The organism is Rickettsia finnyi (assembly GCF_049668125.1).
Taxonomy (GTDB): Bacteria; Pseudomonadota; Alphaproteobacteria; order Rickettsiales; family Rickettsiaceae; genus Rickettsia; species Rickettsia kotlanii.
On the sequence record NZ_CP187160.1, the window covers coordinates 519,045 to 576,715 of the forward strand.

The window sequence follows — 57,671 nt, forward strand, 5'->3', positions numbered from 1 at the left end:
TCAATGATTTTCTGAAGTAATATACTATCAATCGCTGGAATCATACCGAGTAAAATACAAATTATAGTCAATAAAGTCATTTTAACTTTATCGAATTTTAAAAAATAAATACCTAAGCTAAATGTTGATTTAGATAAAGTAGGGTATTTTATCACGATAATGTACCTCGATTTTAAAATAATATATTAATGCGTGTTATTTTGGAGCATATTTTAATTTAATTATTTTGTAAAAATATACCTAGAAATATTAAATCTGTGGAAAAACAATAAACAGGCCTTGCTTCTTACCTTAAATAATGCTACAAAATTCAGAAAATAACTTCAACATCATTAGAAATGCAAGAAAAAGAATTATCCAATAATTTTTTAGAAGAACAAGAAAAGTCTAAGGAAGAAGACGATTCTCCGTTCTTTGATGTAAAATATATTTGTCAAGCAAGTTTATTAATTACAGATTCTATCCGAAAAGGGTATGATGTAACGCAATTGCCCAATGGTGATATTAATGTTACAGAAGTAAGAATCGTAAATGTTCATTATAATTGGAACTCCGAAAAAGGAAAATTTGTTAAAACTAATCAGATAGAATTTAATAATAGCAAAGGTGGATGATTAAATCAAATACTGTATACTCGTTTAATTTGAAAAATTGGCTACGTCATCCTATAAGGTATTGTGGTACTCTATCTAACACTGGGAGTATATGGTTATTATCACAAAGCTTATTATCTTAAAACAGCAGTCTAAATATGGAATTTGATCAAGGGTTATTATCAAGGATTCAATTTGCTTTTACCATAAGTTTTCATATAATATTCCCTGCTTTTACTATAGGGCTTGCAAGCTTTTTAGCGGTAATTGAAGGGTTATGGTTAAAAACAAACAAGCCGGTTTATCAGGAAATATACAAATTTTGGGTGAAGATTTTTGCCGTTACTTTCGGTATGGGAGTAGTGTCGGGCATTGTAATGTCTTATCAATTCGGTACTAACTGGTCGAATTTTTCAGATAAGGTTGGAAATGTCCTCGGTCCGCTCCTCGGTTTTGAAGTATTTACTGCCTTTTTCCTCGAATCTTCTTTTTTAGGTATAATGTTATTCGGCTTTAATAAAGTCAGTAAAAAAGTACATTGTATTTCTACGTTAATAGTTGCTGTTGGTACTGTAATCTCAGCTTTTTGGATACTTGCAGCTAGTAGCTGGATGCATACGCCTGCTGGTTTTGAACTGCGAGGCGAAGGATTCTTTTATCCTTTAAATTGGCTAGAAATTATCTTTAACCCTTCTTTCCCATATCGCTTTTTCCATATGATTACGGCGGCTTATTTAACTACTTCTTTTGTTATCGGTGGTGTAGCTAGCTTTTATTTACTAAATAATCGTTCTAAAGAGCATGCTAAAATTATGCTTTTTATGGCAGTGTTAATGGCGTTAATTGTTGCACCTATTCAAATAGTTATTGGTGATCTGCATGGTTTAAATACTCTTAAATATCAGCCGGTCAAGGTCTCGGCTATGGAAGGTATTTGGAATACAGAAAAAGGAGCAGCTTTTAATCTTATCGGCTTTCCTGACTGGGAAGAAGAAAAAACAAAATATGCTGTAGAAATACCTTATGCTAGTAGTTTAATCTTAACGCATAGTTTAGACGGTGAAGTGAAAGGATTAAAAGAATGGACAAAAGAAGAGCGCCCGCCGGTTGCAGTAGTATTTTTTAGCTTTCGTATTATGGTAGGAATTGGTTGTTTAATGGTATTTACAGGTATTGCAGGGTTATATCTTTACTTGAAGAAAAGATTATATACTACGCATTGGTTTCAATATTGGTATATATTAATGTCCCCTTCAGGTTTTATTGCAGTACTTGCCGGTTGGTTCGTAACCGAGGTAGGTAGACAACCTTATATAGTATATAATATTTTAAAAACCGTGGATACGGTATCACCGGTACTCGGCAAATATGTATTTATTTCTCTAATTGCTTTTATAGTAGTGTATGTGATCATTTTCGGAGCGGGTATATATTATATAATGCATTTGATAAAGAAAGGTATAGAAGCGATAGATAATAAAGAAATGTACGGAGAGAGTGGTTTGAATAACCCATTATTAGAAAAGTAATAAGCTTATGTTAATTTTTGCACCTTATATAGATTTACCACTTGTTTGGGGGGGGCTTATAGCTACCGCTATTTGTTTATATGTTTTATTAGACGGTTTTGATTTAGGAGTAGGAATCTTATTTCCGTTTGCACCTACCGATAATTGCCGTCATAAAATGATCAATTCTATTGCTCCTTTTTGGGACGGTAACGAAACTTGGTTAGTACTTGGCGGCGGTGGTTTATTTGCGGCTTTCCCGTTGGCATATTCGCTATTAATGCCGGCTTTATATATTCCTATTATATTGATGTTACTCGGTCTAATATTTCGTGGTGTAGCTTTTGAATTCCGTTTTAAGGCTCATATAGGTCATCATTATATTTGGGATTACGCTTTTCATTTCGGTTCTATGCTTGCTGTTTTTTGTCAAGGTTTAATGCTTGGTACGTTTGTCCAAGGAATAGAGATAGAAGGACGAGAATTTGCAGGAGGGAGCTTTGATTTTCTTACTCCCTTTTCCGTTATGACGGGGATAGCATTAATATTCGGTTATGCACTCTTGGGTGCTACTTGGCTTATTCTGAAAACAGAAAAGACAACACAAGATTGGGCTTATAAATCTGCTTTATATATTTTATTTTACGTTGCACTTTTTATGGGGCTTGTAAGCTTATGGGTTCCTTTCTTAAATAACCACATAAATCATCGTTGGTTTAGTGTACCTAATATTTACTATTTATCTATTGTACCTATTGTAACTGCTTTAATATTTATCAAGTTAATTAAAGCCATCAAGCAGAAAAAAGAAGTAAAGCCGTTTATTTATACGATCTTGTTATTTTTATTAGGATATTTAGGGCTTGCGATAAGCATATGGCCATATATCGTTCCTTATAAAGTTACGCTTGAAACCGCAGCAGCAGCACCGGAGTCACAGTCTTTACTGTTGATAGGGGCGGGGATATTCCTACCTGTCATACTTGGCTACACATTCTATTGTTATTATATATTCCGTGGCAAATCATCTCATCATCCAATATATTAAAAAATTTAAAAAAATAACCTCTTGTCTCAAAGGGTGGCAATGGTTTATTATCCTATGGCTTAACGGATTATTATCCACATTACTTTTAACTTATGTAGTTAAGCTGGTGTTTAGGGTGATAGTAGGAATATAACCTTGACAAAACGTACTGTTTATAGTACGTTATTAATATTAAGTCTCACTAACTATAAAGAAAAAATAATGGAAATATATAATACAAGCGAAGCAAGAAGTAAGCTTTATAAACTTATAGATTATGTTTCTGATGTACACAAACCTGTTTATATTAAAGGTAAAAGAAATAATGTAGTTATAATTTCAGAAGAAGATTATCGTAATATGGAAGAAACTTTATATTTATTATCTATTCCAAATATGCATAAGTCTATAATTGAAGGACGAGCAGAGCCTATAGCAAAGTGTAGCGATAAATTAAATTGGTAATTTTTTATAAATGTATATTAAATGTATATAATTCGTTATACTACACAAGCACAAAAAGATGCTAAGAAAATAGTGCAAGCTGGTTTAAAGAATAAAGTAGAAGTTTTATTAAACATAGTTAGTATTGATCCTTGGAAAAATTACCCTCCATATGAAAAGTTTGTTGGTGACTTTAGTGGTTGCTATTCAAGAAGAATTAATATTCAACATAGGTTGGTTTATGAAGTTTATAAACAAGAAAAAGTTGTAAAAATTCTTAGAATGTATACGCATTATGAATAAATCATTAACTGAAAAAATCTCAGCATTTATTATTACCAAAAATGAATCCGCAAGGGTAGCACGAGCTATAAATAGCGTAAAAAATATTACTGATGAGGTGATAGTAGTCGATAGCGAAAGTACTGATGATACGGTAGCAATAGCTGAAAAATTAGGAGCAAAGGTAGTAATAAAACCGTGGCTTGGTTATGTAGGACAGAAATCTTTTGCCGAAAGTCTTTGCGTAAATGATTGGGTTCTTAATATTGATGCCGATGAGGAGTTGTCTAAAGAGTTACAAGACGAAATAGAGTATATTTTTGCCTCTCATAATCAAGATCGTTATTTAGCTTATCAAATAAAGCTATTAATAATGCATCGTAATGACCAAAAGCCACGAATGTTTGCTCCATTTAATAAATGTACTCGGTTGTATAATAAAAAATTTGCAAGCTTTGCAAATACCGTAAATAGTACTACTCATGATTCGGTAATATTTAATAAAGATGTTGATTTTGCAGGTAAAATTTATCTATTAAATGAAGCTGCTTATCATTATTCGGGTACTTCAATTGAGCAGTTGGTCACTAAAGCAAATTTTTATTCTAGCGAGCAAGTAAAAGATTTAGTTAAGCAAGGAAAAAAGCTTTCAAATTTTCGTTTAACAACTGAAATGATATGGTGGTTTTTTAAAGCGTTTTTTATCAGACGCTATTTTGTATTTGGTTTTGACGGTTTTGTAGATTCAATAATTTTTGCTTTTGCAAGATTTCTAAGGCTTACGAAGTTAAGAGAGTCATCGCTTAAATCAAAAAACGTCATTGCAAGCGACTATAAAGAGCGTGGCAATCTCATGAAGTAATATAAAATTCCTGAGATTGCCACGTCGATGCTATGCATCTCCTCGCAATGACGATTTAGAAAATAAAAGATAAATTATGAAAGAAAATTTTAATGTTAGTAAATTAAAAAACGGTTTAACAATTTTAACATATAATATGCCTTATGTTAATTCGGTAGCAATAAATTTAATTGCTAAAGTTGGAGCACGTTATGAGAATGCAGAAGAGGACGGCATATCTCACTTTCTTGAGCATATGGCTTTTAAAGGTACAAAAACTAGAACGGCAAAACAGATAGCGGAAGAGTTTGACTCTATAGGCGGGCATTTTAATGCCTATACCGGTCATGAGAATACGGTATATTATGCACGAGTCTTGTCTGAAAATTGTGATAAAGCACTTAATATACTTGCCGATATAATTCAAAATTCTATTTTTGCTGATGAGGAAATAGCTAAGGAATATCAGGTGATCATGCAGGAAATTGCTCATCATCAGGATAATCCAGATGATCTAGTATATGAGAAATTTTATAATAAAGTTTATAGAGAACAACCGTTGGGTAAGTCAATCTTAGGCACTGCTAAAACCCTTGCAACTTTTACGAAAGAACATTTTTTTAATTTTATAGATAAACATTATAATACTGAAAATCTCTATTTATCAATTGCCGGTAATATTGCTCATGATAAAATAGTAATTATAGCGGAACAGTTATTTTCTTCTTTGAAGCAAGGAGTAAAAAGTAGCTTTATTCCGGCAAAATATATAGGCGGACACGGCTTTATTAATAAGGAGTTAGAGCAAACTAGTTTATTGCTAGGGTTTGAAGGTACATCATATATTAATTTAGAAAAGCTTTACCAAACTCATCTACTTTCTATAATATTTGGTGGCGGCATGTCATCGCGTTTATTTCAAAGTATTCGTGAGACATTAGGTTTAGCATATGCAGTAGGTAGTTATAATAGTGCTTATTTTGATAGTGGAGTGTTTACAATTTATGCATCCACTGCACATGATAAATTAGAATTATTATATAGAGAGATTAAAAACGAAATAATAAAAGTGACTGAACAAGTAAGCACAGAAGAGATTCTTAGAGCTAAAACACAACTGCGTAGTAATTTACAAATGGCTCAAGAGAAAAATACCTATAAGTCAGAAGAAATAGGTAAAAATTATTCTGTTTTCGATAAATATATTTCTCCTGAAGAGATTATGGAAATTATCATGAGCATAAAAGCTGATGATATTATTAATACGGCAAATAAAATATTTAGTGGTACTACTACGTCGGCTATTATCGGTCCGAATGATCTTCAGGGATTTTAATGATATGCTTGTGTGGATACCAGAGTCGTCATTGCGAGCGGCCGTAGGATGCGTGGCAATCTCATGAAATAATAGCTCCTGAGATTGCTTCGTCAATTACTGCGTAATTTTCTCACAATGATGAGGAAAATGAATTTTGAGACAAATAAATGAAAAAAAAATTATATGAAGGTTCAAGTAAAATTTTATATTCTGCCGAAGAAGATTTTTTACTTATAATGGCTTTTTCCGATAAGGCTATTTTAGAAACAGGTGAGACTATTGATATATCAGGTAAAGGAGTACTTAATAATAATATTTCTTCCTTTCTAATGGATAAACTGGAAATGATCGGCATTGAAAATCATTTTATCGAAAAAATAAATATGAGAGAGCAATTAATTCAATATGTTGAGGTTTTCCCGATACAAGTAATAATATCATCAATAGCGTGCAGTAGATTTGTAAAAGAATTCGGAATGGATGAAGGGTATGTATTTGATAAACCTATCATTGATTTTAAGGTCCGAAGTCGTGAATTTAAATATCCGATAGTTAATGAGTATCAAATATTAAATTTCGGCTGGTTAACTAGGGATGAAATTAAAGCGGTAAAAGAGCAGGCTTTGCGTATATATGATTTTCTAAGCGGTTTATTTATTGGTGTCGGGATTCGGCTTGTTGAGTGTAAATTAGAATTTGGGCGTGTGTTTAACGGTGAAGAATCTATCATTATGTTAACTGATGAAATTAGTCCGGATAATTGTAGATTATGGCATATTAACAGTAATGAAAAATTGGGATTTGAATTGCTCGAAAAAGAACCAAATAAGGTTTTTGAATCATATCAGCTAATAGCTGATCGTTTAAAAGAAAAATAAATATATTTTTTAAGCGATATATGCTATTTTGAACTGTTAAAGGTTTTATTACAAAGTTCGGTTTTTCGTCATTGCGAGGAAAATTACAAAGTAATTGACAAAGCAATCTCAGGATATTTGACGAGATTGCCACGTAGTCTACGGCTGCTCGCAATGACGATTAGGTGTCTACGCAGGAACAACATTTCTGATTTTTAATAATTTTTTTACAGTAAACAAGATGAAAATACGATTTATTATAATAAGCTTTATAGCTCTAATCCTAGTAGGGTGGGGATATGCTGCCTATAAATTTGAACATCACAGTAAAGAAAATATTATCTCTATTCTTGATAAATATGAAGAATATATAACTTATGATGCAGTAAAAGTTAATAAATATGGATTTAGTGTTACTTTAAATAAAGTAATGTTAAAACCTATAGATTTTTATTTTGATGAAATAGTTATTAGACATATACCGTTTTTGAATATTACAAAAATTGATTCTTACGGAAATAATGTAAAAATTACTACCGCTCAAGATGAAAAAAATATTTTTTACTCACCTGATCATCATATAACAATTTGGTTTAGAAAATCTTTGTTTAATAGAGAGCCTGATTATTGGAAATTAAGCTTGAGTGACAATAAATCAACTCTTTATAGTTCTCTAGATGCAGAAAAATTAGCAGAGAGTGATATTAGTAATTCTGTAATTACTAATACTAAGATATCGGATAACCTGCATTTGTTAATTTTGGATGGAAAAAATACTGTTTCTTTTATTTCTGAAAATTACAGAAGAAATTTACATGATAAAATTTTTGAATTTTTGAGAGATCAAATAGCTAATGACTTTGATACTGCTTTCTTTGAGTATGGTTTGACAAAGTTAGATATATTGAATTTACCTATTTCTTACAATTCCAAATTAAAACTAAAATATAGTGATGAGTTAGTAGCTCTTGGAAAATTATTAATTCAAAATTTTTCTCTAGATCAAAAGCAAGATGAGAATATGCATGCTGTTATTTTTATGCAGATGTTAGGAGAATTAGTAAAAGGTAAGCCGTTTTTATTTGCTTGTGATATTGAAAGAAAAGGAAAAGTAGAAAGTAATTTATATAAATTAAATATAGAAAAAGATAAAATTTTTGATTTTGCTTTAAATATTAAATCTACTATAGAACCTTCTGAAACATACCAAAAAACGGTAGCTGAAGCTTTAGGAAGCTACTTTAGTAATGGTTTAAACAAAAGAGCTGAGTTAGATAAAATTTTTAAACTAACTAGCCCTATTACTCAAGAAGATGGGGAAAGAGTAATGGGTGTTTTTGCAAAAATAAATAATTCCGAATTTAATTTGAAAGGTGAGTTTGATCCTGAAGCAAAAAAATTATCTGGTAAAACTAATCTTGTAATAGATGATTTTAATTTTGCTATTGATATTGATATGCCTACTATAGATAATCCTCTGACTCTAGAAAGCGTAATAAAATTATCGGATCCGAGTGCGGTTATAAATAATTTTGTGCATTATACTAATAATGCTATTGTACCAGTGCTTAATAAAATAGAAGATGCTAAGGAATTTGCTTTAAATCTAGGGAAAAAATCTTCAGTAATAAAGCAATACGGCTTTAGGGCAATAGAAGTTTTTAGTAAAAATTCTGAATTAAAAAACGGTGAATCTTTAGTAGTTGATGTAAAAAGTCAAGATGCCAGACTAACCTTTAACGATAAAGCTATTGATCAGATCCTTAGTGATGCAAGAGTATTAGAATTTATGAATGCCATGGCTATGATAGATCAAGAAAGAAAGTAGTCTAAGTGTCATTCCTACTTTTGCAGGAATGACATAAGAGCTACGAGATAAGCTCTACAAGTAAAACATTTGAAGAAAAAATAAGTTATAAAAGAATGATTAACATTTCCTTTCCCGATGGGAGTATAAAACAATTTGCAAAAAACATTACCGCCTATGAAGTAGCAAATGCAATTTCAATGTCACTTGCTAAAGCAGCCATGGTTGCTGAAATAAACAGTGAGCTTAAAGACTTAAGTATCGTAATTGAAAATGATTGCAAGCTTCGTATTTTAACTGTGAAAGATCCTGAATGTCTCGAGATAATAAGGCACGATGCGGCACATTTAACAGCAGAAGCAGTAAAGGAACTATTCCCTGAAACTCAGGTAACGATTGGTCCTGCAATTGAAAACGGTTATTATTACGATTTTGCTCGTGATAAACCTTTTACCACTGATGATTTAGCCGTTATAGAAGCTAAAATGCAAGAACTTTCACAAAAGAACGAGAAAGTCACAAGAGAGTTATGGGATAGGGATAAAGCCGTAGAGTTTTTTAAATCGATAGGAGAGCATTATAAAGCCGAAATTATTGCTTCAATCCCGGCAGGTGAGCCAATTACTTTATACAGGCAAGGTAATTTTATTGATCTATGCCGAGGTCCGCATTCTCCTTCTACAGGGGTTGTTAAGCATTTTAAGTTGATGAAAGTTGCAGGAGCGTATTGGCGAGGTGATAGTCGTAATGAGATGTTACAGCGTATATACGGCACTGCTTGGGCTACGAAGGAGCAGCTAGATAGTTACCTCTTGATGCTTGAAGAAGCCGAAAAGCGTGATCATAGAAAGCTTGGGCGTGAGCTTGATTTATTCCACTTCCAAGAAGAAGCTCAAGGAATGGTATTTTGGCATGATAAAGGCTGGAGTATATATAATACCATTGAGCAGTATATTAAGAAAAAGATTCGTAAAAACGGTTATACCGAAGTTAAGACTCCTGTTTTGGTCGATAAAAGCCTTTGGGAGGCTTCAGGACATTGGGAAAAGTTTCGTGATGATATGTTTGCATTCGAAACAGACGACAAGACATTAGCTTTGAAGCCGATGAACTGCCCTTGCCACGTGCAGATTTTCAAACAAGGTATCAAGAGTTATCGTGATTTACCTCTTCGTATGTCGGAGTTTGGTTTGTGCCATCGTAATGAGGCGTCCGGTGCGTTGCACGGTTTAATGAGAGTGCGGAGTTTAGTGCAAGACGATGCACATATATTTTGTGCTGCAGAACAAATTACCGATGAAACAGTTAGTTTTTGTAAATTACTGACTGAAGTTTATAAGGATTTCGGCTTTACTGATGTCAAGGTAAAATTTTCTGATCGTCCTGAAATCAGAGCAGGGAGCGATGAAGTTTGGGATAAGGCTGAGAATGCTTTAAAAGAAGCAGTAGAACAAGCAGGGTTTACTTATACACTAAACCCGGGCGAGGGGGCATTTTACGGTCCGAAGCTTGAGTTTGTATTAACCGATGCGATAGGGCGGCAATGGCAATGCGGTACGCTTCAGATGGATTTTGTTTTGCCGGAGCGGTTAGACGCTAGCTATGTTGCAGCAAGCGGAGAGAAAAAAAGACCCGTAATGCTACATAGAGCGATTCTTGGCTCACTTGAGCGTTTTATTGGTATATTGATCGAAGAATATGCAGGTAGGTTCCCGCTTTGGCTTGCACCAGTGCAGGTTGCTATTGCAACTATTACCAGTGATTTGAACGATTACGCTTTGGAAGTGCAGAAAGCTTTAATTGATAACGGGGTAAGAACAGATTTTAATATCTCACCTGATAAAATTAACTATAAGATTCGTGAGTTTTCTAATCAAAAAATACCGATGATTGCAGTAATTGGTAAACAAGAGCAAGAAAATAAACAAGTAGCGATTAGAAGGCTTGGAACTACTGACCAAGAAGTATTATCGGTTGAGCAGTTAATAGCTGTGGTTAAAGAAGAGAATGAGAAATATTTGTAGATTTTAAATCTAAAGGATGATATAAGATAATAATACGTATCATAGGGATATGATATCCCAATTAGGAAAAAATCCTAAGGAGATTATGTGAGAACTATTAATTAATATAGCTGATTCGCAAATTAAAATTCTAGATAAAATATCCAAGAAAAAAATATCAAGAGATAAGATTATTGGGCAAGCTTTAACTAGTTACATTGCTAGTAATGATTACAATAATAAGGTATTTGAAAACGCTTTTGGACTCTGGAAAGATAAAAATCTAGATAGTTTAGAATATCAGGCTAAATTACGTAATGAGTGGAACGAATGAAAGCTACCTTTGATACTAATATATTAATAGATTATCTACAATAATGTCATTTCGTTGATCGCGCATGGGTGATAACTTAAGGATCGATGTCATTTCCACGAAGACGGGAATTCAGGGTAAAGCGAGATAAATCGAGCTTTCCAAAAAAAATCTTTTAGACCAAGATTTTTTTATAAATTTTACTTTTCAAATAAAGCTTTAAGGTACTGGATTCCCGCTTCCGCGGGAATGACATAAGAGTCATGCAACAAGGGCACGCAGGTATGATATGAAACGAGCCATGTAATTAAGGCCGCTTTTATCTAAGAATAACATACATTTCTCAACTTATGAAAATCAAAATTTATCCTGTTTCTTTTTTATGGTCTGTTATAAAGCCGTATAAATGTATTTTGTTATGATGCTTCTTGGGTCTATTGCAAGCAGCTTTCATCCTATTATATATAATTATGCTGTAAAGCTTTTGCTTGATTTATTTACCCAAAATGAAAAGATTATATTTGCTCAAAGTTATAAACCGATAATATGGTTTGTAGCAGCACAAGCTATACTTGATGGTGTTTGGCGTGCTCATAACTTTACGCAACTTAAAGTAATGCCTCATATTTTTCAAGGCATGATGAATAAAATATGTAATCACTGTTTTAATTTGCCGTATACTTATTTTCCAAATAACCTTCCCGGGTTCTATCGTCGGAAGAGTACGGGGCATAGGTGATAATTATTATAAAATGTACCAAGCCATCGAGTATCAATTAAGCAAACCGTTATTAATTACCTTGCTTTCCAGTATTGCACTGGGTCTTACTAATATTAAAGTATTTGTTGTCATATGATTTAATTATTTGTATAATACTCAGTTTAGTATATTGGGTATATTTCACAGGTGTATTTGTGTATGTAATTCATTTAACGTAATCTTGGTGAAATTAGTATCGGCGATATTGCTTTTATTATGTCCCTTACTTTTTTAGTTACTGAAAATTCGTGGCATGCCACTATGGAACTTAAAGACTTTTTAGAAGATATAGCAGCGTTTCGCTCCGCCTTTACAATCATGTAAATCCCAAAAGATACTATAGATAAATGCTGCTGAATTAAAAATCTTCAAAGAGGAGATTATATTTAAGGATATATCGTGTGCTTATAAAGAGGGGAGTAGTGTATGCCAGTCTCTTAATTTGCATATTAAAGCCGGTGAGAAAGTGGGTATTGTCGGGCATTCAGGTAGCGGTAAATCCACTTTAATTGTATTATTATTGAAAAATTTTAAAGTCGGAATTGGCGATATTATAATCCATAACCAAAGCCTTTACGATACTTCCTCTGACAGCCTATGTGGGAGCAGATATCATTAATTCCTCAAGATATTATGCTTTTTCATCGCTCAGTAGGTAAGAATATCGGATATGCAAAAGAGAATGCTTTGCCTTGGGAAATAGAAAATGCCGCCAAAGCTGCAAATATCCATGAATTTATCAAAAGTTTACCGGAAAAATATAATACCATTGTCGGTGAGGGAGGAGTAAAGCTAAGTGGCGGACAGAGGCAACGTATAGCAATTGCCTGTGCTATTCTTAAAAATGCTCCAATTTTGGTTTTAGATGAAACAACTTCAAGCCTTGATAGCCATACAGAGCAAGAAGTACAAAAATCTATTAATAACATGTTTGATATTGAGAATGTAACAATAATTGCTATAGCCTACAGATTATCTACTATCAAGCATATGGATAGAATTATTGTTATGGATAAAGGCAAGATCGTATAAGACGGCACTTTTAAGGAACTCTGGGAGCATCAAGTTAACGGATTTGTATTAAGAAATGTAAGGTATCTCTAGGCAACAAAAAGTTAACTATGAAGTTCATAACCTAATAAAAAGCATTTATTACATTTATAATCAAATATTTCATGAAATGTTGTTTTGAATTGCCAATCTTTTTACAAGATGGACAATTTGAATAATTAGAACGTGCATAGGAGTTTCCTGATACCGGTTCTGCTATAGGATAAAAAACTTTCTTTTTTAAACATTTTTGTATTCGCTTACTAATTTTTCTTCCTTTTATAGAAATATCACTATCTAATTCTGCTAATTGTTTTTCCATTAAAGGTTCTAATGTTTATAGCTTGAAAGCCATCAGCTGTAAGCCGCCGCATAATCATTTTGCCAAGAAGTAATTGTTCATCCGAGATGCTTTATCATTTATTATATATAAAGGTAGATATCTCCCCTCATCTGTACGTAATACAAGCTGCTCTTCATAAGCTTTTGAGCATGAAATAGGATATAAATAGAGAAATTTTGCATTTTCAATATTTTGTTCGATATCAATAGGTGTTTCACTAACATAGTCTGCTGTTATTTTATAACTAATTATTACGCCCAATTGCTCTAATTCATCTTTATTAGGAATTATTGCATAAAAAACATAATTGATTTTAAACATGCTTTAAAGAAAAGTATAAAATACTACTTTTCAAAAAAAAGAGTTATACCACTAAGGCTTTTTTCCCTTTAGATTGTTCTTGTTCAACTGTTTGAGTATGAGACTTAACTTGAGGGATTGCAAGATCGACTACATGTTCATATCTAACGTTATTTTCAAATAAAACTTGACCGCATTTATTCACTTGAATAATATCTTCTTTAGAGAATTTATTTAAAATAACTTCCGTGATATTATACAGGAATTTCCAAGATAGTTCTATTCTTTCTTGTAATGTTAGCTTTGTATTTGCTGGTTTTTGACTATTAAGGGCAACATTTGGCAAATCATCAATATTACCTCCTTCAGCAGGTAATATATTTTTTTTACGTGCTGCTATTTTCTTATATATTAAAAATATTAATAATAATGCTAAGCAACCTATGGCAATTAAAATATGAGTATTAGAATTAGACACTATTTTGCTCTTCCTTGTTGTTAAGTTAAGTTGTGTGTTTTAGAAAGTATAAGTAACCACTGCTTTACCTATATTAACTAAGTTAGCTATATCAGGAGTTAGCTTTGTAATTGCTAAGACCAGAGGCGGTAATAAGTTAGTTTTTATTGTGAGACTTATAACATTCCCGAGTTCTTGACTTCCTGGTATTACTCCTACTATTTTTTTATATCGCTTGTAATTTCCGTAGCTTTTTCTACTGCTTTACATAAGGATTCTATCTTTTCGCCACAAAAAGCTTCCGGATTTAATACTTTTAATAATTCTGTTTTAGCTTCATTGAGATTACCAGAAATAGTATTCTTTACAGAGTTTAATTTGTCAATATTTATATCTTGTGGAATTGCACTTTCAATATTACTTTTGAGTTCTGTGATTTTTTCTTCTACTTCATTTTTGCTTTTTGGTATAGCTTTAGCAGCTTTTACAACATTCTCTAGTGAAACTTGGTTATTAGGGTTTTTATTTGCTATTTCAATAATTTTTCGAGGCGGTTCTTTTGATGTTTCTGAAATTGCAGCAACTTTTTTGGCTTTTTCATAGATGTTTTCAAGTTTCTCATGAGATTTAGCCTCTTTCCTTATTTCTTTTATATCATTATGCAATTTTGTTATTTTTGGCAATAATTTTTTCAGAGTCAATAAGATTATTTACTTTTTCAAGTATTCTGCTTGTTTGTATAAATATTCTAAGCATCGGTATTTGAGTCGATATAACCCCGACTAATATATTGTCTAATGATTCTATAATTTTTTAGAAGCTCCAGGATAGAGTTTATCTAATTCTTGCTGAAGTTTTAAAATTTGTTCTAAAACATTTAAACATTTTGCTACAATAATCCTGTCAAATAAAAAGATATCTTGTGTTTTTAACTGTTCTTGATATGCTGTCTCAAGCGCTTCAGATAAAGTAGTTATAGATTCTTGGATTGTCCTATTAAAAAGTTTTTCTATTTTCGCTACATCGATATTTTCAGTGTGAGATAATTCATTTAAAGAATTTTGTAAAATATAAAATAAATGATCTTCTAAATCTTTTACATTCATTTTCAAAGATTTTGTAAAACCTTTTAATTTTAAAGCCTTTGTTGTTCTTTATTTAATCCGCTGAAACTAGAAAAATCAAATTTATTATTTTGTTATCAAATATTAATTAATCTTAAAGCTTTATAACCGTAAAATAAAATGTAAAATCATTGCCCTTGAGATTAATTTTTGTTATATTACGTGCTAACATTGCTACAATAGATTTATATTGTTTTATTAGGCTATAGGTATATTCTTGAAAGATTAAACTGATCTAACTAACATATTATCAATTATTCAAGAAATTTATGCATAAATTAACTACATTTATTGTTACATTATTACTAACTAGTTCAGTTGCAGCAGTTGATTTGCAGGAAGCTTTAACTGAAGGATATAAGAATAATGAGGAGCTGAAAGCTGCTAGAATTAAGTTTTTAGACTCGATTGAGCAGTTCCCGCGAGCTTTGTCGGGGTTTATGCCTAGTGTTGGATTACAGATTAATAGACAAGATAATAAGACTAAATATAATAAAAAATATGCTGATAGGCTTGGTCTTACTCCAAGGGGAACAGATAGTGATCAAGGTGCATTAACAATTCAACAGTCTCTATTTAATGGTGGTTCTAGCGTTGCGGCTCTTAAAGCTGCTCAAGCAGGATTTAAAGCTGCACGGGGTGCATATTATGCTGGTGAACAAAAAATATTATTAAATTTAATAACTGCGTATCTTGATTGTTTTGAGAGCAAAGCGAAATATGATATTTCTGAAAGTAGAGTTCGCACTAACGTACAACAAGTTAATACCGTTGAGGAAAAATTAAGACTTGGAGAAGCAACGGAAGTAGATATAGCAACCGCAAGAGCAGGGCTTGCAGCAGCAGAAACGAATAAACTAGCTGCTTATGCTGATTTTCAAGGAAAAAAAGCAAATTTTATTAGAGTATTTGGAATAGAGCCGACTAATATAACTATGCCTGAGTTACCTAAAATGTTACCTGCTTCATTAGATGAGTTAACCGGAAGAGCGGCTAAGCTCAATCCTGATATTGATTCGGCAAGGCATAATGTAACTGCGGCTAAAGCTTTAGAAATGGCAGAAAAAGGGAAATTATTACCGCAAGTAAGTGTGCAACTGCAATCCGGTAGAACATACTACAATCCACAAGATGATATAAATGCTAGAAATGTAAATGCTATAAATAATAGAAGCTATACTACTACTCTTTCGGTAAATATCCCTATTTATCCTGAGGGAGGAGCTCAATATTCCAGAATCAGATCGGCTAAAAATCAAACAAGAAATAGTGCAGTTCAGCTTGATAGTGCGATAAAGCAGACCCAAGCAGGGGTTGTAAGCGTGTGGGAGGGATTTGAAGCAGCAAAATCTCGTATTGTTGCCGCTAATCAAGGAGTGGATGCTGCTCAAATATCATATGACGGTACTGTGCAAGAGGAAATAGTTGGATCTAAAACAATATTAGATGTTTTAACTGCCGAAGAAAAATTATACGAAGCAAAAATAACTCGTGTGGATGCGTATAAATCTTCAGTACTTGCGGCATATCAAATGAAATTGTTAACCGGCGAGCTAACGGCTCAAAGTTTAAAACTTAAAGTAAAATATTTTAGTCCTGAAGAAGAGTTTAAGACTATTAAAAAGAAAATGTTTATAGGTTTCTAATGTGAGTAAGGGACATAAAAAGAACCAAGATATGTCGATAGAAGACATATTAAAATCGATTAAAGGAGTAATAAACGAGCGTAAAAATCCTATTCATGCAAATGATAGCGAAGATGAAGATGTATTAGAGCTAACGGAAATAGTAAATCAAGATGAAGAAGAAAAGTTAATATCCACTAAATCTGCTGAAGAGGTAGGTGATATTTTTAAAAATTTTACCGATACTATTAAAGATAAAAAGCTGGATAATAATATCTCATCTAAAAATGCACTTGAAGAATTAGTCGTTGAGATGTTAAAACCAGAACTTAAAGTTTGGCTTGATAACAATCTACCTGTACTTGTTAAAGAGTTAGTAGAGATTGAGATAAAAAAATTGGTGCAAAATAGTAAGAGGTAGGGGAGTGAATGTCATTGCTAGCTAAAAGCGGGAGGAGGTGTATGCTTCGTTTATGTCATTCCCGCGGAAGCGGAAATCCAGCAATTAAAAGGTATATACACAGTAAGTTTTTAATATTAAAAGCTAGATTTATCTCGCTTTACCCTGGATTCCTGCTTGCGCAGGAATGACATCGAACAATCTCCTGCTATCAAATAAATTATTTAATAAGGAATTATATGTTAAATAAATTATGTAAGATATTATTTTTTATAAATCTATTATTAGTGACAGTTCAAAGTTATGCTTCACCTCCGTCCTTACCGCCATCATTACCGGCTACCGAAGTAGATACTAAAGATAAGAATGTTCGCTCTAGTGCCGATATTTCTTTTTTTGATAAATTTAAGCAATTTTTTAGTAAACCCAAAAAGAAAGATATCCCCCCTAAACAAGCAAATGAACAAACTAAAGCAGCCCATCAAGAAGAACTAAAGCTAGCTTCCCAAGAGCCTAATGACAGTGAACAAGCTGAGTCGTTTATAGATGTCGGTAATGCAGCATTGCCTAGTGTTACAAGTGATAACGTTCATACAAATCCCAGTTATGAAAGTAGTGTAAATTTAGCTTCTCATGACATTCAGGAATCTAATGAAGCCGAGGCATCTGAACCTTTTATAGATGTTAGTAGTGTAACGTTACCTAGTGTTACAAGTAATGAAATGCATGAAGAACAAGTTGCTTCTAATGAGTATAATGATACAAATTTAGCTTCTAATATTATAACTCCTAACGTACCGAGACCGATAGTATCTATGCCTCCGGTTCACGCAGGAAGTTATGTAGTGCTTCCGCAGCGACCGGTGCAAATATATAAACCAACCAATTTGCCGCCTGTGCATGAGCCTATTCCGCTTAATCCCCCTCCTGATGCTAATAAAGAGGAAGAAAGCGTAGCACCGATAGTACCGCCCTCTATACCTAATATGCCTGCTGTTTCTCCGCCTGTGGTTAGCCCCCCGGTAACCCAAGATACTACATCAAGTACTATGCCGACAACAGTACCTCCTGCAGGTACTCCGGTAGTACCTAGTAATGTACCTGCACCTCCAGTAATGCCTACAAATCAACCTTCTACACAGCATATAACACCGACTAGCCCAAATACACCCGTTACTACTCCGTCTAAAGTAGTACCTACAACCGATTCTTCGGCGGGACTCAATAACTCGCAAGAGACATTTGTAGCTGTTTCAGATGTCCCCAAAAAACAAGATTGGAATACGCTGCTTATACCCGTTGTTGTAGTGAAGCCGAATCAACTTCAGCCTTTAGAGAAGCAAATTAATAATAATCAAACTACAAATAATCAAGAGAAATCATCTCCGGTAAGCTCTCCAAATGTCACGATTCAAAAACAAGATAATAACGTAAATAATGAAACATCGGAGTTGGTAACAAAATTTGTTAAAGATGAAACACAAATGTTACTTTTACCTGATGATGATATAGTTCTTGGTAAACTAACAGAGCAGGCGACTTTAGAGCAGATGGATATGTATGCATATATAGAGCTATTCCAAAAGAAAGAAGAATGGATAGCAAGTGCCGAAAGAAGAAAAGTTGTAGAGAGTTTTATTAAATATAATAATGATATAAATAAAAAGAAAGATATTTATGCCAATCTATCTTATTGTAGTGCAGTAGAGAATGCTTTTAGAGCAGTGGATAGAAACAATCTTTTTGGGTTGCGTGCGTTACTTGATATTTATCCTATATTGCAAGAAAAAGGTAGAAGCGGTGAGACATTACTAACTGCTGCTATTTATAACGATAATTATTATTTAGCAAAATTTTTGGTCATACGAGGTATTAACATTTCTACTCTAAATGATGAGTGCCAATATCCATTAGATATTGCATTAGCTCAAGGAAACGCTAACATAGCTTGTATGTTAATAAAAGCTAAGGGATATAATTGATAAGATTATTTTTATCGTCATTGCGAACAACTGTAAGAAGCGTGGCAATCTATAGTATAAAATCCTGAGATTGTTTGGTCAAAACTTACAGTTTTGCTTCGCAATGATGTAGAATTTTCAAACAATTTCTTTAAAGCTTAATTGCTTTTCTATGTTAAATAGTTTAATTTAGAAGAGAAAATAATTAATTAAATCTCTAATATATGAGTGATTTATTCAGCTTTAACAAAGAAAAGCAAAATAAGCTAGTCGATAATAACTATAGTGCAAAAGATATTGAAGTATTAGAGGGGCTTGAGCCTGTTCGTAAAAGACCAGGGATGTATGTCGGGGGTACTGATTCAAATGCTATGCATCATTTAGTATCTGAAGTGCTGGATAATGCTATGGATGAAGCAGTCGCAGGCTTTGCAAGTATCATCACGATAAAAATGCATCATGATTATAGTATTACTATATTTGATAACGGTCGCGGTATCCCTATTGATAATCATCCTAAATTCCCTGACAAATCAGCTTTAGAAGTAATTTTAACTACTCTTCATTCAGGAGGTAAATTCTCAAATAATGTTTATCATACTGCAGGTGGATTGCATGGTGTTGGAATATCGGTAGTAAATGCTTTATCTAAACATTTAGAAATAAAGGTTTATAAACAAGGTAAATTATATAGCCAAAGTTATTCTAAAGGCAAAAAATTAACTGATTTAATATGTGAAGAAGCATCTAAAAGGCTAAGAGGTACATCAATAAATTTCACTCCCGATCCAGAAATTTTTAGTGAAAAATTACATTTTAATCCTAAAAAGATTTATGAGCTTGCAAGGTCAAAAGCTTATTTATATCGCGGTGTTACTATAGAATGGGCATGCGAAGTAGAAGTACCGTTAGATATACCTAAAAAGGCATTAATAAGTTTCCCGAACGGTTTAAAAGATTATTTAAGTTCAAAAATAACTTTAGATAATTTAGTTATTCCGGGAATTTTTGCAGGTAATATAGAGTCTACGCCGGACAGGATAAAACTTGAATGGGCGATTTGTTGGCAAAATAACGATAGCTCGGCATTTATTCAATCATATTGTAATACTGTCCCGACTCCTCAAGGAGGAACACATGAGCAAGGACTTAAGTCGGCTATTTTACGTGGGCTTAAAGCATATGGTGAAATGATAGGGAATAAAAAAGTTGCTAATCTAACTGTTGAGGATATTTTAGAAACCGCAAGTGTCGTACTTTCTATTTTTATAGCTGAGCCGTCTTTTCAAGGACAAACTAAGGAAAAATTAGTATCAAACGGTGTAAGTAAACCGGTCGAGAATATAATAAAAGATCATTTTGACCATTTTCTTAGTAGCGATAAAGCTTTAGCTACTAATTTACTTGAACATGTAATTAGCATTGCTGAGTTTAGAATCAGTAAGAAAAACGAAAAAAATATTTCCCGTAAAAATGTCACTCAAAAGTTACGTTTACCCGGTAAACTTGCCGATTGCACACGCACTTCACCTGAAGGGACGGAATTATTTATTGTAGAAGGTGATTCGGCAGGAGGCTCTGCAAAACAAGCACGTAATAGAGAAACGCAAGCAGTATTACCGCTATGGGGTAAAGTTCTAAATGTTGCGAGTTCTACGCTTGAGAAAATCGTTAATAATCAAGCAATACAAGATTTAGAAATAGCTCTTGCCTGCGGTAGTTTAAAGAATTATAAAAAAGAAAATCTGCGTTACGAAAAAATAATTATTATGACTGATGCAGATGTTGACGGTGCTCATATAGCTTCGCTATTAATGACTTTCTTTTTTTTACGAATGCCGAAATTGGTAGAAGAGGGGCATTTATATCTAGCTAAGCCTCCGCTTTATCGTTTAACGCAGTCTAATAAAACTTATTATGCAGGCGATGAAGAGGAAAAAGCTAAGTTAACGGATAAATTATTAAAAGCTAGTAAAGCTAAAATTGAAGTAGGTAGGTTTAAAGGTCTCGGTGAAATGATGCCTGCACAATTAAAGGAAACTACTATGCATCCGGAAAAAAGATCGCTTTTAAAGGTAACTTTAGAAGATTTTCAAAATGTCGATAAAATAGTAGATGATTTAATGGGTAAAAAGCCGGAAAAAAGATTTCAATTTATTTATGAACAGGCTTTAGTTAAAATAGATAAAATTATTAGTGAGCTGGATATTTAATCATTATTGCGAGAAGCCGTAGGCGACTCGGCAATTCCGTCAAATATCCTGAGATTGCTTCGTCAAATTGCTTCGTAATTTTCCTCGCAATGACACTTTGCTTAAAAAACACACATATTTGGAGTATTATGTTATTACGTTTAATTATAACACTATTTTTTATTATAAATTCTATTTGTGCATTTGCAGAAGGAGAAAAAGAAAATGAAAATAAAATATCAAATCAGGAAGCTTATAAGCAATTTCAAGACGTATTTGAACGTATCGAAAAGGCTTATGTACAGGTACCCAATAGGCAAAAAATGATAGATGAAGCAATTAATGGTATGTTAAACTCACTTGATCCTCATTCAAGCTATTATACCGATGAGGATTTAGAAGATATTTTTACTTTTACAAAAGGTGAATTCGGCGGAATCGGTGTTGAAATAATGTATGATAGCGGAGCAATTAAGATAATATCGTCTATTGACGATTTGCCGGCTTTCAAAGCAGGGCTTAAAGGTGGGGATTATATAGTAGGCGTGAATGACGAGTTAGTCTCTACGCTTGGTCCTAATAAAGCTATAAAAGAGATGCGTGGTACGCCTGGTACTAAGGTTAAATTGTTAATAATTAAGGAAGAAGAGGCAAAACCGCAAGAGCTAGAACTTACTCGCGAAATAGTAAAAATCAAGCCTATAAAAGCACATTTAGAAAAAAATAATATTGCATATATACGTATAACTACTTTTAATGAGTCAACAATTTCTGAGCTGAAGGCAGCAGTAAAGAAGTTAAAAGCTGAGAGTAAAGATGACCTTAAAGGTATAATTCTAGATTTACGTAATAATGCTGGAGGTATACTCGATCAAGCTATTGCCGTTAGTGATTATTTTATTGATTCTGGTATCATTGTAACAACAAAAGGTAGAACTACATCAAGTAATAGCGAAACTAAAGCAAATGAGTTTTCGTTAAAAGCTCCCAAAGTACCTATGATAGTTTTAATAAACGGTAATTCTGCCTCTGCCTCGGAAATAGTTGCCGGAGCTTTGCAAGATCATAAAAGAGCAATAATACTTGGCACTAAGTCTTTCGGTAAAGGATCAGTTCAGGCTTTAACGCAAATCAATTCTAGGGCTGCCGTAAAACTGACTATATCTAAATATTACACCCCAAGCGGTCGTTCTATTCAAGCAGAAGGAATAGAACCTGATATTTTAATTGAGCCGGCAAAAGTTGAGTACCCAGAAGTGAAAAAAATAGATAAGCGTTTTTCTGAGAGTTCTTTAAAAAATTATTTGAAGAATGATAATGAAAAAAACAAAGATAATTCATCTAAAAACAAAGATAGCAAAAAAGAAAAAAAAGCCAAAAATAATAAACAAGAAGAGAATGAATTATCGGAATTATATAAAAAAGATTATCAATTTGCTCGTGCTTATGATGTAATTACAGGGTTGATTATTAATAAGAAGCTGGAAACAAAAGAGAGCGTTAAACAAGAAGATAAGTAGAGAGGATAATATCATTTTCGGTTTTGTTGCATGGATAGATTCTTCGTCATAAGCTACGGAAAAACTGTAAGTTTTGTACGTACACAAAATCTCAGGAACTATGGTTTATGAGATTGCTACGCTCCTTTTCATCATTCGCAATGACGATTTGGTATACACGCAAGCCTTTTGCAGGGATGACATCAGTTGAGTTCAAAATAACTACTAGGTCTTATAATGAACCATAATAAGTATATAGTAAGATTGTCATTCATTATATTGTTTCTTAATATTGTCATAAATATGATGTTTTATCGTTATTTTATGATAAAAGAAATGATAGTAAAACAAGTGGTTTTGGAACATACTAAAATTGTAGAACTTTACACTAATAATATTTGGAATACTCATCAGAACGTAATCAGTAAATTACATAAATGCGATTATTTAAAACTATTACAAGATCAAGATTTTATTAATTTTGTAAAGATTACTGCTCAATGGTTCACCAATCTTAATATTAATATTTCTCTCTACGATCTCAAAGGTAATAAATTCATCACTAGTAATATGTTACATATGTATAGTGTAGACAATTATAAAGATGATAGTTTGGTTGAGATAGTGACCGCAAAAATCGATAAATTTTTTTTAAAATCCTTTACTTCAAAAGCTCCGCTTCGAGATGCTTTTGAAGGTATTACAAGTCATATATTATTACCAAGGGTAGTAATAGAAAATGAAAGTGATTTAACAGTGGAAGAGGCTTCTTTTGTTACTAGCTATATCCCTGTTATAGATAATAATTTAGATTTTCCCGTAGATGCAGTATTTGAGATTAACACTAATATTACCAGCCAGTGGCAAAATATAACCTCTCTTGAGCAAAAGGTTTTTATAACTTTTATCATTATTTTTATAATATTCTGCACTATAATTATTAGTAATACTAACTATGCTAGACAAATTATTGAGGAGCAGCTTGAAACAAATAGAAATTTAAAAGCTCAAATAGTAAAAGTAGAAAAAACTAGCTCTTCAAATACAAAGTTTTTTGCTAATATTAGTCATGAATTGCGTACACCGCTTAATGCTATAATAGGCTTTTCGGAAATTCTTATGTCGGAAAGAGATGCAGAAAAAAGTAAAAATTATATTAAATATATAAATGATGCCGGTAAGCATTTGCTTAGTATGATTAATGATATTTTAGATCTTTCTAAAGCTTCTGCCGATAAATTAAAAGTAGATAGTATAGATCTTGATTTAAATAAATTAATTAGTTCTTCGCTGATACTTGTTAAGCCTCGTGCCGATCAAGCCGAAGTGGCTTTAATTAGTAGATTACCGAAAGAGCATGTGGTTATAAAGGCTGATCCAAAAAGGCTAAAACAAGTATTCTTAAATCTTTTATCAAATGCTGTGAAATTTACACATTCCGGAGGAAGTGTTACTATTGCACTTGAAAAAGATGAGTTAGCAAAATTAGTATATATAAAAGTTATAGATACCGGTATCGGTATTGAGGAAAAAGATATCCCAAAAACTTTATCGGCATTTGGTCAAATTGATAGTGAGCTTAGTAGAAAATATGAAGGTACCGGTCTTGGGTTGTCGCTTACTAAAAAGTTGGTTGAACTTATGAACGGTAAATTTGATTTGCAAAGTAAGATAAATGAAGGTACCACCATAACAATAACTTTTACATATGACGGTAGTATTGAAATATAAAAAATTGTGTGGAATATTAAAAAATTTTCGGTATTATAAAAAAATAATAAATTTTTAAAAAATATATGAAACTGATTGTCTTATTATTTACTTTTTTATTTTCTATGTTTTCTTTCGGAGAAAGTGAAACTATTAAAGGAAAGCCTTTAAAATATGCAGCAAATAATGATTTTGAAAATAGGTTAGATGAACAGGAACAAGAAATCAGAAGGCTAATCGGTAAAGTTGAGGTTTTACAGCATAAAATTGATATGCTAACGCAGAACTCAAATATTTCAAATCAAGAAGAAAATACTGAAGTTTTAGAAGATGGTGCTTCAAAAAAACAAGATGTTTTTGATATAGCTTTGCTTAAAGATATGCTAGATGATGCTCCTAAAAAACCTATTGCGGTTAATAAGGATATAGCTCCTGATAAGCAAGCCTACGATTTGGCTCTTGTTGCTTATAAAGATAATAAACTTACTGAAGCAAAAGATAAGTTTAAAAATTTTATCCAAAAATATCCTAACAGTTCGCTAATTAGTAATGCTTATTTTTGGTATGGGGAATGCTTTTTTAAACAAAAAGACTATAACGGGGCAGCGCTTAACTATTTAAAAGGCTATAAAGAGTCACCGAAAGGGGCAAAATCTTCCGATGGGTTATTGAAGTTAGCACTTTCCTTAGGCGAACTAAAAAAAACTCAGGAAGTATGTAATATGCTTGCTAAGCTTGATAAGGAATTTCCAACTAATAGAACTGCCGCATCCAAGAAAATGGCAGAAGATGCTAAGATTAAATTTGGCTGTAAAAATAAATAAAAATAATAAAATATGACTGATATTTTGGATGAAGTACTGAGTGATCAAAATGAAGCAAAAAGGTTGATTTTTTTCAAAAAGCTTTTACCTATAATAATAATCATTTCTATAATAGCTATTACTATAATGGTTGTTATTAATAATAATAAAGATAAAAGAATTAAAAATAACCAAAAAAACGGAGATATTCTTGTTAAGACTGTTGGTTTAGAAACAACAAAAGATAATGAAGAATTAGCTTTTAATACTTTAGAGCATTTAGTTACTACTAGTAATACTAAAATCAAAGAAATAGCTGCATTAGAACAAGTAGCCATAAAGATTTCAGAAAAAAAATATTCAGAAGCGAAAGACCTGCTTAATAAAATTATTGAAAATAAAGAATATTCCGAAATTTCTACTTCTTATGCACGTATTTCATGGTGTGGTCTTGTGATTGATGATCAAAATCTAGATATTCAAGATAAAGAGAAATTGACCAAATATTTAAACTATTTTGATGACGAGAAAAAACCTTTTTGGGCTACAGCAACTATTATAAAAGCTATGTGGGATATTAAGAATAATATGAAACCGCAAGCAGAAAAAAATCTAAAAAATTTATTAGTTTCAAATAATGTATCTGATCTAATAAAAGATCAGGCTAAAGCATTGCTTGTAAATTTAAATAAATAATAATTCGTACTTAAGGAAAAATATGACAAAGAAAATAGCACTTCTGTTATTACCGTTTATTTTAATTTCATGTAACGGGCTTGGACCAAAAAGGGTAAAAAATATTGTTGAGTTGACTCCTAAATTAGCACTGCAGACTCATGAGCCTATATATTTAGATTCTAATGCAAATATATATGCATTTAATGCAAATATGCTTAAGAATAAACAGTATAGTTTTGCTAGAAGCAAAACGATTACCGAGCCGGTTTTTATAGGCGATATGATTTATGCATTGGATATTAGATCGAATATTTCTGCATTTTCTATAGAGAAAAATAAGATTATTTGGTCTTATAATTTAAGTAGACATAAAAAAAATAATTATAGAGGCGGCGGAATTTTACACCATAACGGAAAATTATACGTAACATACGGTTCAAGATTGTTAGTAGTGCTAGATGCAAAATCAGGTTATGAAATAATTAGAAAAGAACTTCCGGATATTATTAGAATTAAGCCTATTGTGCTCAATGATAATACTGTCTTAGTGCAAACTATCAGTAATCAAACTATTGCTTTAAATGCAGAAACTTTAAAAACCGTATGGGAACATGAAAGCCTAGCAGAAGTTTTGTCGGCTAGTTATTTTATGACGCCGATAGTACAGTATGACAATGTAATAGTAACTTATAATTCCGGGCAAATACTTGCCTTAAATATAACAAACGGTGCAGTAAAATGGAATTTTGAGTTTACAAATCTTAATGATCGTACAGCTATACCGAATTTTGACGAATCAAGTATTTTATGTACTCCCGTTCATGATAATATGAATCTATATATAGCAACCGGTCTTGGTAAGCTTATTAAGCTTAATGTAGCAACCGGCAGTGTGATTTGGCAGGTAAATGCTGAGGATATTCAATCAATGTCTTTAATTGGTAATAGCCTATTTGTAACAAATAATGCTAGACAAATAGCAGCATTTAATCCTGAAACAGGGAAAGTAAAGTTTGTAGCTGATTTAAATGATGGACAAGATCCTAAGAAACTAAAATCTGCTGCTTTTTTAGTACCTTTTGTTGGAGTTGATAATAACAATAAGCGAAGTTTAAATGTTATTTCCGTTAACGGTGTTTTATATAGTTTTGATGTTGATAATAATGGATTAAACATGATACCTCATATTGTCAAAATTATAAAAAATATTCGTTATTATGGGCTAAGAGCAAATAATAATTTATATTTTTCTACCGATAGAAAAATAATCTTCGGAAGTAAATAAATTATATTTAGCTTGACAGATAGCGGGTATTAATGCTATTAAATATGTTGCTTGATTCTTTAATTGTAAATTCTAATTAAAAAGATACTATTGTGAAAACTTACTCGGCAAAGCCATCGGAAATTAAAAAGAAATGGTGGGTCATAGACGCAAAAAATATTGTACTAGGACGACTCGCTAGCAGAGTTGCTAATATGTTACGCGGTAAGCATAAGCCTAGTTTTACACCTCATTTAGATTGTGGTGATAATATAATCATAATAAATGCAGAGCATGTAAAATTAACAGGTAAAAAAGCAAATCCCAAAGACGGAAAAATATATTACAGATATACAGGATTTCCAGGTGGGATAAAAGATACTACGGCAGGTAAAATCTTAAGTGGTAAACACCCTGAGAGAGTTATTAAAATGGCTGTAAAAAGAATGATTACAAGAAATGCTTTAGGTGCTAAGCAAATGAGTAATTTGTATGTTTATGCAAATGGTGATCATCCTCATATGGCACAGCAACCTACTGTTTATGATTTTGCAAGCCAAAATCCAAAAAATAAAAAGTAATAGAATATGCCCGAGTTAAAAATTAAAACAGAAAAAGTAGAAAAGCAGTTAACTAAAGAACCTTTAGTATTAAAAACTCCTAAAGAAAAAATAGATAATTTAGGCAAGTTTTATGCTACAGGTAAAAGAAAAAATGCTATAGCACGAGTATGGCTTAAAGTAGGAAAAGGAAAAATAGTTGTTAATAAAAAAACAATAGTCCAGTATTTTCCTTCTGAAACTTATGTGAAAACTATCTTACAGCCTTTTGTCTTAACAAAAACTATTGATCAGTATGATGTAATTTGTACTGTTAGAGGTGGAGGAATTTCAGGACAGAAAGGTGCTATTTTACATGGAATTTCTAAAGCTTTAGATAAATCTGCTCCGGATTTTCATGCTATTTTGCGTAAAAGCGGTCTTTTAACACGTGATTCTAGGGTAGTAGAGCGTAAGAAATACGGACAACGTAAAGCACGTAAGAAAACACAATTCTCTAAACGTTAAGATAAAATTTGAGAAGTTACTAGGCAATTGTTGCATGGATCAATTTTTTTGTCATCCCGCGGGCTTGATCGTGGGATCCAGCTTAAAATATTTAAATTATTAGTATTTTAAGTTATTTTGTGGGGATACCGTGGTCAAACCACGGTATGACACTAAGTCTAAGTACATTTTCCAAGCTATGCAACCTATCTAGAATGACACTGCTTAACAAATTATATAAACACTTTTTCCCTCTGGCGGGGTAGCTCAGCTGGTTAGAGCGACGGAATCATAATCCGTGTGTCGGGGGTTCAAATCCCTCCCTCGCTACCATTCATCCGTCTTTTTGACAGTTCTATAGTAAACTGATTGAACTTTGTGCTTCGTTGTTCATCCTCTTGTCTATTATATAAGGCTCTACCTTCGTGCCTGTCACAAAATAGGGTTGAGTTTACTATAGTACTGTTAACAGTCCCATAGTTTTTAATAAAATTTTGTATAATAAATATTAGACTTCTTGCATAACCTATTTTATAAAGAGGAATTTGCAGGAGGCACGGAACATAGAACCGGAGCGTAGCCAAATCTATGTAAGGATTCGAGTACCGGATCGACATACCAATTACCTTTAGAAAGAGATTATGCACGAGGTCTATTTTATATTAGGTTCTGTGAAGATCTCTAAAACGATTTGATTTAAAAAATATCTCAAAATAACAAATCAATTAGAAATCTTTACAAAGCCTAGCATTTTATGCAATTGATTTTAACAAGTTTAATTTTATATTTATGAGCTTTCTTTCAATATATGCTAAATCCTTACCTAAAGGGTTCGTGTATCTGCAAGATATCGACCCTACAATTATTCAAAATATGCATTATTATTCAGATGAAAATTTTGTTGGTAAAAAGGTAGATGGTTATAAAGCACCGGAAGAAATTTTAACCATAGAAGCTGTTAAGGCTCTTAAAGCAGTACAAGCTGAGATACAAAAAGATGGTTATTCACTGATTATATGCATATAGAACACAAAAAGCTGTACAACATTTTTTAAGATGGAGCAAAGATAATATTGATCCAAAAAATAAGGAAAGCTTTTAACCATATATAGATAAGTCTAAATGTTTTATATTAGGTTATATAGCTGAAAGATCTAGTCATAGTAGGTAGGGGTAGTATTGTAGATTGATCAATAATAAAACTTCAGAAGGAAGTTAATAATAATCCTGAAGTCATTAAGAGAAAGCTGAAAGACGCGCGTGTTATAATCCTATTTAGATGACAATACGGTAGACATGTATACTTTTTTTGACTTATTTGATGAAGCTTTACCTCATGACAGTAAATTAATTGATAAGCAATATTTAGCAAAACGTAATTATTTACGTTCTAAGATGTAAAAACATAATTTTAAAGCATGTAAAATTGAGTGGTGGCATTATACACTTGCAGATAAGCCTTATAAAGATCAATATTTTAACTTTGATATAGAAAAACTATGACAGTATTAAGTCTGTACATTTAAAACCTTTTTCTAATGCCTCTACATATTTTTTAGATGAGCATCCTGATCATATCTTGGTACATATTGCTGATAAAAAATATATTTTATGTGGATTGGTTAGAGAGCTAAAATTTGTGTTTGAAGACATAAATTCATGATTTTTAATGCCGGAAGCTCAAATTGATACGGTTCATTGGAAAACTGAAACAACAAATCACTGTCTAAGTAATTTTATTATAAATTTATTTCATATAAGAGAAGTAAAAGATTTTATTGCTAATATAACTATATCTAATCTAGCAAATGCATTTACTGCACATATAATCGGTGATAATAATTATAACCTAATAAAGAATGATAGTACATATTATATGATTGAATCTAGTTGCGATAAAGATATTAGTTTATTGTCTAGAGGAACAAATGAGTGTGTTGTATTTACTTTAGGTAATGATATACGGATACTTCATTATTTAGTGCTATACATGAATGAATTGAAGGTGATAAAGAGGTAAATAGTGCTGCTCTACAAGTACTATATTTATCTATATTACAACAGCACAGTAACATTAAATATATTATATTAGGCATAAGATACATAGCTAATAAAATTAAGGTACATATAAATTCTGATTACCATGATGATAGTGATCAACATAATATATGTTTAGGTCAAATAGAGGATCAAGAGACTCTAAATAAATTAAGTATAGTAAAAGAAATTGAACATAATTCAACTGTTTTTACTATATATATAAAATTTTTACTGAATTAATGATGCAAATTCTTTTACGACGGCTTGGTAAAGTTTACGTTTAAATGGTATTATAATAGATAAGAGTTCATCAAGTGATGCCCAACGCCATTGGTTAAATTCCGGATTAGAGGTATTTATATTAATATCTTCGTTATTTCCGGTAAACCTAATTAAAAACCAGCGTTGTTTTTGTCCACGAAAATTACCGTTCCACAGTTTAGGTATTAAAAAGCTTGGTACATCATAACTATACCAGAATTTGCTTTCGGCAATAATATATCCTTTATTGCTGCCTATTTCTTCTAACATCTCACGCATTGCTGCAATACTTGGTGTTTCGCCGGGAACTATCCCACCTTGCGGCATTTGCCATGCAGATATTTTTGTATCTATTCTTTTACCGACGAATATATGGTTATCGGCATTTAATATCATCATGCCGACCCCTGGTCTATATGGTAAATCAAGATGTTTTTTGGAAGCATTGCTCATTATTTTTTTATTTTAAAAAATCAATTATAATTTTACTACTTTATTTTTACCCGTTGTTTTAGCTTCATACATAGCTTTGTCAGCACGTTCAATGAAAGATTCTATTGATTCTTCTTTTTTATATTTCGTAACTCCGATTGAAATAGTTATTTTTAAAGGTTCAATTTGATCTCCAATGTGAAAATCCATATATTCTATTTTAACTCTAACTCTCTCCGCAGTTTCAATTGCTTTAGAAATATCTATATTCGTTAAGAGTATAGTAAATTCTTCACCGCCGAATCTTGCTATTAAGTCTGTTACTCTGAGAGTATTCTTCAAAATACGGGATACAATTGTTAAAACCTTATCGCCTGCTTGATGACCGTAAGTATCGTTTACATATTTAAAATTGTCGATATCGCACATAAGTAAATATAATTTAATACTTTCTGTATTAGCTTTCTCGATCATTTGTTTAAGATGTATATCGAAATAGCGACGATTAAATAAGCCGGTTAGACCGTCTTTAGCTGCTAAATTGACACTTTGTTCAAGATCATTACGTAAATTATCTTGATATTGTTTACGTCTTAATTGTGTTCTAATTCTAGCAAGCAATTCGCTTCCCTCTATAGGATAAACGAAATAATCATTAATACCGAGTTCAACACCTTTCACAACCAAAGGTATGCCGTCTTCATCAATTTGTAAAATTATTACTACGCCGCTTATTTCTGCTTTACCTCTTAAAATAACACTGATCCTCAAAGGATCGTCATTTTCGAGCGTACTACTGATAATTACTAAATCGGGGGTATATTCATTTATAATATCTAATTCATCGGAATTACTTATTACCTTTACGGTTTGGGTAATCTTAAGTAACATTTGTTTTATATTTTTAGCTTGTACCACATCATCATTAATTAGTAATATTTTTTTATCTGCAAAAGTGTCATGCATTTCAATATTTGTTATGCCTAATAATGCATTAGTGCTATTACGAAGCTTTAACTCATCAATTAAGCTTTTCATTCTAGATAGTGATTTAAGTCTTACAAATAGAGCAGTATCGTTAATCGGCTTTGTTAAAAACTCATCAGCTCCTGCTTCAAGACCTTTAACTCGATCATCAATATCGGAAAGTGCAGTTACCATTACAACCGGTATATGAGTAGTTTCCGGATCGGTTTTTATCGTTTTACATACCTCAAATCCATCCATTTCCGGCATCATAACATCAAGTAGTATAATATCAATTTGTCTCTTTTTAAGCATTGCTAGTGCTTCTTTGCCGCTATTTGCAGTAAGAACCGTATAATACTCTTTTAAAAGTTTGGCTGTTAGTAACTTAATATTGGGTTCTATATCATCTACTACTAATATTGTGGTCATAAGATTAAATTCTTGTTTTTAAAGGAAATAATTTGTATATTTATACTTTAATTTTAAGTCTTAAATGTATGATATATGAAAATTTCAGCAAATTCAATTAGAACAGGTAACATATTAGTTTATAATAATGATTTATGGGTTGTCAGCAAAACACCGGAACATACTCAACCCGGGAAAGGTGGAGCTTATGTACAAGTTGAGATGAAAAATTTAAAAACAGGGACAAAGCGTAACGAAAGATTCAGTTCTTCCGATTATTTAGAAAAAGCCGGACTTGAACAAAAAGATTATCAATTTTTATATTTTGAAGGTGATGATTTGGTATTAATGGATACCAAACATTTTGATCAAATAAATATTCCCAAGGAAATGTTAGAAGAAAAATTATCTTTCTTAACTGAAAATATGATTGTTAAAGTCGAATTTTATAATGACAAGCCTTTAAATATTGAGCTTCCTCCAACTGTTATACTTGAAATTAGTGAAACTGATCCAGTAATAAAAGGAGCAACCGCTACCGCTTCTTATAAACCAGCAATTTTAGAAAATGGTATTAAAGTTAAGGTCCCGCAATATTTAGAAATAGGAGAAAAAATTGTTGTTAAAACTGATGATATGACGTATGTCGAGCGAGCGAAGTAAGCTGTTTTATTGAACTATGGATGTCATTCCAGCGAAGGTATTGCCCGTGTGTGGATACCACCCCGTCATTGCAAGCAGCTGTAGGCTGCGTGGCAATCTCATCAAATATCCTGAGATTGCTTGGTCAAAACTTACAGTTTTCCCTCGCAATGACAACTTTCAGCATCCACTCAGGCAATGCTTTTAGTTAGGAATGGTATCGATTTTTTAAAGCCATACTACATAATTTCTAAAACTAATATCTTAAATTAAAATATCAAATGCAACCTATAACTAATTTATTAATTAATGCCCTGCGTAAAGCTGTTAAGTTTTTGCATAGAGATTTTTTAGAACTTGAAATGCTACAAAAAAATTCTGTAAGAAATGAAGAATTTTGTAAGCGATCTTATTTAAAATTAAAAACTTTATTATGTGAAGAATTACAAAAACATACACAATATTTATTTTTTCCGGAGGATAAATTCGATTTAAATAATAATTATGAGAGTGTTTTTTTAATTAATCCTATAGATAGCCCAAATAATTTCACCAGAAGCATACCTTTTTTTGCGATATCCGTAACTTATTTAAAAAGGAATCAAGACGTTTTAACTCCTAATTCTACAGTAATATATTTTCCTGCTCTTAATGAAATTTATTATGCTGAAAAAGGTAAGGGAGCTTGGATAGAAAAAAATAATTTAAACTCTAATTATCAAGGATTAAGACTTAGAGTTTCCGATAATACCGATTTAAAAAACTGTTTAGCAATTATTGAAGATGTAAATCATAATGATTTGGAGGAGATAGAGGTAGAGAATATTAGATCTTTTGGTTCTCCTTGCTATGGGGCTATGCTTGTAGCATCAGGTAAAGCGGATTTAATATGTGTATCATTATTGAATTTTACATTATATTATGCATTTGAGCTTTTTATTAAGGAAGCAGGCGGGATAATTATAGATTCTAGCGATAAATTTCTATATTCAAATCGTTATATTGCTAAAAAACTTAAGAAATATTAGACAAGAAATTATTTTAGATTTGCATTTTTATTGTTATAATAATATTAATATAATTATTAATTCATAAAGTTATGGCACATTATAAAGAGTTTGAGTTTGACTGCGATTTTAGTGGACAAAGAGCCAAGTTTAAGTTTTATATAGGTACGCCTCAAGAAGGGCATCATCCGCTACAATTTCAAGCAAAATGGTTATCTGAAGAAAGAGGCGGTACTATTCCTGATGATGTTATGAAAGCAATATCACAGCTAAATGATCTTGCTAAAAAAAACGGTGTCCCACTCCCGGATTTATGCGTATATGCTCTTGGTTCTGCGCAAGAAGCCCAAGCTACCTTTCAAGACGAAGATAAAAACGAGAGTGAGCACCAAGAGGATCAAGCAGAGCAGGCATAGTTAAAAATAATAAGGAGATTCATAGAGATTAAAATGAAACAATATAATGATTTATTTAAAATTATTCACCGCGAAGGATATATATTTATTGCTAGCTTTGCATTAGTAAGTTTTTTATTAGCATCATTTAATGAAAAACTTGGCGGTATTGGATGTATTGCTACTGTTTGGTGTATTTATTTTTTCCGTAATCCTGATCGCTTTGTGCCTATAAGTGATGATCTGGTAATAAGTCCTGCAGATGGAATAATTCAAGAAATTAAGGAAGCATTGCCGCCCCAGGAATTAGGGCTTGGTGATGTGGAAATGATTAGAGTGAGTATTTTTCTAAATATTTTTAATGTCCATGTTAATAGAATCCCGGCAAACGGAAAAATTTTAGCACTTCATTATAATCCAGGAAAATTTTTTAATGCTTCACTCGATAAAGCTAGTATTTATAATGAGCGTCAATCAGTATTAATGGAAACTGCTCAAGGTCAGAAAATTGTTTTTGTTCAAATAGCCGGACTGATAGCAAGGCGTATAGTTTGTGATTTAGAAGAGGGTAATGAAGTTAAAATGGGCGAGCAATACGGTATAATTCGTTTCGGTAGCAGAGTAGATGTTTATCTACCGTTGAAAACAGCTTTATTAGTGAGTAAAGGGCAGACTACTATAGGCGGTGAAACTATCATTGCTGATTTTGGACGTAAAAAGACAACAGAATTTAAGTTTGAGAGGAAGTAGCCTCATAACTTTAAAACCGTCATTGCGAGTAGTTGTAGGCATGGCTTGTTTATGTCATTCCCGCGTAGGCGGGAATCCAGTGAAACGTATAAAAAACTTGTTTTTTATACGTTTATTTTATCAAATATATAATTTTGTACCAATTAAGATTATTTTTTTCTGGATTCCTGCTTTCGCAGGAATGAGACATTGACAGCCGTGCAACCACACTGTTTTTTCCTTGCAATGATGTTATAAATACATTTTGAGTATACAAATGTTAAAAATTCGTAAATCTATAATAACTAAGCCTGTACCTCTAATAAAATTAATTCCCAACTTTATTACGTTGCTTGGTTTAGTAACCGGTATGAGCTCTATAAAATTTGCTTTGGATAGCAGATGGGAACTTGCGGTATATTGCATTATAATAGCGGCAATTATTGACGGTATTGACGGTAGAATAGCAAGGATGCTAAATGCAGTTAGCCCATTTGGTGCAGAGCTTGATTCATTATGCGATTTTGCTAATTTCGGTATAGCTCCTGCCTATCTGATATATTTATGGTCTTTTCAACAATATGAGTATAAGGTATTTTCATCAGCGGTAATGTTATTATTTATAGTGTGTATGGCACTACGTTTAGCTCGCTTTAACGTTGGTATTTATCAACCGAAACAAGATACAAAAACTGACTATTTTTTTACCGGTGTACCTGCCCCATGCGGTGCTTTACTTGCTTTAACGCCTGTAATGATAGATTTTGAAATCGGTACGTTATTAAATATCAATACCCGTACTCACACTATAACAATTAATATGTATTTGGCTATTATAGCTTTTCTACTTGCTAGTAGGCTTCCTACAATCTCAACAAAAAATTTGAGTATTAAACCTGAATATTTATCGCTTGCAATGATTTTAGTTGCTATTGTTATTATAAATCTTATCTTATATCCATGGTATTCACTACCATTAATTGCAGTGATATATATTCTTTCTATACCAATTTGTTATTTTTTTAAACATAGAGGGTATTGGTAAAGTTAATTATGTCGAGTGTATTACAACAAGCTATCGACAAATATAAACATCATCTATTTACTAAATATGTAATTGTTATAGCCTTAATCATATTTATTTATTTGGGATATAGAATTTATGTTTGGGCAAATACACAATCCACGGATAATGCTTACATAGATGCAGATATTTCAAATGTTAGTGCTGAAGTTAGTGGTGTTTTAACAAAGTTATTTGTTACCGATAATACTAAAGTGAATAAAGGCGATCTGATAGGTGAAATTGACGATAGAGATTATAAGGCAAAGCTTGCAGCACTTGAAGCATCTATTGAAGCTTGCATAAAAAATATAGAAATTATAGAGCAAAAAATCTCAATAGGGCAGATTAGCCTAGAGCAAGCAGCTGAAAAATTAAAGTTTAATAAAATACGCTTTGATATTGTTGCAACAGATTTTATGAGAGTGCAGGAATTAAATAAGGCAAAATTTGCTAGTTCTAAAAGGTTAGATGATTCTAAAAACGCATATCAAAAAGCCAAAACGGATTATAAACAAGCACAGTTAGATTTAGATATATCTAAGCAACATTTACAGCTTCTTGAGCTTGAAAAAGCAGTAGAACAGGAAAAACTTAAAGAGCTAACAGAAAATAAAAAAGTAGCCTTAAGGAGCTTACAAAATACTAAACTTATTGCTATGGTACCAGGTATATTCGGTAATAGTAGTTTAGAAGTCGGAAATTACATAGTACCGGGTAGGGCGTTGTTTTCTATAGTTCAAGATAATACTATGTATATTCAGGCTAATTTTAAAGAAACACAAATTCAGAAATTTAAGTCCGGCATGAAAGTCAAAATTGAATTTGATGCTTTGCCTAAAAAGGTAATTTACGGGAAGATTCGTAATATTGCTCCTGCTACCGGCTCTAAATTTAGCTTAATCCCACCAGATCATGCTACCGGTAATTTTACTAAAAGCGTGCAACGTGTACCTGTTTTAATAGATTTTGAATCCCCAAATGCTAATCTAGTTCCTGGCATGTCAGCAATCGTATCCATTAGAACGGATCAAAGTACGTAATTTTTGTTAAAAAATAGCAATAATTATTCTATTAAAAGTACATATTCTAGTATTATTTACTGATTACTGAAAAAGCTATATAATTATAAGTAATACCAAAAGTAATAATTAATATGCAAAGATATTTAGATCCCACTAATGATAGTGTATTTAAAAAAATCTTTCGTGATTTAGAGAGGTTCAAGGAATTTATCAATGCAGTTCTTGAACTACCTGAGGGGCTGAGAATTAAAGCAATAGAATTTATACCTGTAGAGCAAGTACCGCTCGATAAAGGGAACAAAAAGCATATTTGATTTAAAGGTTAAAGATGAAGCCGGTATCTGGTATATAATCGAGATGCACAAAAGAAATGAAAGCGATTACTTAAAAAGAGCGCAATATTATTCTGCTCATTCTTACGTACAGCAACTTACACAAGGAATAAAGCATAAAGATTTATTACCGGTAATAGTTATTTCACTTATTAAGACTAAAATGTTTGATGATGAAGTACCTTGTATAAGTCTTCATAAAATGCTTGAAACTAAAACAAATAAGCAATATTTATTTGATTTTTCCTATGTACGGAAAACAGCCCACCTGCAAATATAAAGAGCAAGAAAGTATTAGATGTATACAATATAATAGAAATGCATAACCTCACCGCCGAAGAATATGATGCCTATATAAGAACGAAATTAATGGAAGATGCCGAAGAAATAGCTTTAGAAGAAAAGTGTGAAAAAGGAAAAGCTGAAAGAAGCATAGCAATAGCAAAGAACTTGTTACTTAAAGATATAGATGTCAATATAATAGCAGATTTAACAGGGCTAACTATAGAAGAAATAGAAGAGCTAAAAGCAAAAATAGAAAATTCTGAAACTAGTTGATTAGTTATTTGCTCTTTAACTCTGCTAATTCTTTCTTGAGTTTTATTACTAAAGTTTGTAATTTTTCAAATTCTTCGCGAGTGACGTAATTACCTTTAAGTATTTTATCCTCAATTATGCCACAGCTTTTATCCGTTATACTATTTAAGACTTTTTGTGCTACGCTGCTAGCTCCAACGGCTACTTTTAAAATATTATTTGTTTTCATAGTACCTCTATCGATAAAGCATGCAAGCCGCTATTAAATTCATCGGCAAGTAAGTTATTAATAGTGCGATGATTGGCAATTAGGCTTCCCCTCTGTAATGTTTCTGCAGAAATTCTTATTTTTATATGGCTGTGAATTCCGTTATAATGACTAGCATGTTTATAGCTTTCATCTATTATTTCTTGAAAATGTGGTTTTAACACACTTAATTTTTCTTGTATCCTTTCTATGCGGCTCATATTTTTATTTCATTTACAGTAAAAATGTCCTAATATTCTTAAGTATATAATTTTATGATACACATGGCAATGTCGGAATTAATAACGGATTATAAAGATTTACAAGATGCGATAGATAAATTGGAAAAAGGCGTATGTTTTGCTTGCAGATTAGTTAATTATGATGAAATAGAATTTATAGAGCAGGGTAAGCATTTTATAATTGAAGATTTAGATCAAATCATTGTAGATGTAAGCAAAGAACTTAATATTTTTTCAAAGTTTAAGAAAATAAAGAAAGATAGAATATTATTTATCCTAAATACTACTGATTCTGACTTAATTAAACATTTTGCTAGAAAATTATATTTATTTTTGCAGCTTTATATTAATGAACAGAAGCCGGCAATTTATATGAATTGTTATATTGCTAATATTAAATTTCCAAAAGTAAGTAATAATGCTAAAGAAATTGAAAAAACATTAAATATGTTACTTTCACAAAATAATAATTATTATTACCGTGAATATAGCAGTACAGAACATGATTTGGAAAATATAAGAAAATCTAATCTTCAGCTTAACTTACTACGACAAGCCTTAGCAAAAAAGACTATGCGATTTGCTTATCAGCCTATAATAGATCGCAATACTATGAAGATTCATTATTATGAATGTCTGCTTCGTATACCTGACGAGAACGGTGTTTATATTTCCGTAGGTCCTATAATCCCTATTGCTGAAAATAAAGGATTAATTTTTATAATTGATCAAATTGTTTTAGAAATGACTGTTAATGAACTTGCCTGCAACCCAAACTTAATGTTAGCTGTTAATATTTCAAATATAGGAACAGGCGATGAAGCTTTATGGGAAATAGCAGAAAACTTATTAAAAGCTCATAATGTTCGGGATCGTTTAATTATTGAAATTACGGAAACTTCTTTCAATGAGCGTTACGATAAAATAACTTTATTTATTAATAAACTACGTAAGTACGGATGTAAATTTGCATTAGACGATTTTGGTGCTGGTTTTACTTCTTTTAAACAACTTCAAAGTTTACCAATTGATATTATCAAAATTGACGGTAAATATGTGCGTAGTATTACAAGTGATGTACAAAGTAGGTATTTTGTAGAAAGATTAATTAAAATTTCAGAAGATTTAGGTATTGAAACGGTAGCTGAATTCGTAGAAAACGGAGAAATAGCTAAATTTTTAATTGATCTAAAAGTCGGTGGGCTACAAGGAAACTTCTATTCCGAAGCAAAATTTGATAGGGTGGATGAGGTTTAATGATTGTCATACTGAACCGGTTTTGTCGCATGGCTCTTGAAAAAGACTCCGATGTTATGCCGTGACTTGACCACGGTATCCATAAAAATAACTTTTAATATCAATGATTTTAATATTTTAAACTGGATACCGCGATCAAGTCGCGGTATGACACAGTTAGTGCTTGACAATGTTACTTAAAACCTATATGCAGAACTCAATTTTAAATGATGAAACTTAAATGCTGTTACTTGAATTAAAAAAAACTAATCAAACCTTAGAAACTATACATTTTATAGGTATCGGTGGCGTTGGCATGAGCGGTATTGCCGAGATATTACATAATCTAGGTTATAAAGTACAAGGTTCCGATTTAGTAGAAAATTATAATACTAAAAGGCTTGAGTCATACGGCATTAAAATATTTTTAGGACACGCCGAGCAGAACATTACCAATGTGTCGTATGTTGTTATTTCATCGGCAATTAATCCAAAGAATCCTGAAATAAAAGAAGCTTTGGAGCGTAAAATTCCAATTATTAGACGTGCGGACATGCTTGCTGAACTTATGAGATTAAAATGTTCAGTAGCAGTTTCGGGATCGCACGGTAAAACCACTACTACTTCTTTAGTTGCTTGTTTATTTGAGGCAGCCGGTTTATGTCCTACGGTTATTAACGGTGGGATCATAAATAATAAATCGACTAATGCATATCTTGGTTCAAGTAATTATTTAATTGCGGAGGCCGATGAATCGGATGCAACGTTTATTCATATTCCATCAACTATTGCGATAATAACTAACATTGATCCTGAACATTTAGATTATTATAAAGATTTTGAAACATTAATTGGTGCTTTTAGAAGCTTTATTACTAATTTGCCATTTTACGGTTTTGCTGTTTGTTGTATCGATCATAAAATAGTTCGTAAGTTAGTAGACGATATTACTGAAAGGAAGATTGTTACTTATGGCATCGATTCGGAAGATGCTCATATTATAGCGTTTAATATTAACACTGATATTGCCTCCTCTACTTTTGACGTAAAAATTAGTCTACCAAATGTACTAGGTACAACGATTATTGAAAAAATTACTATTCCAACGCCCGGAAGACATAATATTTTAAATAGTCTTGCTGCAATTGCCGTTGGGATAGAATTAGATTTCGGTATTAAAGCTATTAAAAATGGTTTTAATAATTTTAAAGGAGTGAAGAGGAGATTTACTAAAGTAGCTGAATATAATAAGGCTTCAATTATCGATGATTACGCTCATCACCCTGAGGAAATCAAAGCAACGCTTGCGACGGCTAAAAATATAGCAAATAAACAAAACGGTAAAGTTATTGCTATTTTTCAGCCTCACAGATATTCAAGAATGCAGTATTTATTTGATGATTTTATGTTTTGCTTTGCTGATGCCGATATACTCTATATTACTGATATATATGCTGCAGGTGAAAACCCTATAGAGGGAATTACAGGACAAAGTTTAGTTGATAAGATTACTAAGAATAAACATCACGATAAAGTAAATTTTCTAGCAGAGCTAGATGATGTGGTTGGAGTTATTGTAGATAATGCAGCTTCCGGTGATATGATAATTATGATGGGAGCAGGTAATATTTCAAGTTTTGCTAATAAATTAGATGGGAGATTGTCATCCTGTGGCTTTAGCTGTCATACCGTGGTTTGACCGGTCTTGTTGCATAGCTCTTATGTCATCCCCGCGAAAGCGGGAATCCAGTTTTATAAATTATATAAAAATTTAGTATACAATTTTCTTTGTTTTTATAATTTTTTTCTGGATTCCCGCTTTCGCGGGAATGACATCTGTTCGTGTAACATAGGGTCAAGCGCACTAGGGGACAAAAGAGTGAAGATAACAGTAAAGCGAATGGCAGGACTAAATATGTTAATTTTACCGATAGTAAAAGGTGAGTATAAAAAAGATTATAATTTAAAACACTTAACATGGTTTAAAGTAGGCGGTAATGCTGAAATTTTCTTTAAACCTTTAGATAGCGAAGATTTAAAAAGTTTCTTAATACAAAATAAGCAAAAATTACCTATAAAGACTTTTGGAGCAGGCTCAAATATTATTATAAGAGACGGTGGCATAGAAGGGGTTGTTATAAAACTTGGTCAGAATTTTAGCAATATTGAGTTTATAGATAATCATTTAATAGTAGGTAGCAGCTGCCTTAATTATAATTTAGCAAAATTTTGTCAAGCAAATGCTATTGCCGGTTTTGAGTTTTTAGTAGGTATTCCAGGGACTATCGGCGGCGGTGTTGCTATGAATGCTGGTGCTTACGGCTCTGAATTTAAAGATATTGTAGTGCAGATTGAAGCGATTGACTTTGCAGGAAACTTTTTAACATTCACAAATGAAGAAATCGGTTTTAAATATCGTAGTAATAATTTACCAAAGAATTTAATTATTCTCAAAGCTGTTTTTAAAATAAATCAAGGCGATAGTGAAAATATATTATTACGTATGAATGAAATAAATAATGCAAGATCATCTACACAGCCTATTAAAGAGTGTACTGGCGGTAGTACTTTTGCAAATCCTGAAGGGCGTAAATCTTGGGAACTTATTGACAAAGCGGGGCTTAGAGGCTATAGAATAGGCGGTGCTTCGATGTCAGAACTTCATTGTAATTTTATGATAAATAACGGTGATGCTACAGCTAAGGATTTAGAAGATTTAGGTGATTTTGTTCGGCAGAAAGTATTTGAAGATAGCGGGGTTAAGTTAGAGTGGGAGATTAAGAGAATCGGACGTCATCCCTAATTAAAAATGGTGTTGTTGCAGCTAGTTTTATGTCATGCCCGTGAAGGCGGGAATCCAGTAAAACATATAAAAAACAAATTTTTTATATGTTTATTTTATAATATGTAACTTCTATATCAATGTTGAAGTTATTTTTCTAGATCCCCGCCTACGCGGGGATGACATCGAGTAGGTTTTTCGAGCTATGCAACAAGGTTGCTTTTAGTTAGGAATTACAATGGATTTAATAAGCAAGGAAAAAACATGCATAAATATCAAACACATTGGGTAGAACACTCTATAGTCAAAATGTTAAGTAGTACCGGTAAAAAGCATATAGCATTAATGGCGGGCGGTATGTCTGCTGAGCGTGAAGTATCGTTAGTGTCAAGCGAAGGAGTTAGTAAAGCTTTAATTGAATTAGGATATAGAGTTACCTTTATTGATATGGGAGCGGATATTGCAGTTAGATTACAAGAAATAAAACCTGATATCGTTTTTAATTGCCTGCATGGTACATATGGTGAAGACGGTTGTTTACCAGGATTACTTAATATAATGCGGATTCCTTATACTCATAGTGGCGTGTTATCTTCAGCTTTAGCATTCGATAAAATACATGCTAGGAGCTGGTTTTTAACGAATAATATTAATATGGCAGAAAGCATTGTTGTAAATAAAAGCGATAATATAAAAAATGATCCTATGAAACGACCATACGTTATTAAGCCTCTTAAGCAAGGCTCAAGTATTGGTGTTGAGGTGATATTTGCAGAAGATGATTTTAACTTTGCCGATTATGATTTTCCTTACGGTGATCAGGTAATAATAGAACAATATATAAAAGGGCTAGAATTGCAAGTAGCGCTATTAAACGGCAAAGCTCTTGGAGCTTTAGAGATTAAATTACTAAAGAATCGTTTTTATGATTATGAAACTAAATATATCGAAGGATTTGCTGATCATCTTTGTCCTGCTCCGCTACCTGCTAATTTATATGAGAAATTACTTATAGAATCAGAAAAAATTTATAAAACAATGAATTGTAAAGGTCCTGCTAGAGCAGAGTTTATTTTAGAAGAGCAGACAAACAAGTTATATGCTTTGGAGATAAATACTCACCCAGGTATGACGCCTTTATCAATAGTGCCGGAAATTGCAGCTTATGTAGGGATAAATTTTACTAACTTAATTGCAGAAATTATAAAGACGGCAAGCTTTGAATCATGAGAAAAAAAACAAGCTCCAATAAAAAAAAACAAACAAAAAAAACTAATAATATCTCATTACGCCGAAAATTAGGACTAATTTACAAAAAAGCAATATTAGGGCTTAAGATTGTTTTAATTATCTTTATATGTCTATTTGTTTTTACAAAATATTTTGCCGGCATAAAAACCTACTTAACAACAAATATATACAAAACAACAACAAAACTTGGGTTTAAACTTGAGAATGTTATTATTGAAGGACAGCAAAATGTCGATGAGTCTACAATATTAAAGGTTTTAAATGCGAATAAGGGCAGTCCTATTTTTGCTCTTAAATTAGACGAAATTAGAAATAATTTAAAGAAAAATAAATGGATCAAGGAAGTATATGTCAGTAGAAGATTACCAAATACGGTATATATAAAATTATTTGAAAGAGAACCTATTGCTATTTGGCAAATTAATAATCAGCTTTTCTTAGTCGATGAAGAAGGTTACAAAATTAGTAAAAATATTCAACCTTTTTCTCATTTATTACATGTTGTAGGAGAAGGGGCGAATATCTATGCAGGTACATTAGTATTAGAGCTGCAGAAATATCCGGCATTAATGAATAAAACTTCAGCTGCTGTAAGACTCGGAGATAGAAGGTGGGATTTAAATCTTAAAGGTAATATAAGTATTAAGTTACCTGAAAAAGAGTTTGAAGAAGCATTAAAATATGTCGATGCACTAAATAAAGCTAACAAGCTATTTAACCAAAATTATAAGATTTTGGATTTAAGGGATAAGAATAAGTATTATATAGAGAAGTATTGAGAATCGTCATTGTGAAGAGAAACGTAGTTTCGATGTGGCACTCTTGTCAAGCATTCTGAGATTGCTTTGTCGCATTACTTTGTAATTCTTCGCGCCATGACGTTTTTGGAATAACAAGCATAAAAAAATGAAAGAGAAAATATCAAATTTTGTTACACTTGATTTCGGTAGTAGTAAGATTGCTGTAATTGCTGCCTATATTAGTAAAAAAGGTGAAATTAAAGTAGCTAGTCAAAATTTGCATCATTCTAAAGGTATTAAATCAGGAGTTATATCAGATTTAAAAAATGCTGAAACTAGCATTGTTTCAGCAATTTACGCACTTGAAAAAGATTGCGGTAAAAATATAAAAAAAGTTATATTATCGTTATCAGGTGCCGACACTAAATCTTATTATATTAATTATACCATTAAAGTTAACGGGCAAACCGTAACGCAGCAGGATATTAAAAAGTTACTACAAAAAGCATTACTGGAATTTAAAGTTAAAAACCAAGAAATTATTCATTATTTCCCTCTTGAATTTATCCTTGATAATAATTCAGTCGAGAATCCTATAGGTATGTACGGTAGAGAACTTAGTTGTGAATTACATATTATTGCTGCTAGTTCAAATATGTTATCAAATATTGTACAGTGCTTCGCTAAATGTCATGTTGAAGTCACAAATATTACTCTAGCAATTTATGCTTCTGCTATTAGCTGTCTTACGAATGATGAAAAAAATCTAGGTTCGCTTATTATCGACATGGGGGATAAAACTACCTCTTTCGGCATTTTTTTTGCCGGTAAATTAATATATACGGGGCATGTAAATATAGGTAGTTTTCATATTAGCTCGGATATTGCTAAAGTTTTTGGTATTGATCTTGTTACGGCAGAGAAATTAAAAATTTTATATGGTAATGCAATGATACCTTTATTTGAGAAAGATAGTATTATAAATATGGAGGATTTTCAGGTTGATACTCATCATACTTTAAATACTTCCGTAACAATTTATAAATTGGCTGAGGTAATAAGAGCAAGGGCCGAAGAAATATTATCAATGGTAAAAGCCGAATATGATAAAGCCACAAAAGGGCAGGTTGAAGTTTTTAGAGTTGTAATTACCGGCGGCGGGTCTCAGCTTAGAGGACTTAAAGAGCTTTCAAATAAAATTTTTGAAAAACAGAGTAGAATCGGTAAACCGGAGATTATTGCCGGTTTTATAGAAGACTATAATCCGGCCATGTATTCAGCAACTATAGGAATGCTCAAAATTCATGCTCTAAAACAGCAAAAAGAATTTGCTCATATTAGACTTGATGCAAATAGTAGCTTCTTTAAAAAAGCTTTTGATTGGTTTAAAGAGAATGTTTAGAGAGGCTGCCCGCGTTGGACTGGAAAATGCATTTAGTGTCATTCCCGCTTCCGTGGGAAGGACATAAAATGATCCACGCAACAATACCTACTTGCAATGAGGACTTGTATTTACGCGGGCAATGTCATTTAGAAATATTTTGTTAAGAATTATTATGAGGCTTTTCTCTAGAACAAATTAGTACATTCCCTTTAACTTCGATAATAAAAAGTCGGTCGCCTGTTTTTGCATCGATTTCATTTGGAACAAGGTAAGCATTCATAATAGCACCGGACCATCTTACTTGTCCTATAGTATCAGAAGAAACTGTAGAACTATAAACCTCTACCGTTTTGCCTATCATATCCGAGTAATTTTTTGTTTTATCAGTTTTATTATAAACATATTTTTTAAGATGATAATATAATATGCAAAACCAAATAAGCGATAATATACCAAAAAATGTTATTTGATTTGTTAAGCTAACTAGAGGGTAGTTATATACCACAAGAGTGTTTGATAACGCTCCAAGCCCAAAGAATAAGAATCCAATACTTGAAACTGCAAAGAATTCAACAACTATGCAAATTATGCCGATTATTAACCATATTTCGGTGAGATAATTATTTATCATGAACATAAGTTTTTAAAAATAATATTACGTCAGCTATGTCTTGTGGTTTTGCGATACCGGCAAAGGACATTTTAGTTCCTGGTGCATAGCTACTTGGTTTATGTAAGAAAGCAAATAAACTATCATCATCCCATACGCCGCCAAGTTTTGATAGAGCAGGGGAATATTTATAGTCTGCTATGCTTGCTTTTGATCTGCCTGCTACATCCCAAAGATGCGGTCCTAGTTTATTTGGACCGTCTTTATCAAGAGAATGACACATTAAACATTTCTTAGCTATTTCACGACCGTTATCGGCGTTAGCAGTCTTCATTAATTCTGGTATATTTACCGGTGCTTGCTCTAGTGCGGTAGTATTTTGATTTTCTGATGATTCTTGAACCGCAACGCTGTAGCCGCGATGTTGTAACTCTAGAGTGGGCTTGTATAATATATTTGCAATAAATCCAACCATCATAGCAATTAAACTAGCAAATAAGATGGCTGCAACAATTTTATTTAATTCTTTTCCAGGCATTTATTTTGTTTTTTTATTAGAATTTGTAATATAATTTAAGTTGTAAGAGAAGTTAATTAAATAAAAGAAAAATTTATAAAAATATTTGTTCTTTGGAGAGAAAAATAAATGTCTGATTCAAAAAAATCAAGAGTTAGAAAAATATTTAATAAGTTAAAATCTTATTGGACTAGTTTTAGACAAAGTAAAATTGGTAAAATATTATTTAGCAATAGTTTAAGTTATGCAGTTTCCATAGCTTCTATAGCAATTGCAGTTTTTGGACTTTTTACTCCTATATCACCGATAATTATAGCTGTAGCTGTTGTTTCAGGAGTTAGCGTAGGAATTCAAGCTGTAAATGAGACTTTGAAAGTGCATGATTTGCGTAAACTTCATAAAGAGAATAATTTATTAGTACATAACAGAAATGCTAAAAGTCAGCAAGATTATATATTATCATTAGAACCGAGCTTAAAAGATATTTTGAAAAATGAATTATATACGCCGCAAACGGCAGGTAAGGATGCTACTCAAGATAAGTATGAGTTAAATGTAAATAAATTGAAAAGTACAGGACGAATATTTGGCAATAATTTAGGTGGAGTCGCAAATTTTGCCGCTTCTATTATTAAAGGTGCTAGCGGTAATGTGCTTGATATATTAAAAGCTACGGGTTACGGTGTAGTTACGACCGCATCATTAATTATCGACGGTCTTACTGAAAAGGAAAAAATAGAAATAAAAGCAATATTTAAATTAAATATAAATGAAGAATATAAAAAACAAAATACTCCTACATATGAAAATTTAGAACAATTAGAAAATTATACCAAGAATCAAGTATTGCAAACATTAGCTTTAAAAAAATTAATAACGGATAAGAATTATTGGATTATGAATAAAGACCAAAAAATACAAAAATTTCGAGAAATAAGAGGCAGTTTTAATTTTGAAATAAAAAGAAACGGTTTAGAAGAATTTTTTAGAGAAAATAAAATAACAATGGATAATAGAAAAGAGAGCTATGTTAAAGATATTAAAAATGTAATGAATCCATTTTATGAAAATCCTAGTAAAGCCGCAGGATATAGTCCTTTAACTAAAGCTATGGATAAAGATCAAGTTAATAATGCTGAAATAAAAAGGACAAAAAGTAAAAATTTAAAAAGAAAGCGAAATTTAACAATATGAAATGATTATTATAACTCACTGCTAGTTACAAATTTGTAAGAGGTAGTATCGCTAAATATTCTATGCAATAGTTCATTATTAAGAGCATGGCTGGTTTTGTAGCCTTTAATTGCACTTACAATGCTAGTGCCGCTGGTATATAAATCACCGAATAAATCTAATAGTTTATGGCGAACAAATTCATCATCATAACGTAAGCCGTTTGGGTTTAAGATTTTATCCTGCTCATCTATTCCTATAGCATTCTCAAATGAGGCACCTTGGGCAAGCCCTTTGCTTTTCAAATAATCAACATCTCTTATAAAGCCAAAAGTTCTAGCATCCGCAATATTTTTAGTAAAAGATTCTTGATCCATAAAACTTAGATTTTGTCTGCCTATAGCTTTACTACTAAAATCAATGGTTAAATCTACCGTCATGTGATCGGAAGGAGTACAATATAATTCACAATCTTTATGAACTACTTTTATATCTTTTAAAATTTTTAGATATTTTTTAGGAGCATTTTGTAATTTTTTTCCTGCACACTCAATCATAAACACAAAAGGTTTACTACTGCCGTCCATAATTGGTACTTCAGGACCGTCAATTTTAATAATTGCATTATCAATGCTGCATCCCCAAAGTGCTGCCATTAAATGTTCAATTGTTGAAATTTGAACTTTATGATCATTACTGATAGTGGTAGATAACAAGGTATCGGAAACATTGAAATAGCTAGCTTCAATATAATTATTTTCAGAAGATATATCGGTTCTAATGAATATAATTCCGGTATTTTCTTTAGCGGGTTCTATAGTTAACTGGGTACGTTTTCCTGAGTGGACCCCGATTCCGTAACAACTAACCAGTTTTAATAATGTACTTTGCTGCATTTTAGGCATTGTAAAAATATATTTAAATATTAATACTTAATGCCAAATTATACAAGTTATATTATGTTACAGAATATTACACATATACTCGATGAACTTTACAAATTGGCTGCGTCATCCTACAAGAGTTGCGATACTTACGTATTAAGTATACGCGCCGCTCCTCACCTTGTGGCTTCCTTGCTCTTTTTGAAGTTGATCTTCGTCTATGTTAGTATAAGACTTCTTGCATCACTTGCTAATAAGAAGAAATTTGAAGAAGATACGGAGCGTAGAACCGTAGCGTACATGCAAGTAACGTGAGGGCTCGAGTACCGGATCGACGTACAAATTACCATTATTAGCAAGTGATGCAAGAAGTCTTATTAAAATCTATATAATGTATACTTAATAAAATACCAAAAATGATAAGCTACAAAACTACCGACTACGGCAAAAACGGAAAATAAGAAATCACTGCCGTTAATAGTGCCGTAAGGTACATGAGATGATAAAGCTCCGGCATATATACCGATACTGCACATTGAAAAATACGAAAATAAAGCTGTTCTAAGTTCGTAATCCCTAAATTTATCAATTAGTATTAAAATATTGCAAATATAAATGGATCCTAAACAACTACCGATTAGTATTATATATAATATATTAAGGTTTTTATTAGTTCCATGAAGCGGTAGTAAAATAAAGCAGATGAGCAGAATTATAGTTAGTGCTAAATTAGCCAAATATTTATTTACTTTGCTTAATATATAGCATATAGGAATTATAGAAAAACATATTGCTAGAAACATATATTTTAGTATAAGTTTTAAATTAATTAATGCTAATTCTTTCTTTAATGCAAAAGCTTCATAATACCATAATATATCCAAGGTGACATAAGCAACTACGAAGCCTGTCAATAATTGTAATTCGATATTTTTTATTAAGGATGAAAATTTGGAATTTAAATTTAATTTATGAGATGTAGGATTATAATGCAGAAATTCGGTTAGTATATTGATACAATATAACAATGCGCAAATTACTATAGTATTATTTGTTGGTTTTATAAATGGATTTAATAAATCTACCATTAAGTTTCCACCCGCCCATAACAACATTATACAAGCTAAAAAAAAATATTTCTTTTCTTTGCTACTCTCAATAATGTCTAATGTTATAGAAGTGAAATATGAAAATGTTCCAAAATTAATTACAATAAAATTAATTTTAATTAGAGTATAATTTTTTAATAAAATTAGGTTTATTGTACAAATAATTAATAAAGATAAGCTAATTAAAATAATTTTTTGATTACTTAACTTATTAATTAACTGTGTTAAGGCAAAGCCTGCGATTATCGAACCTATAAATTTAGTTTGATTTATATGATTTATTTGTTCTCCGCCTAGATTTTTATTTAGCAGTAAAAAGATTTTAAAATTATAAAAATTTATAGCATTGATACAGGAAAAAATAAATATTCCCAAAAGTGAGAAAAAAATAGTTTTGTAATCGTTTTTTAAAGTCATAAATTAAGTGTTTGCTAAACATAAATACATGGTATATAACTCATAATTATAATGATTAAGATTATTATCTTAAAAATTCAAGAGATTCGTAATTCCATTATTTAAGTATATATGGATAGTTATTAGATTATCAGCTTTTAATTAAGTATGGTAGTCTTATTTATAATTTGTATATAATTATTGTTGAATTTTAAAAAAATTAATGAATTAAATAATATGAAAATATTTTAATGTAAGAGAAATAATAATATATTTTTTAGTATTTTAAAGAGGTGTTATTTGAAGTTTATCTAGAATTTCATTTTTGCTCTTTACTCATAGATAAATTATCTATTTAAATAAATTAATACAAGATAAACAATGATTTTTCTTAAGATACAAGCATTATATTAATTATTTGTTCTTCAAGTTAGTGAGCAAGATAGATGAATAAAAAGATTATAATTGATGCTAATTTTCCAAACGAAACAAGAGTAGTTTTATTAGGACAAAGCAACAATATAGAAGATATTGAATTTCAAACAACCGTAAGACAACAAAATAAAGGTAACATTTATTTAGCAAAAGTTACAAGAATAGAACCGTCGTTACAAGCTGTTTTTATAGAGTACGGAATGGATAAAAGCGGTTTTTTACCGTTTAGTGAAATCCATCCTAACTATTACAATTTGCCTACCTCGGAGAGAAATTTTCCGGTTAATGCTTTTCCTGAAATAGCTCTTTCCAATATTACGGTTGAGGATGATAAAGAGAAACCGGCTGCTATATATGATTCTTTGATTGATAGTGAAGAAATTGACCTAAAAACCATAGAAGATTTAGTAGAGAGTAAATTCCAGTCAGAACTTAATTTAGAAGCGGCTGATGATATTGAAATGATTCAAAGCGGTGCCCCTGAGTCAAATATTCCGCAATATAAACAATATAAAGTTCAAGAAGTAATAAGCAAAAACCAAATATTATTAGTGCAGGTTACTAAGGAAGAACGAGGAAATAAGTGCGCCGCTTTTACTACTTATATATCCTTGGCTGGTAAATATTGTGTTTTAATGCCTAATAAAGGTTCGCAAAACGGTATATCGCGTAAAATATCAAACGGGGAAGAAAGAAAAAGACTGAAAGATATTTTAAATAAAATAGTAAGCGGTGACAAAAATGTTTATAGTGTCATTGTTAGAACCGCAGGTAGAGGAAGTAGCACCTTAGATTTAAAAAAAGACTATAATTATTTAGCAAGGTTATGGAATAAAATTCGTAAAAGTACTATTAATTTTCCGGCTCCGTGTTTTATTCATGAGGAAGATAGTATAATACGTAAAACCATACGTGATATGTGCGATCACAATGTTAAAGAGGTGGTAATTCAAGGACAAGAGGGTTATGAAGACGCTTCAAAATTTATGCAGGATTTATTACCTTCAGAACTTGCAAAGCTGAAAGAGCATAAAAGTAAAACTCCTATATTTACTAAGTTTCAAGTAGAAGAGCAATTAGTTAAATTATATCAGCCTGTAGTGACGTTACCTTCAGGAGGATATATCGTTATTAATCCTACGGAAGCTCTTATTTCAATTGATGTAAATTCCGGTAAATCAACTTCTGAACAAAATATTGAAGAAACGGCACTAAAAACTAATTTAGAAGCAGCAAAAGAAGTAGCAAAGCAAGTAAAACTTAGAGATCTATCAGGTTTGATAGTTGTTGATTTTATAGACATGAGCGAAGCTAAAAATCGTAAAATTATTGAACGATCCTTTAAAGAGTTTTTAAGTCGTGATCGTGCTCGTATACAAACCGGTAATATTAGTCAATTTGGACTACTTGAATTCTCAAGGCAGAGATTACGTTCTTCTTTCTTAGAAACTCATTCGGCAATTTGTTCTCATTGTAACGGTAAAGGAGTCATTAGAGCGAGTGACGCTAATGCTATGTTAATTTTACGTACTATAGAGAATGAAATTTTTGAAGAAAGAATTGATGTAATAAATGTTTTTACCAATATCGTTTCAGTTATTTATCTACTTAATAATAAACGTGCTGAGATAAAATTTATTGAAGAAAAATATAATATAAAGCTTAATTTTTATTCCGATCCTAATGCTACATCAGATAGTTATTCGATTGAAAAAGTGAAGTTGTTGAAGAAAAATAACAATAATGTTAATTCTGTTAAGCCGGTAATTCAGAATCATAGTGCCGATTATACTGAAGAAGAGCTGAAAAAAGAACAGTTACGCAAAAATAAATATAAATGGAAAACAGCTAATAATAGTAATAATATTGCTAATGAAGTAAAAGATAAGAGTTTAGAGGCAAAAGAATCGGTAGAGCAAACCGTAAGCGTTGTGGAAGAGGTGACAGTTGTAGAAAGTAATGCCGGCTTAGAAGAAGCACAAGCTGCTCCAAAAAAGACAAAACGTAGATATCGTAATAAAACATTAAATAAGAAACGTCCTTCTAATACCGTCGAAGATACGGAAAAGAATGCAGAGTCTTGATTTGAGGGCTATAATATGTCATTTCTTGCATGGCTCGTTTTATGTCATTCCTGCGAAAGCAGGCATCCAGTAATCCTTAATGTCACCCTGTGGTTTGACCATGGGGTCCATAAAAATAATAAAAAATACTAATAATATTAGTATTTTTAGCTGGATCCCGCGATCAAGTCGCGGGATGATAAATGATAAACCTATCCACGCAACAAGACCTACGCGAGGATGACATAGCAATGCTGTAATGACGCGATAAAAAACATAAACTTAAAATAAAAGTGCAGAAAAGTTTAATTACAAAATGGTTGTGTATAAGTTGTATAATGGTCATAGCGACGATTGTTATAGGGGGGATAACAAGGCTTACCGGTTCTGGTTTATCTATAGTTGAGTGGCGTCCGGTAACCGGTATTTTGCCGCCTTTTAGTTTTGAAAGCTGGCAAGCAGAATTTGCTAAATATAAAGCTTTTCCTGAATATAACTCCGTTAATTACGGAATTACTTTATCACAGTTTAAGTTTATTTATCTGTTAGAGTTTATACATCGACTACTCGGTAGAATTACAGCTTTAATATATATTGTACCTTTAATATATTTTTATTTTAAAGATGTTATAAAAAATCGTGACATGATACCTTATATAATTGCTTTGTTGTTATTTTGCGTACAAGGCTTTATGGGGTGGTATATGGTTAAAAGTGGCTTGTTGAATAGCCCGTATGTTAGTCATTTTCGACTTGCTGTTCATTTAATTATCGCCGTAATTATTTATCACATACTTTTTTATCAACTAATAAAAAATCGTTATGATATTTTGTTAATCCCGTCACAAACAGATTTAAAATTACCATTAATATTTTCCGGTATTGCTATTACTGTAGTATATGTGCAAATTTTTTTAGGTGCTTTAGTTGCAGGGCTTGATGCAGGGCTGATATATAATAGTTTTCCGCTAATGGATGATAGCTTTATCCCGATGGAGATACAAGATAATTTCTTTGATCTTAAAAATTGGTATGATCCGGTTTTTATACAATGCATACATCGTTTAGGCGGCTATAGCGTATTTTTGGTTGTTGTAGTTTTGATAATTTGCTTGTTAAAAATAGAACGTCTGAAATTAAAAGCGTCTTTTCTAATGATTGCATTATTGATGCAGGTATCTACCGGAATAATTACTCTTTTATACTCTGTACCTATAATAATTGCCTCTATACATCAGTTTTTTGCTATAATCCTTTTATCTATAATAATTTGGTGCTATTTTTTAATAAAAAGTTCCTAATTTATTAAAAATATGATCATCGATGTCAATACTCCTATTTCTTCTAGATTAGATAAATATTTAAAACGTCTATATCCCTTATTGACTCAAGGAGTAATAGAGAAAGCATTACGTCAAAAACAAATTACCGTTAATGCTCAGAAAGCAGAAGCAAGTTTAAGAGTAAAGGGCGGCGATAAAATTTTTATTAACGATAAGTTTAATGTACCTGTTAAGCAACCTGAAAAATTAGTTTTTACCAACGCTGAAATTAAGTTAGCGAAGAAAATTACTACCGATTATTTGATATATGCGGATGATAATTTAATAGCTATAAATAAACCTGCAGGTCTTGCTACTCAAGGCGGCAGTAAAATAAATTTATCTATTGACTCTGCATTAAAATATTTGAATTATAAAGGTGCTGATTTTAAGCTAGTACATAGATTAGATAAAGAAACAAGCGGTTTGCTCTTAATAGTCAAAAATTATTTAAGTAGTGTAAAACTTCATGATGCTTTTAAAGAAAAATTGGTTGTAAAAACATATTTTGCTGTAACCTATGGGAAGCCAATTAAAAATGTAGGCGAAGTGAGAAGTAATATAGAAAAGAGTAAAGGAAGTACACCTAAAATTACTGATATTGATAGTGACAATGGTAAACTTGCCATTACTTATTATAAAGTACTTAAATCACTTGATAATAACTTATTTTTAATTGAATTTACGCCGGTTACAGGTAGAATGCATCAATTAAGGTTGCATGCTAAATTATTAGGTTGTCCGATACTTGGAGATGATAAATATGGTAATAAAGAAATAATGCCGTATAGTAAATATATGTTCTTGCATGCTAATAATATATGTTTATCTGAACAAATTTTTGGTCAAGAGATTAAGTTAGAAGCAAAATTACCGTTTTATTTTACTAGACGTCTTACATAACTTGTTTCTAAAGGTAATTTGTACGTCGATCCGGTACTCGAATCCTTATGTCAAGTGTACGCTGTGGTTCTGCGTCCCGTGTCTCCTTCAAATTTTTCTTTATTTGCTGCGTTATGTAAGACGTCTATTGATAAGTTTGTGGAGTGTTGCAGTTATGATTCATAGATATTTTTTATTGCTGCTTTTTTTTATTACTAATTGTATTGATTGTTTTGCAGATATACAGCAAAGAATCAATGAAGCAGAAAAAGAATATATAAGTAATAGATTTTTAAATGCTGTTTTTATGTTTGCCGATGATTATAAACCTTTATTAACCGGTGCTAAAGGAATTTTTGCTTTAAATGGCGAGCAATTAAAAGCAAATGAAATGATGCCTATTGTTTCTGCTACAAAGCCTTTTACAGCAGCTGGAATCTTAAAATTACAAGAACAGGCATTATTAAATGTTAACGATAAAATTTATAAATATCTTGAGCCGGAAATGTGGGGTGGGAAAGTGCCGGATTGGGCATATAAAATATCTATCCATAATTTATTAACGCATAGTAGCGGTATTACTGAATATTTTAGTTTTGTTAAACTTGATTTAAATATGCCTAAGAAAGAGATTCACAAGAAAATATTACAATTTGTTGCTTCTAAGCCTTTAGAAATATCTATAGGGAAAAAATTTAAATATAGTAATACTAATTTTGTTATACTCGGTATGATTATAGAAAAGGTGGCTAAAAAAGATTTAGCTAACTTTTTTTATGATGAATTTTTCAAACCGCTTAATATGAAATCTACTAGTTTTGCTTCATATAGTGAAGCCGCTAGAATCCAAAAAAACGTTATTAGTTCTAATTATCCGGTAAGATATTTTTTAACGCCTAATAATAGTAATAAACCTATATTTACTCCTGTAACTGCTGATTTTTTAGCAGTTCCGTGTGCTGACGGTGGTATAATATCAACACCGGTTGATCTTATTAGATGGTATAGGGCATTAAATGAGGAAAAAATTCTTTCTAAGAAATCGTATAAACTTATGACTACTAAATATTTTTTAGCAAAAGATATAGAAGGGCGTAAGTCTTATATGGGTTACGGTATTTTTCTTACTGGTCTTGATTCTAAGCGTTTAATGATTCATTATACGGGAACAGCCCTTGGAATACAAAGTGAAGCAGGATATGTTTTGCCTGATAATCTTTATTTTGCTATACTCAGTAATACTATGATAAAAATTCCTGAAGAAGAAAAAAATAAAATTGACATGAAAAATCCTTTAAATCAACTTGGAATAATTTATTTTAGAGATGCAATAATAGGGGCAGCTATAAAAAATTAAATAGACTTGTTGTATAACCTATCTTATAAAGAGGACTTTGAAAGAAATACGGAACGCAGCACCGCAGCGTACACTTAGTATGTGAGGATGCGAGTACCAGATTGACATACAAATTACCTTTAGAAGGAGGTTATATAACAAGTCTAATGAAGATAGTTACTTGGAATATTAATTCATTGCGTCTACGGATCGATTTATTGAGCAAATTAGCATATGAACATCAGCCGGATATTATTTTACTTCAAGAAACAAAGGTAGCTGACTCATTATTTCCTCTTGAAGTTATTAAAAATATAGGCTATGAACATGTAATATATTCAGGGCAGAAATCATATAACGGTGTTGCTATTATTTCAAAATTTCCTTTGAATAATGTTTTTTCATTGGAGTTATATAATAGTGATAAAAGGCATATAGCAGCTATAGTTAATGATATAGAAATACATAATTTTTATGTTCCTGCCGGCGGTGATATACCTGATATCGAGGTAAATACAAAATTTAAGCATAAGCTCGAATATATAAGATTAATGCAGGAATGGTTAACGACTAACCGTACTAAAAACGATAAAATGATTATTGTTGGGGACTTGAACATTGCTCCGCATGAACATGATGTATGGTCTAGTAAGCATTTGCGAAATGTTATCAGCCATACCGATATTGAACGCTCGTTATTGTTAGAGCTACAAAATGCGTTAGGTTTTATTGATACTAGCAGACATTTCGTATCACTTGACGAAAAATTTTATACTTGGTGGAGTTATAGAAATATAGATTGGAAAAAATCTAACAGAGGTAGAAGGCTTGATCATATTTGGGTTAGTGATAATTTAAAAGGTGCATTATTTTCTATGCATTTACTACCAGAAGCACGTGATTGGTCTTCACCTTCGGATCATGTACCATATTTTGTGACTTTTAATTTACAGATGTTACACCGTGGCTTGACCACGGGGGCCAGTTTAAAATAAAAAAAGACTGGATCTCGTGGTC

61 protein-coding genes, 1 tRNA gene and 5 pseudogenes (1 of these 67 only partly in view) are annotated in these 57,671 nt (G+C 31.7%); 52 read left to right on the forward strand and 15 right to left on the reverse strand.

Features of this window, described 5'->3' with window-relative positions; genetic code table 11:
• Positions 1–155 carry the 5' portion of an ABC transporter ATP-binding protein gene (locus ACPKKV_RS02825; RefSeq protein WP_392506093.1) on the reverse strand. Its footprint begins 1,615 nt before the window's first position, so only the first 155 of its 1,770 coding nucleotides appear in the window; the start codon lies at positions 153–155; its stop codon lies off the left edge, out of view.
• A 183-nt stretch (positions 156–338) separates the two neighbouring features.
• Between ACPKKV_RS02825 and ACPKKV_RS02830 the strand changes: the two genes are divergently transcribed.
• The 14 genes from ACPKKV_RS02830 (at position 339) to ACPKKV_RS02895 (ending at position 12,785) form a co-directional block, all read left to right on the forward strand.
• Complete coding sequence (locus tag ACPKKV_RS02830) at positions 339–614, forward strand: DUF2671 domain-containing protein (protein ID WP_392506094.1); 276 nt, start codon at positions 339–341, stop codon at positions 612–614.
• Positions 615–751: 137 nt separating this feature from the next.
• A complete protein-coding gene (locus ACPKKV_RS02835) occupies positions 752–2,122 on the forward strand; it encodes a cytochrome ubiquinol oxidase subunit I (protein WP_392506095.1) in 1,371 nt (456 codons plus the stop codon).
• 7 nt (positions 2,123–2,129) lie between these two features.
• Positions 2,130–3,149: a cytochrome d ubiquinol oxidase subunit II gene (gene cydB / locus ACPKKV_RS02840; protein WP_392506096.1), complete on the forward strand. Its 1,020-nt coding sequence runs from the start codon at positions 2,130–2,132 to the stop codon at positions 3,147–3,149.
• A gap of 201 nt (positions 3,150–3,350) precedes the next feature.
• Complete coding sequence (locus ACPKKV_RS02845; RefSeq protein ID WP_004996433.1) at positions 3,351–3,593, forward strand: type II toxin-antitoxin system Phd/YefM family antitoxin; 243 nt, start codon at positions 3,351–3,353, stop codon at positions 3,591–3,593.
• Positions 3,594–3,614: 21 nt separating this feature from the next.
• Complete coding sequence (locus ACPKKV_RS02850) at positions 3,615–3,875, forward strand: Txe/YoeB family addiction module toxin (RefSeq protein ID WP_392506097.1); 261 nt, start codon at positions 3,615–3,617, stop codon at positions 3,873–3,875.
• Complete coding sequence (locus tag ACPKKV_RS02855) at positions 3,868–4,716, forward strand: glycosyltransferase family 2 protein (protein ID WP_392506098.1); 849 nt, start codon at positions 3,868–3,870, stop codon at positions 4,714–4,716. The genes ACPKKV_RS02850 and ACPKKV_RS02855 overlap by 8 nt, the downstream gene beginning before the upstream one ends.
• 76 nt (positions 4,717–4,792) lie before the next feature.
• On the forward strand, positions 4,793–6,031 hold the full coding sequence (locus ACPKKV_RS02860; protein ID WP_392506099.1) for a M16 family metallopeptidase: 1,239 nt from the start codon (positions 4,793–4,795) through the stop codon (positions 6,029–6,031).
• Between the two features lie 149 nt (positions 6,032–6,180).
• Positions 6,181–6,891, forward strand: coding sequence for a phosphoribosylaminoimidazolesuccinocarboxamide synthase (locus tag ACPKKV_RS02865; RefSeq protein ID WP_392506100.1), 711 nt, complete (start codon positions 6,181–6,183; stop codon positions 6,889–6,891).
• 220 nt (positions 6,892–7,111) lie between these two features.
• The gene (locus ACPKKV_RS02870; protein WP_392506101.1) at positions 7,112–8,698 is read left to right on the forward strand and encodes a phosphoribosylaminoimidazolesuccinocarboxamide synthase; all 1,587 of its coding nucleotides are present in this window, start codon (positions 7,112–7,114) and stop codon (positions 8,696–8,698) included.
• Between the two features lie 95 nt (positions 8,699–8,793).
• The gene (gene thrS / locus ACPKKV_RS02875; protein WP_392506103.1) at positions 8,794–10,701 is read left to right on the forward strand and encodes a threonine--tRNA ligase; all 1,908 of its coding nucleotides are present in this window, start codon (positions 8,794–8,796) and stop codon (positions 10,699–10,701) included.
• A 100-nt stretch (positions 10,702–10,801) separates the two neighbouring features.
• Positions 10,802–11,014 (forward strand): hypothetical protein, encoded by a 213-nt coding sequence (locus ACPKKV_RS02880; RefSeq protein ID WP_392506929.1) that lies wholly within the window; start codon positions 10,802–10,804, stop codon positions 11,012–11,014.
• Positions 11,015–11,411: 397 nt separating this feature from the next.
• Positions 11,412–11,732 carry an ABC transporter ATP-binding protein gene (locus tag ACPKKV_RS02885; RefSeq protein WP_392506104.1) on the forward strand — a complete coding sequence of 107 codons (321 nt, stop codon included), beginning with the start codon at positions 11,412–11,414 and terminating at the stop codon, positions 11,730–11,732.
• A gap of 487 nt (positions 11,733–12,219) precedes the next feature.
• A complete protein-coding gene (locus ACPKKV_RS02890; protein WP_392506930.1) occupies positions 12,220–12,372 on the forward strand; it encodes an ATP-binding cassette domain-containing protein in 153 nt (50 codons plus the stop codon).
• Entirely contained in the window at positions 12,351–12,785 is a 435-nt protein-coding gene (locus ACPKKV_RS02895; protein WP_392506105.1) for an ATP-binding cassette domain-containing protein, read from the forward strand. Before ACPKKV_RS02890 ends, ACPKKV_RS02895 begins: the two co-directional genes overlap by 22 nt.
• 103 nt (positions 12,786–12,888) lie before the next feature.
• On the opposite strand, the gene ACPKKV_RS02900 is transcribed toward ACPKKV_RS02895, so the two are convergent.
• The 5 genes from ACPKKV_RS02900 to ACPKKV_RS02920 form a co-directional block, all read right to left on the reverse strand.
• Positions 12,889–13,125 carry a hypothetical protein gene (locus tag ACPKKV_RS02900; protein ID WP_392506106.1) on the reverse strand — a complete coding sequence of 79 codons (237 nt, stop codon included), beginning with the start codon at positions 13,123–13,125 and terminating at the stop codon, positions 12,889–12,891.
• A 54-nt stretch (positions 13,126–13,179) separates the two neighbouring features.
• Entirely contained in the window at positions 13,180–13,467 is a 288-nt protein-coding gene (locus tag ACPKKV_RS02905; protein WP_392506107.1) for a hypothetical protein, read from the reverse strand.
• Between the two features lie 43 nt (positions 13,468–13,510).
• Positions 13,511–13,924: a DUF2660 domain-containing protein gene (locus tag ACPKKV_RS02910; protein ID WP_392506108.1), complete on the reverse strand. Its 414-nt coding sequence runs from the start codon at positions 13,922–13,924 to the stop codon at positions 13,511–13,513.
• Between the two features lie 197 nt (positions 13,925–14,121).
• The gene (locus ACPKKV_RS02915) at positions 14,122–14,568 is read right to left on the reverse strand and encodes a hypothetical protein (protein ID WP_424492225.1); all 447 of its coding nucleotides are present in this window, start codon (positions 14,566–14,568) and stop codon (positions 14,122–14,124) included.
• A gap of 138 nt (positions 14,569–14,706) precedes the next feature.
• Complete coding sequence (locus tag ACPKKV_RS02920; protein WP_392506932.1) at positions 14,707–15,009, reverse strand: hypothetical protein; 303 nt, start codon at positions 15,007–15,009, stop codon at positions 14,707–14,709.
• A gap of 287 nt (positions 15,010–15,296) precedes the next feature.
• Here ACPKKV_RS02920 and ACPKKV_RS02925 point away from each other — a divergent pair, with 287 nt between their 5' ends.
• The 16 genes and pseudogenes from ACPKKV_RS02925 to ACPKKV_RS03000 all read left to right on the forward strand — a co-directional run bounded on the left by ACPKKV_RS02925 (position 15,297) and on the right by ACPKKV_RS03000 (position 30,225).
• Entirely contained in the window at positions 15,297–16,673 is a 1,377-nt protein-coding gene (locus tag ACPKKV_RS02925) for a TolC family protein (RefSeq protein ID WP_392506110.1), read from the forward strand.
• Between the two features lies 1 nt (position 16,674).
• The gene (locus ACPKKV_RS02930) at positions 16,675–17,073 is read left to right on the forward strand and encodes a DUF2497 domain-containing protein (RefSeq protein ID WP_392506111.1); all 399 of its coding nucleotides are present in this window, start codon (positions 16,675–16,677) and stop codon (positions 17,071–17,073) included.
• 8 nt (positions 17,074–17,081) lie between these two features.
• Positions 17,082–17,302: pseudogene (locus ACPKKV_RS02935) on the forward strand (hypothetical protein).
• Complete coding sequence (locus ACPKKV_RS02940) at positions 17,292–19,034, forward strand: ankyrin repeat domain-containing protein (RefSeq protein ID WP_392506112.1); 1,743 nt, start codon at positions 17,292–17,294, stop codon at positions 19,032–19,034. The pseudogene ACPKKV_RS02935 and the gene ACPKKV_RS02940 overlap by 11 nt, the downstream one beginning before the upstream one ends.
• A gap of 203 nt (positions 19,035–19,237) precedes the next feature.
• Positions 19,238–21,226: a DNA topoisomerase IV subunit B gene (gene parE / locus ACPKKV_RS02945; RefSeq protein ID WP_392506113.1), complete on the forward strand. Its 1,989-nt coding sequence runs from the start codon at positions 19,238–19,240 to the stop codon at positions 21,224–21,226.
• A 128-nt stretch (positions 21,227–21,354) separates the two neighbouring features.
• Positions 21,355–22,725 carry a S41 family peptidase gene (locus ACPKKV_RS02950; RefSeq protein ID WP_392506114.1) on the forward strand — a complete coding sequence of 457 codons (1,371 nt, stop codon included), beginning with the start codon at positions 21,355–21,357 and terminating at the stop codon, positions 22,723–22,725.
• A gap of 216 nt (positions 22,726–22,941) precedes the next feature.
• Positions 22,942–24,435 carry a sensor histidine kinase gene (locus ACPKKV_RS02955; RefSeq protein ID WP_392506115.1) on the forward strand — a complete coding sequence of 498 codons (1,494 nt, stop codon included), beginning with the start codon at positions 22,942–22,944 and terminating at the stop codon, positions 24,433–24,435.
• A 65-nt stretch (positions 24,436–24,500) separates the two neighbouring features.
• Complete coding sequence (gene ybgF, locus ACPKKV_RS02960) at positions 24,501–25,238, forward strand: tol-pal system protein YbgF (protein WP_392506116.1); 738 nt, start codon at positions 24,501–24,503, stop codon at positions 25,236–25,238.
• A 12-nt stretch (positions 25,239–25,250) separates the two neighbouring features.
• Entirely contained in the window at positions 25,251–25,913 is a 663-nt protein-coding gene (locus ACPKKV_RS02965; RefSeq protein ID WP_392506117.1) for a DUF2659 family protein, read from the forward strand.
• 22 nt (positions 25,914–25,935) lie between these two features.
• Positions 25,936–27,180 (forward strand): outer membrane protein assembly factor BamB, encoded by a 1,245-nt coding sequence (locus tag ACPKKV_RS02970; RefSeq protein ID WP_392506118.1) that lies wholly within the window; start codon positions 25,936–25,938, stop codon positions 27,178–27,180.
• Between the two features lie 92 nt (positions 27,181–27,272).
• The gene (rplM, locus tag ACPKKV_RS02975; protein ID WP_392506119.1) at positions 27,273–27,740 is read left to right on the forward strand and encodes a 50S ribosomal protein L13; all 468 of its coding nucleotides are present in this window, start codon (positions 27,273–27,275) and stop codon (positions 27,738–27,740) included.
• A 6-nt stretch (positions 27,741–27,746) separates the two neighbouring features.
• Positions 27,747–28,226, forward strand: coding sequence for a 30S ribosomal protein S9 (rpsI, locus tag ACPKKV_RS02980; RefSeq protein WP_392506120.1), 480 nt, complete (start codon positions 27,747–27,749; stop codon positions 28,224–28,226).
• 235 nt (positions 28,227–28,461) lie between these two features.
• A tRNA-Met gene (locus ACPKKV_RS02985) sits at positions 28,462–28,538 on the forward strand.
• A 421-nt stretch (positions 28,539–28,959) separates the two neighbouring features.
• A pseudogene (locus tag ACPKKV_RS02990) lies at positions 28,960–29,156 on the forward strand (D-alanyl-D-alanine dipeptidase); the annotation flags it as partial.
• A 345-nt stretch (positions 29,157–29,501) separates the two neighbouring features.
• Positions 29,502–29,603 (forward strand): annotated as a pseudogene (locus ACPKKV_RS02995) (peptidase M15); the annotation flags it as partial.
• Between the two features lie 271 nt (positions 29,604–29,874).
• Positions 29,875–30,225 (forward strand): hypothetical protein, encoded by a 351-nt coding sequence (locus tag ACPKKV_RS03000; protein ID WP_392506121.1) that lies wholly within the window; start codon positions 29,875–29,877, stop codon positions 30,223–30,225.
• 248 nt (positions 30,226–30,473) lie between these two features.
• Here the strand turns inward: ACPKKV_RS03000 and ACPKKV_RS03005 are convergent, their stop codons facing one another.
• On the reverse strand, positions 30,474–30,959 hold the full coding sequence (locus ACPKKV_RS03005) for an RNA pyrophosphohydrolase (protein ID WP_392506122.1): 486 nt from the start codon (positions 30,957–30,959) through the stop codon (positions 30,474–30,476).
• Between the two features lie 24 nt (positions 30,960–30,983).
• On the reverse strand, positions 30,984–32,336 hold the full coding sequence (locus ACPKKV_RS03010; protein ID WP_392506123.1) for a PleD family two-component system response regulator: 1,353 nt from the start codon (positions 32,334–32,336) through the stop codon (positions 30,984–30,986).
• Between the two features lie 75 nt (positions 32,337–32,411).
• On the opposite strand from ACPKKV_RS03010, the gene efp reads away from it, so the two are divergent.
• From efp to ACPKKV_RS03055, 9 genes are all read left to right on the forward strand, one after another.
• Positions 32,412–32,978, forward strand: a complete 567-nt coding sequence (gene efp / locus ACPKKV_RS03015) for an elongation factor P (protein ID WP_392506124.1) — start codon at positions 32,412–32,414, stop codon at positions 32,976–32,978.
• A 260-nt stretch (positions 32,979–33,238) separates the two neighbouring features.
• The gene (locus ACPKKV_RS03020) at positions 33,239–33,985 is read left to right on the forward strand and encodes an inositol monophosphatase family protein (RefSeq protein ID WP_392506125.1); all 747 of its coding nucleotides are present in this window, start codon (positions 33,239–33,241) and stop codon (positions 33,983–33,985) included.
• Positions 33,986–34,056: 71 nt separating this feature from the next.
• Positions 34,057–34,380 (forward strand): DUF2610 domain-containing protein, encoded by a 324-nt coding sequence (locus ACPKKV_RS03025; RefSeq protein WP_392506126.1) that lies wholly within the window; start codon positions 34,057–34,059, stop codon positions 34,378–34,380.
• A 33-nt stretch (positions 34,381–34,413) separates the two neighbouring features.
• A complete protein-coding gene (locus ACPKKV_RS03030) occupies positions 34,414–35,109 on the forward strand; it encodes a phosphatidylserine decarboxylase (protein ID WP_392506127.1) in 696 nt (231 codons plus the stop codon).
• A 256-nt stretch (positions 35,110–35,365) separates the two neighbouring features.
• Positions 35,366–36,133, forward strand: coding sequence for a CDP-diacylglycerol--serine O-phosphatidyltransferase (gene pssA, locus ACPKKV_RS03035; protein ID WP_392506128.1), 768 nt, complete (start codon positions 35,366–35,368; stop codon positions 36,131–36,133).
• 8 nt (positions 36,134–36,141) lie between these two features.
• Positions 36,142–37,194 (forward strand): HlyD family secretion protein, encoded by a 1,053-nt coding sequence (locus tag ACPKKV_RS03040; RefSeq protein WP_392506129.1) that lies wholly within the window; start codon positions 36,142–36,144, stop codon positions 37,192–37,194.
• A gap of 113 nt (positions 37,195–37,307) precedes the next feature.
• On the forward strand, positions 37,308–37,490 hold the full coding sequence (locus tag ACPKKV_RS03045) for a hypothetical protein (RefSeq protein ID WP_392506130.1): 183 nt from the start codon (positions 37,308–37,310) through the stop codon (positions 37,488–37,490).
• A 34-nt stretch (positions 37,491–37,524) separates the two neighbouring features.
• Entirely contained in the window at positions 37,525–37,788 is a 264-nt protein-coding gene (locus ACPKKV_RS03050) for a PD-(D/E)XK nuclease family transposase (RefSeq protein ID WP_392506934.1), read from the forward strand.
• A 38-nt stretch (positions 37,789–37,826) separates the two neighbouring features.
• Positions 37,827–38,066, forward strand: coding sequence for a hypothetical protein (locus ACPKKV_RS03055; protein ID WP_392506131.1), 240 nt, complete (start codon positions 37,827–37,829; stop codon positions 38,064–38,066).
• A gap of 4 nt (positions 38,067–38,070) precedes the next feature.
• On the opposite strand, the gene ACPKKV_RS03060 is transcribed toward ACPKKV_RS03055, so the two are convergent.
• Together ACPKKV_RS03060 and ACPKKV_RS03065 are read right to left on the reverse strand one after the other, a co-directional pair.
• Positions 38,071–38,274, reverse strand: a complete 204-nt coding sequence (locus tag ACPKKV_RS03060; protein ID WP_392506132.1) for a coiled-coil domain-containing protein — start codon at positions 38,272–38,274, stop codon at positions 38,071–38,073.
• Positions 38,271–38,513 (reverse strand): BolA family protein, encoded by a 243-nt coding sequence (locus ACPKKV_RS03065; RefSeq protein ID WP_392506133.1) that lies wholly within the window; start codon positions 38,511–38,513, stop codon positions 38,271–38,273. Before ACPKKV_RS03065 ends, ACPKKV_RS03060 begins: the two co-directional genes overlap by 4 nt.
• A gap of 54 nt (positions 38,514–38,567) precedes the next feature.
• Between ACPKKV_RS03065 and ACPKKV_RS03070 the strand changes: the two genes are divergently transcribed.
• From ACPKKV_RS03070 to ftsA, 6 genes are all read left to right on the forward strand, one after another.
• Positions 38,568–39,791, forward strand: a complete 1,224-nt coding sequence (locus ACPKKV_RS03070; RefSeq protein WP_392506134.1) for an EAL domain-containing protein — start codon at positions 38,568–38,570, stop codon at positions 39,789–39,791.
• A 220-nt stretch (positions 39,792–40,011) separates the two neighbouring features.
• Positions 40,012–41,469, forward strand: coding sequence for a UDP-N-acetylmuramate--L-alanine ligase (murC, locus tag ACPKKV_RS03075; RefSeq protein ID WP_392506135.1), 1,458 nt, complete (start codon positions 40,012–40,014; stop codon positions 41,467–41,469).
• 216 nt (positions 41,470–41,685) lie between these two features.
• A complete protein-coding gene (gene murB, locus ACPKKV_RS03080) occupies positions 41,686–42,573 on the forward strand; it encodes a UDP-N-acetylmuramate dehydrogenase (RefSeq protein WP_392506935.1) in 888 nt (295 codons plus the stop codon).
• 243 nt (positions 42,574–42,816) lie between these two features.
• On the forward strand, positions 42,817–43,782 hold the full coding sequence (locus ACPKKV_RS03085; RefSeq protein WP_392506136.1) for a D-alanine--D-alanine ligase: 966 nt from the start codon (positions 42,817–42,819) through the stop codon (positions 43,780–43,782).
• Positions 43,779–44,582, forward strand: coding sequence for a cell division protein FtsQ/DivIB (locus ACPKKV_RS03090; protein ID WP_392506137.1), 804 nt, complete (start codon positions 43,779–43,781; stop codon positions 44,580–44,582). Before ACPKKV_RS03085 ends, ACPKKV_RS03090 begins: the two co-directional genes overlap by 4 nt.
• 127 nt (positions 44,583–44,709) lie before the next feature.
• The gene (gene ftsA, locus ACPKKV_RS03095) at positions 44,710–45,945 is read left to right on the forward strand and encodes a cell division protein FtsA (protein ID WP_064463305.1); all 1,236 of its coding nucleotides are present in this window, start codon (positions 44,710–44,712) and stop codon (positions 45,943–45,945) included.
• Between the two features lie 142 nt (positions 45,946–46,087).
• On the opposite strand, the gene ACPKKV_RS03100 is transcribed toward ftsA, so the two are convergent.
• Positions 46,088–46,564: an NfeD family protein gene (locus ACPKKV_RS03100; protein ID WP_392506138.1), complete on the reverse strand. Its 477-nt coding sequence runs from the start codon at positions 46,562–46,564 to the stop codon at positions 46,088–46,090.
• Positions 46,548–47,075 carry a c-type cytochrome gene (locus ACPKKV_RS03105; RefSeq protein WP_392506139.1) on the reverse strand — a complete coding sequence of 176 codons (528 nt, stop codon included), beginning with the start codon at positions 47,073–47,075 and terminating at the stop codon, positions 46,548–46,550. The genes ACPKKV_RS03100 and ACPKKV_RS03105 overlap by 17 nt, the downstream gene beginning before the upstream one ends.
• A gap of 108 nt (positions 47,076–47,183) precedes the next feature.
• On the opposite strand from ACPKKV_RS03105, the gene ACPKKV_RS03110 reads away from it, so the two are divergent.
• Positions 47,184–48,248, forward strand: a complete 1,065-nt coding sequence (locus ACPKKV_RS03110; protein WP_392506140.1) for a hypothetical protein — start codon at positions 47,184–47,186, stop codon at positions 48,246–48,248.
• 8 nt (positions 48,249–48,256) lie between these two features.
• Here ACPKKV_RS03110 and lpxC read toward each other — a convergent pair whose 3' ends face one another.
• Entirely contained in the window at positions 48,257–49,123 is an 867-nt protein-coding gene (gene lpxC / locus ACPKKV_RS03115) for a UDP-3-O-acyl-N-acetylglucosamine deacetylase (protein WP_392506141.1), read from the reverse strand.
• A gap of 365 nt (positions 49,124–49,488) precedes the next feature.
• Positions 49,489–50,637 (reverse strand): hypothetical protein, encoded by a 1,149-nt coding sequence (locus tag ACPKKV_RS03120; RefSeq protein WP_392506142.1) that lies wholly within the window; start codon positions 50,635–50,637, stop codon positions 49,489–49,491.
• A 425-nt stretch (positions 50,638–51,062) separates the two neighbouring features.
• On the opposite strand from ACPKKV_RS03120, the gene ACPKKV_RS03125 reads away from it, so the two are divergent.
• The 3 genes from ACPKKV_RS03125 to ACPKKV_RS03135 all read left to right on the forward strand — a co-directional run bounded on the left by ACPKKV_RS03125 (position 51,063) and on the right by ACPKKV_RS03135 (position 55,339).
• Complete coding sequence (locus tag ACPKKV_RS03125; protein ID WP_392506143.1) at positions 51,063–53,135, forward strand: Rne/Rng family ribonuclease; 2,073 nt, start codon at positions 51,063–51,065, stop codon at positions 53,133–53,135.
• Between the two features lie 272 nt (positions 53,136–53,407).
• Positions 53,408–54,415, forward strand: a complete 1,008-nt coding sequence (locus tag ACPKKV_RS03130) for a COX15/CtaA family protein (RefSeq protein WP_392506144.1) — start codon at positions 53,408–53,410, stop codon at positions 54,413–54,415.
• 12 nt (positions 54,416–54,427) lie between these two features.
• Entirely contained in the window at positions 54,428–55,339 is a 912-nt protein-coding gene (locus tag ACPKKV_RS03135; RefSeq protein WP_392506145.1) for an RluA family pseudouridine synthase, read from the forward strand.
• Here the strand turns inward: ACPKKV_RS03135 and ACPKKV_RS03140 are convergent.
• Positions 55,321–55,449: pseudogene (locus tag ACPKKV_RS03140) on the reverse strand (palindromic element RPE1 domain-containing protein); the annotation flags it as partial. The gene ACPKKV_RS03135 and the pseudogene ACPKKV_RS03140 sit on opposite strands and share 19 nt — an antisense overlap.
• Positions 55,450–55,493: 44 nt before the next feature.
• Between ACPKKV_RS03140 and ACPKKV_RS03145 the strand changes: the two are divergent.
• The 3 genes and pseudogenes from ACPKKV_RS03145 to xth all read left to right on the forward strand — a co-directional run bounded on the left by ACPKKV_RS03145 (position 55,494) and on the right by xth (position 57,649).
• On the forward strand, positions 55,494–56,675 hold the full coding sequence (locus tag ACPKKV_RS03145; RefSeq protein ID WP_392506146.1) for a serine hydrolase domain-containing protein: 1,182 nt from the start codon (positions 55,494–55,496) through the stop codon (positions 56,673–56,675).
• A pseudogene (locus ACPKKV_RS03150) lies at positions 56,676–56,845 on the forward strand (palindromic element RPE1 domain-containing protein); the annotation flags it as partial.
• Entirely contained in the window at positions 56,822–57,649 is an 828-nt protein-coding gene (gene xth / locus ACPKKV_RS03155) for an exodeoxyribonuclease III (protein ID WP_392506936.1), read from the forward strand. The pseudogene ACPKKV_RS03150 and the gene xth, both read left to right, overlap by 24 nt.
• Positions 57,650–57,671 lie beyond the last annotated feature (22 nt).

Bases quoted from the DNA above. Each gene is read 5' to 3' on its own strand.
- ACPKKV_RS02905 (WP_392506107.1), bottom strand. From the start codon at position 13,467: ATGTTTAAAATCAATTATGTTTTTTATGCAATAATTCCTAATAAAGAT.
- ACPKKV_RS03070 (WP_392506134.1), top strand. From the start codon at position 38,568: ATGATACACATGGCAATGTCGGAATTAATAACGGATTATAAAGATTTA.
- ACPKKV_RS02900 (WP_392506106.1), bottom strand. From the start codon at position 13,125: ATGGAAAAACAATTAGCAGAATTAGATAGTGATATTTCTATAAAAGGA.
- ACPKKV_RS02855 (WP_392506098.1), top strand. From the start codon at position 3,868: ATGAATAAATCATTAACTGAAAAAATCTCAGCATTTATTATTACCAAA.
- rpsI (WP_392506120.1), top strand. From the start codon at position 27,747: ATGCCCGAGTTAAAAATTAAAACAGAAAAAGTAGAAAAGCAGTTAACT.
- ACPKKV_RS03045 (WP_392506130.1), top strand. From the start codon at position 37,308: ATGCAAAGATATTTAGATCCCACTAATGATAGTGTATTTAAAAAAATC.
- ACPKKV_RS02940 (WP_392506112.1), top strand. From the start codon at position 17,292: ATGTTAAATAAATTATGTAAGATATTATTTTTTATAAATCTATTATTA.
- ACPKKV_RS03010 (WP_392506123.1), bottom strand. From the start codon at position 32,336: ATGACCACAATATTAGTAGTAGATGATATAGAACCCAATATTAAGTTA.
- ACPKKV_RS02925 (WP_392506110.1), top strand. From the start codon at position 15,297: ATGCATAAATTAACTACATTTATTGTTACATTATTACTAACTAGTTCA.
- ACPKKV_RS02965 (WP_392506117.1), top strand. From the start codon at position 25,251: ATGACTGATATTTTGGATGAAGTACTGAGTGATCAAAATGAAGCAAAA.
- ACPKKV_RS03100 (WP_392506138.1), bottom strand. From the start codon at position 46,564: ATGTTCATGATAAATAATTATCTCACCGAAATATGGTTAATAATCGGC.
- ACPKKV_RS03110 (WP_392506140.1), top strand. From the start codon at position 47,184: ATGTCTGATTCAAAAAAATCAAGAGTTAGAAAAATATTTAATAAGTTA.
- ACPKKV_RS03065 (WP_392506133.1), bottom strand. From the start codon at position 38,513: ATGAGCCGCATAGAAAGGATACAAGAAAAATTAAGTGTGTTAAAACCA.
- ACPKKV_RS02830 (WP_392506094.1), top strand. From the start codon at position 339: ATGCAAGAAAAAGAATTATCCAATAATTTTTTAGAAGAACAAGAAAAG.
- ACPKKV_RS02955 (WP_392506115.1), top strand. From the start codon at position 22,942: ATGAACCATAATAAGTATATAGTAAGATTGTCATTCATTATATTGTTT.
- ACPKKV_RS02895 (WP_392506105.1), top strand. From the start codon at position 12,351: ATGTGGGAGCAGATATCATTAATTCCTCAAGATATTATGCTTTTTCAT.
- lpxC (WP_392506141.1), bottom strand. From the start codon at position 49,123: ATGCAGCAAAGTACATTATTAAAACTGGTTAGTTGTTACGGAATCGGG.
- ACPKKV_RS02950 (WP_392506114.1), top strand. From the start codon at position 21,355: ATGTTATTACGTTTAATTATAACACTATTTTTTATTATAAATTCTATT.
- murC (WP_392506135.1), top strand. From the start codon at position 40,012: ATGCTGTTACTTGAATTAAAAAAAACTAATCAAACCTTAGAAACTATA.
- ACPKKV_RS03105 (WP_392506139.1), bottom strand. From the start codon at position 47,075: ATGCCTGGAAAAGAATTAAATAAAATTGTTGCAGCCATCTTATTTGCT.
- xth (WP_392506936.1), top strand. From the start codon at position 56,822: ATGAAGATAGTTACTTGGAATATTAATTCATTGCGTCTACGGATCGAT.
- ACPKKV_RS03060 (WP_392506132.1), bottom strand. From the start codon at position 38,274: ATGAAAACAAATAATATTTTAAAAGTAGCCGTTGGAGCTAGCAGCGTA.
- ACPKKV_RS03125 (WP_392506143.1), top strand. From the start codon at position 51,063: ATGAATAAAAAGATTATAATTGATGCTAATTTTCCAAACGAAACAAGA.
- ACPKKV_RS02835 (WP_392506095.1), top strand. From the start codon at position 752: ATGGAATTTGATCAAGGGTTATTATCAAGGATTCAATTTGCTTTTACC.
- efp (WP_392506124.1), top strand. From the start codon at position 32,412: ATGAAAATTTCAGCAAATTCAATTAGAACAGGTAACATATTAGTTTAT.
- cydB (WP_392506096.1), top strand. From the start codon at position 2,130: ATGTTAATTTTTGCACCTTATATAGATTTACCACTTGTTTGGGGGGGG.
- ACPKKV_RS02885 (WP_392506104.1), top strand. From the start codon at position 11,412: ATGATGCTTCTTGGGTCTATTGCAAGCAGCTTTCATCCTATTATATAT.
- thrS (WP_392506103.1), top strand. From the start codon at position 8,794: ATGATTAACATTTCCTTTCCCGATGGGAGTATAAAACAATTTGCAAAA.
- ACPKKV_RS03030 (WP_392506127.1), top strand. From the start codon at position 34,414: ATGAAACAATATAATGATTTATTTAAAATTATTCACCGCGAAGGATAT.
- ACPKKV_RS03040 (WP_392506129.1), top strand. From the start codon at position 36,142: ATGTCGAGTGTATTACAACAAGCTATCGACAAATATAAACATCATCTA.
- ACPKKV_RS03145 (WP_392506146.1), top strand. From the start codon at position 55,494: ATGATTCATAGATATTTTTTATTGCTGCTTTTTTTTATTACTAATTGT.
- ACPKKV_RS02870 (WP_392506101.1), top strand. From the start codon at position 7,112: ATGAAAATACGATTTATTATAATAAGCTTTATAGCTCTAATCCTAGTA.
- pssA (WP_392506128.1), top strand. From the start codon at position 35,366: ATGTTAAAAATTCGTAAATCTATAATAACTAAGCCTGTACCTCTAATA.
- ACPKKV_RS02920 (WP_392506932.1), bottom strand. From the start codon at position 15,009: ATGAATGTAAAAGATTTAGAAGATCATTTATTTTATATTTTACAAAAT.
- ACPKKV_RS03055 (WP_392506131.1), top strand. From the start codon at position 37,827: ATGCATAACCTCACCGCCGAAGAATATGATGCCTATATAAGAACGAAA.
- ACPKKV_RS03000 (WP_392506121.1), top strand. From the start codon at position 29,875: ATGCCGGAAGCTCAAATTGATACGGTTCATTGGAAAACTGAAACAACA.
- ACPKKV_RS03025 (WP_392506126.1), top strand. From the start codon at position 34,057: ATGGCACATTATAAAGAGTTTGAGTTTGACTGCGATTTTAGTGGACAA.
- ACPKKV_RS02865 (WP_392506100.1), top strand. From the start codon at position 6,181: ATGAAAAAAAAATTATATGAAGGTTCAAGTAAAATTTTATATTCTGCC.
- ACPKKV_RS03085 (WP_392506136.1), top strand. From the start codon at position 42,817: ATGCATAAATATCAAACACATTGGGTAGAACACTCTATAGTCAAAATG.
- ACPKKV_RS02845 (WP_004996433.1), top strand. From the start codon at position 3,351: ATGGAAATATATAATACAAGCGAAGCAAGAAGTAAGCTTTATAAACTT.
- ACPKKV_RS03090 (WP_392506137.1), top strand. From the start codon at position 43,779: ATGAGAAAAAAAACAAGCTCCAATAAAAAAAAACAAACAAAAAAAACT.
- ACPKKV_RS03120 (WP_392506142.1), bottom strand. From the start codon at position 50,637: ATGACTTTAAAAAACGATTACAAAACTATTTTTTTCTCACTTTTGGGA.
- ACPKKV_RS03005 (WP_392506122.1), bottom strand. From the start codon at position 30,959: ATGAGCAATGCTTCCAAAAAACATCTTGATTTACCATATAGACCAGGG.
- ACPKKV_RS02850 (WP_392506097.1), top strand. From the start codon at position 3,615: ATGTATATAATTCGTTATACTACACAAGCACAAAAAGATGCTAAGAAA.
- ACPKKV_RS03020 (WP_392506125.1), top strand. From the start codon at position 33,239: ATGCAACCTATAACTAATTTATTAATTAATGCCCTGCGTAAAGCTGTT.
- ACPKKV_RS02860 (WP_392506099.1), top strand. From the start codon at position 4,793: ATGAAAGAAAATTTTAATGTTAGTAAATTAAAAAACGGTTTAACAATT.
- ybgF (WP_392506116.1), top strand. From the start codon at position 24,501: ATGAAACTGATTGTCTTATTATTTACTTTTTTATTTTCTATGTTTTCT.
- ACPKKV_RS02970 (WP_392506118.1), top strand. From the start codon at position 25,936: ATGACAAAGAAAATAGCACTTCTGTTATTACCGTTTATTTTAATTTCA.
- parE (WP_392506113.1), top strand. From the start codon at position 19,238: ATGAGTGATTTATTCAGCTTTAACAAAGAAAAGCAAAATAAGCTAGTC.
- ftsA (WP_064463305.1), top strand. From the start codon at position 44,710: ATGAAAGAGAAAATATCAAATTTTGTTACACTTGATTTCGGTAGTAGT.
- murB (WP_392506935.1), top strand. From the start codon at position 41,686: ATGTTAATTTTACCGATAGTAAAAGGTGAGTATAAAAAAGATTATAAT.
- ACPKKV_RS03135 (WP_392506145.1), top strand. From the start codon at position 54,428: ATGATCATCGATGTCAATACTCCTATTTCTTCTAGATTAGATAAATAT.